The 44,958-nt window shown below is 41.4% G+C and carries 53 protein-coding genes and 2 pseudogenes; 3 read left to right on the forward strand and 52 right to left on the reverse strand.

Annotated elements, in window-relative coordinates:
• Positions 1-401: 401 nt before the first annotated feature.
• The 11 genes and pseudogenes from H8S63_RS18440 to H8S63_RS18490 form a co-directional block, all read right to left on the reverse strand.
• A pseudogene (locus H8S63_RS18440) lies at positions 402-1,836 on the reverse strand (ATP-binding protein); the annotation flags it as partial.
• A gap of 25 nt (positions 1,837-1,861) precedes the next feature.
• Positions 1,862-2,860, reverse strand: a complete 999-nt coding sequence (locus tag H8S63_RS18445) for an aldo/keto reductase (RefSeq protein WP_186927600.1) — start codon at positions 2,858-2,860, stop codon at positions 1,862-1,864.
• 43 nt (positions 2,861-2,903) lie between these two features.
• The gene (locus H8S63_RS18450) at positions 2,904-4,391 is read right to left on the reverse strand and encodes an MBOAT family protein (protein ID WP_186927601.1); all 1,488 of its coding nucleotides are present in this window, start codon (positions 4,389-4,391) and stop codon (positions 2,904-2,906) included.
• Positions 4,378-5,295 (reverse strand): SGNH/GDSL hydrolase family protein, encoded by a 918-nt coding sequence (locus tag H8S63_RS18455; protein WP_186927611.1) that lies wholly within the window; start codon positions 5,293-5,295, stop codon positions 4,378-4,380. The genes H8S63_RS18450 and H8S63_RS18455 overlap by 14 nt, the downstream gene beginning before the upstream one ends.
• Positions 5,282-6,673 (reverse strand): SGNH/GDSL hydrolase family protein, encoded by a 1,392-nt coding sequence (locus H8S63_RS18460; RefSeq protein ID WP_186927602.1) that lies wholly within the window; start codon positions 6,671-6,673, stop codon positions 5,282-5,284. Before H8S63_RS18460 ends, H8S63_RS18455 begins: the two co-directional genes overlap by 14 nt.
• 167 nt (positions 6,674-6,840) lie before the next feature.
• Positions 6,841-7,134, reverse strand: coding sequence for a PG0541 family transporter-associated protein (locus H8S63_RS18465; RefSeq protein WP_007758092.1), 294 nt, complete (start codon positions 7,132-7,134; stop codon positions 6,841-6,843).
• A 12-nt stretch (positions 7,135-7,146) separates the two neighbouring features.
• On the reverse strand, positions 7,147-10,305 hold the full coding sequence (locus H8S63_RS18470) for an efflux RND transporter permease subunit (RefSeq protein WP_186927603.1): 3,159 nt from the start codon (positions 10,303-10,305) through the stop codon (positions 7,147-7,149).
• A 28-nt stretch (positions 10,306-10,333) separates the two neighbouring features.
• The gene (locus H8S63_RS18475) at positions 10,334-11,353 is read right to left on the reverse strand and encodes an efflux RND transporter periplasmic adaptor subunit (protein ID WP_186927604.1); all 1,020 of its coding nucleotides are present in this window, start codon (positions 11,351-11,353) and stop codon (positions 10,334-10,336) included.
• A gap of 33 nt (positions 11,354-11,386) precedes the next feature.
• On the reverse strand, positions 11,387-12,733 hold the full coding sequence (locus H8S63_RS18480) for a TolC family protein (protein ID WP_186927605.1): 1,347 nt from the start codon (positions 12,731-12,733) through the stop codon (positions 11,387-11,389).
• A 47-nt stretch (positions 12,734-12,780) separates the two neighbouring features.
• The gene (locus H8S63_RS18485) at positions 12,781-13,437 is read right to left on the reverse strand and encodes a TetR/AcrR family transcriptional regulator (protein WP_007747978.1); all 657 of its coding nucleotides are present in this window, start codon (positions 13,435-13,437) and stop codon (positions 12,781-12,783) included.
• A gap of 319 nt (positions 13,438-13,756) precedes the next feature.
• Positions 13,757-14,401: a DUF6563 family protein gene (locus tag H8S63_RS18490; protein WP_186927606.1), complete on the reverse strand. Its 645-nt coding sequence runs from the start codon at positions 14,399-14,401 to the stop codon at positions 13,757-13,759.
• A 133-nt stretch (positions 14,402-14,534) separates the two neighbouring features.
• On the opposite strand from H8S63_RS18490, the gene H8S63_RS18495 reads away from it, so the two are divergent.
• On the forward strand, positions 14,535-16,349 hold the full coding sequence (locus H8S63_RS18495; RefSeq protein ID WP_186927607.1) for a MutS family DNA mismatch repair protein: 1,815 nt from the start codon (positions 14,535-14,537) through the stop codon (positions 16,347-16,349).
• Between the two features lie 75 nt (positions 16,350-16,424).
• Here H8S63_RS18495 and H8S63_RS18500 read toward each other — a convergent pair whose 3' ends face one another.
• The 37 genes from H8S63_RS18500 to pckA all read right to left on the reverse strand — a co-directional run bounded on the left by H8S63_RS18500 (position 16,425) and on the right by pckA (position 37,889).
• Positions 16,425-16,964: a hypothetical protein gene (locus H8S63_RS18500; protein WP_007747972.1), complete on the reverse strand. Its 540-nt coding sequence runs from the start codon at positions 16,962-16,964 to the stop codon at positions 16,425-16,427.
• Positions 16,965-17,071: 107 nt separating this feature from the next.
• Positions 17,072-17,467, reverse strand: a complete 396-nt coding sequence (locus tag H8S63_RS18505; protein ID WP_186927608.1) for a hypothetical protein — start codon at positions 17,465-17,467, stop codon at positions 17,072-17,074.
• A 148-nt stretch (positions 17,468-17,615) separates the two neighbouring features.
• Complete coding sequence (gene rplQ, locus H8S63_RS18510) at positions 17,616-18,125, reverse strand: 50S ribosomal protein L17 (RefSeq protein ID WP_007747966.1); 510 nt, start codon at positions 18,123-18,125, stop codon at positions 17,616-17,618.
• 3 nt (positions 18,126-18,128) lie between these two features.
• The gene (locus H8S63_RS18515) at positions 18,129-19,121 is read right to left on the reverse strand and encodes a DNA-directed RNA polymerase subunit alpha (protein WP_004296325.1); all 993 of its coding nucleotides are present in this window, start codon (positions 19,119-19,121) and stop codon (positions 18,129-18,131) included.
• 11 nt (positions 19,122-19,132) lie between these two features.
• A complete protein-coding gene (gene rpsD, locus H8S63_RS18520; RefSeq protein ID WP_005675444.1) occupies positions 19,133-19,738 on the reverse strand; it encodes a 30S ribosomal protein S4 in 606 nt (201 codons plus the stop codon).
• A 118-nt stretch (positions 19,739-19,856) separates the two neighbouring features.
• The gene (rpsK, locus tag H8S63_RS18525) at positions 19,857-20,246 is read right to left on the reverse strand and encodes a 30S ribosomal protein S11 (RefSeq protein ID WP_004296327.1); all 390 of its coding nucleotides are present in this window, start codon (positions 20,244-20,246) and stop codon (positions 19,857-19,859) included.
• Between the two features lie 11 nt (positions 20,247-20,257).
• On the reverse strand, positions 20,258-20,638 hold the full coding sequence (rpsM, locus tag H8S63_RS18530; RefSeq protein ID WP_004296328.1) for a 30S ribosomal protein S13: 381 nt from the start codon (positions 20,636-20,638) through the stop codon (positions 20,258-20,260).
• A 33-nt stretch (positions 20,639-20,671) separates the two neighbouring features.
• The gene (ykgO, locus tag H8S63_RS18535) at positions 20,672-20,788 is read right to left on the reverse strand and encodes a type B 50S ribosomal protein L36 (RefSeq protein ID WP_002558051.1); all 117 of its coding nucleotides are present in this window, start codon (positions 20,786-20,788) and stop codon (positions 20,672-20,674) included.
• A gap of 8 nt (positions 20,789-20,796) precedes the next feature.
• The gene (infA, locus tag H8S63_RS18540; protein ID WP_002558052.1) at positions 20,797-21,015 is read right to left on the reverse strand and encodes a translation initiation factor IF-1; all 219 of its coding nucleotides are present in this window, start codon (positions 21,013-21,015) and stop codon (positions 20,797-20,799) included.
• A gap of 1 nt (position 21,016) precedes the next feature.
• The gene (gene map / locus H8S63_RS18545) at positions 21,017-21,814 is read right to left on the reverse strand and encodes a type I methionyl aminopeptidase (RefSeq protein WP_007747962.1); all 798 of its coding nucleotides are present in this window, start codon (positions 21,812-21,814) and stop codon (positions 21,017-21,019) included.
• Between the two features lie 15 nt (positions 21,815-21,829).
• The gene (gene secY, locus H8S63_RS18550; protein ID WP_007761929.1) at positions 21,830-23,170 is read right to left on the reverse strand and encodes a preprotein translocase subunit SecY; all 1,341 of its coding nucleotides are present in this window, start codon (positions 23,168-23,170) and stop codon (positions 21,830-21,832) included.
• Positions 23,171-23,174: 4 nt separating this feature from the next.
• A complete protein-coding gene (gene rplO, locus H8S63_RS18555) occupies positions 23,175-23,621 on the reverse strand; it encodes a 50S ribosomal protein L15 (RefSeq protein ID WP_007761937.1) in 447 nt (148 codons plus the stop codon).
• Positions 23,622-23,653: 32 nt separating this feature from the next.
• Positions 23,654-23,830 carry a 50S ribosomal protein L30 gene (gene rpmD / locus H8S63_RS18560; RefSeq protein ID WP_004296332.1) on the reverse strand — a complete coding sequence of 59 codons (177 nt, stop codon included), beginning with the start codon at positions 23,828-23,830 and terminating at the stop codon, positions 23,654-23,656.
• 9 nt (positions 23,831-23,839) lie between these two features.
• Positions 23,840-24,358 (reverse strand): 30S ribosomal protein S5, encoded by a 519-nt coding sequence (rpsE, locus tag H8S63_RS18565; protein ID WP_007747952.1) that lies wholly within the window; start codon positions 24,356-24,358, stop codon positions 23,840-23,842.
• 5 nt (positions 24,359-24,363) lie between these two features.
• The gene (rplR, locus tag H8S63_RS18570; protein WP_007747951.1) at positions 24,364-24,708 is read right to left on the reverse strand and encodes a 50S ribosomal protein L18; all 345 of its coding nucleotides are present in this window, start codon (positions 24,706-24,708) and stop codon (positions 24,364-24,366) included.
• 21 nt (positions 24,709-24,729) lie between these two features.
• On the reverse strand, positions 24,730-25,299 hold the full coding sequence (gene rplF, locus H8S63_RS18575; RefSeq protein ID WP_004296335.1) for a 50S ribosomal protein L6: 570 nt from the start codon (positions 25,297-25,299) through the stop codon (positions 24,730-24,732).
• A gap of 15 nt (positions 25,300-25,314) precedes the next feature.
• A complete protein-coding gene (rpsH, locus tag H8S63_RS18580; protein ID WP_004296336.1) occupies positions 25,315-25,710 on the reverse strand; it encodes a 30S ribosomal protein S8 in 396 nt (131 codons plus the stop codon).
• Positions 25,711-25,763: 53 nt separating this feature from the next.
• Positions 25,764-26,063: a 30S ribosomal protein S14 gene (rpsN, locus tag H8S63_RS18585; protein WP_004310885.1), complete on the reverse strand. Its 300-nt coding sequence runs from the start codon at positions 26,061-26,063 to the stop codon at positions 25,764-25,766.
• A 5-nt stretch (positions 26,064-26,068) separates the two neighbouring features.
• The gene (rplE, locus tag H8S63_RS18590) at positions 26,069-26,626 is read right to left on the reverse strand and encodes a 50S ribosomal protein L5 (protein WP_004310886.1); all 558 of its coding nucleotides are present in this window, start codon (positions 26,624-26,626) and stop codon (positions 26,069-26,071) included.
• Positions 26,626-26,955, reverse strand: a complete 330-nt coding sequence (gene rplX, locus H8S63_RS18595) for a 50S ribosomal protein L24 (protein WP_007747948.1) — start codon at positions 26,953-26,955, stop codon at positions 26,626-26,628. The genes rplE and rplX overlap by 1 nt, the downstream gene beginning before the upstream one ends.
• A gap of 20 nt (positions 26,956-26,975) precedes the next feature.
• Positions 26,976-27,341 (reverse strand): 50S ribosomal protein L14, encoded by a 366-nt coding sequence (gene rplN, locus H8S63_RS18600; RefSeq protein WP_004296340.1) that lies wholly within the window; start codon positions 27,339-27,341, stop codon positions 26,976-26,978.
• A 2-nt stretch (positions 27,342-27,343) separates the two neighbouring features.
• Positions 27,344-27,613: a 30S ribosomal protein S17 gene (rpsQ, locus tag H8S63_RS18605; protein WP_004296341.1), complete on the reverse strand. Its 270-nt coding sequence runs from the start codon at positions 27,611-27,613 to the stop codon at positions 27,344-27,346.
• Entirely contained in the window at positions 27,610-27,807 is a 198-nt protein-coding gene (gene rpmC / locus H8S63_RS18610; RefSeq protein ID WP_007747942.1) for a 50S ribosomal protein L29, read from the reverse strand. The genes rpsQ and rpmC overlap by 4 nt, the downstream gene beginning before the upstream one ends.
• Positions 27,808-27,812: 5 nt before the next feature.
• Positions 27,813-28,247 carry a 50S ribosomal protein L16 gene (rplP, locus tag H8S63_RS18615; RefSeq protein WP_004291234.1) on the reverse strand — a complete coding sequence of 145 codons (435 nt, stop codon included), beginning with the start codon at positions 28,245-28,247 and terminating at the stop codon, positions 27,813-27,815.
• A gap of 23 nt (positions 28,248-28,270) precedes the next feature.
• Complete coding sequence (gene rpsC / locus H8S63_RS18620; RefSeq protein WP_005675430.1) at positions 28,271-29,002, reverse strand: 30S ribosomal protein S3; 732 nt, start codon at positions 29,000-29,002, stop codon at positions 28,271-28,273.
• A gap of 5 nt (positions 29,003-29,007) precedes the next feature.
• On the reverse strand, positions 29,008-29,418 hold the full coding sequence (rplV, locus tag H8S63_RS18625; protein ID WP_005675428.1) for a 50S ribosomal protein L22: 411 nt from the start codon (positions 29,416-29,418) through the stop codon (positions 29,008-29,010).
• Positions 29,419-29,452: 34 nt separating this feature from the next.
• The gene (gene rpsS / locus H8S63_RS18630; protein WP_007747939.1) at positions 29,453-29,722 is read right to left on the reverse strand and encodes a 30S ribosomal protein S19; all 270 of its coding nucleotides are present in this window, start codon (positions 29,720-29,722) and stop codon (positions 29,453-29,455) included.
• A 20-nt stretch (positions 29,723-29,742) separates the two neighbouring features.
• Positions 29,743-30,567, reverse strand: a complete 825-nt coding sequence (rplB, locus tag H8S63_RS18635) for a 50S ribosomal protein L2 (protein ID WP_007747936.1) — start codon at positions 30,565-30,567, stop codon at positions 29,743-29,745.
• A gap of 5 nt (positions 30,568-30,572) precedes the next feature.
• Complete coding sequence (rplW, locus tag H8S63_RS18640; RefSeq protein WP_007747932.1) at positions 30,573-30,863, reverse strand: 50S ribosomal protein L23; 291 nt, start codon at positions 30,861-30,863, stop codon at positions 30,573-30,575.
• Between the two features lie 16 nt (positions 30,864-30,879).
• Entirely contained in the window at positions 30,880-31,506 is a 627-nt protein-coding gene (gene rplD, locus H8S63_RS18645; protein ID WP_007747930.1) for a 50S ribosomal protein L4, read from the reverse strand.
• Complete coding sequence (gene rplC, locus H8S63_RS18650) at positions 31,506-32,123, reverse strand: 50S ribosomal protein L3 (protein WP_007747928.1); 618 nt, start codon at positions 32,121-32,123, stop codon at positions 31,506-31,508. The genes rplD and rplC overlap by 1 nt, the downstream gene beginning before the upstream one ends.
• An 18-nt stretch (positions 32,124-32,141) precedes the next feature.
• Complete coding sequence (rpsJ, locus tag H8S63_RS18655) at positions 32,142-32,447, reverse strand: 30S ribosomal protein S10 (RefSeq protein ID WP_002558075.1); 306 nt, start codon at positions 32,445-32,447, stop codon at positions 32,142-32,144.
• An 81-nt stretch (positions 32,448-32,528) separates the two neighbouring features.
• Positions 32,529-34,646, reverse strand: coding sequence for an elongation factor G (fusA, locus tag H8S63_RS18660; RefSeq protein ID WP_007747921.1), 2,118 nt, complete (start codon positions 34,644-34,646; stop codon positions 32,529-32,531).
• Between the two features lie 45 nt (positions 34,647-34,691).
• The gene (gene rpsG / locus H8S63_RS18665) at positions 34,692-35,168 is read right to left on the reverse strand and encodes a 30S ribosomal protein S7 (protein WP_005675420.1); all 477 of its coding nucleotides are present in this window, start codon (positions 35,166-35,168) and stop codon (positions 34,692-34,694) included.
• Between the two features lie 144 nt (positions 35,169-35,312).
• Positions 35,313-35,714, reverse strand: a complete 402-nt coding sequence (rpsL, locus tag H8S63_RS18670) for a 30S ribosomal protein S12 (RefSeq protein ID WP_005675419.1) — start codon at positions 35,712-35,714, stop codon at positions 35,313-35,315.
• Between the two features lie 136 nt (positions 35,715-35,850).
• A complete protein-coding gene (locus H8S63_RS18675) occupies positions 35,851-36,159 on the reverse strand; it encodes a DUF3467 domain-containing protein (RefSeq protein ID WP_007761958.1) in 309 nt (102 codons plus the stop codon).
• Positions 36,160-36,281: 122 nt separating this feature from the next.
• Positions 36,282-37,889: a phosphoenolpyruvate carboxykinase (ATP) gene (pckA, locus tag H8S63_RS18680; RefSeq protein WP_186927609.1), complete on the reverse strand. Its 1,608-nt coding sequence runs from the start codon at positions 37,887-37,889 to the stop codon at positions 36,282-36,284.
• 270 nt (positions 37,890-38,159) lie between these two features.
• On the opposite strand from pckA, the gene upp reads away from it, so the two are divergent.
• Positions 38,160-38,813 (forward strand): uracil phosphoribosyltransferase, encoded by a 654-nt coding sequence (gene upp, locus H8S63_RS18685; protein WP_186927610.1) that lies wholly within the window; start codon positions 38,160-38,162, stop codon positions 38,811-38,813.
• Positions 38,814-38,817: 4 nt separating this feature from the next.
• Here the strand turns inward: upp and H8S63_RS18690 are convergent, their stop codons facing one another.
• The 4 genes from H8S63_RS18690 to H8S63_RS18705 form a co-directional block, all read right to left on the reverse strand.
• The gene (locus H8S63_RS18690) at positions 38,818-39,693 is read right to left on the reverse strand and encodes an AraC family transcriptional regulator (protein ID WP_007747898.1); all 876 of its coding nucleotides are present in this window, start codon (positions 39,691-39,693) and stop codon (positions 38,818-38,820) included.
• A gap of 38 nt (positions 39,694-39,731) precedes the next feature.
• On the reverse strand, positions 39,732-41,369 hold the full coding sequence (locus tag H8S63_RS18695; RefSeq protein WP_032839023.1) for a hypothetical protein: 1,638 nt from the start codon (positions 41,367-41,369) through the stop codon (positions 39,732-39,734).
• Between the two features lie 70 nt (positions 41,370-41,439).
• Positions 41,440-42,531 carry an HlyD family secretion protein gene (locus tag H8S63_RS18700; protein WP_007747893.1) on the reverse strand — a complete coding sequence of 364 codons (1,092 nt, stop codon included), beginning with the start codon at positions 42,529-42,531 and terminating at the stop codon, positions 41,440-41,442.
• 11 nt (positions 42,532-42,542) lie between these two features.
• A complete protein-coding gene (locus H8S63_RS18705; RefSeq protein ID WP_007747891.1) occupies positions 42,543-43,874 on the reverse strand; it encodes a TolC family protein in 1,332 nt (443 codons plus the stop codon).
• Between the two features lie 200 nt (positions 43,875-44,074).
• On the opposite strand from H8S63_RS18705, the pseudogene H8S63_RS20230 reads away from it, so the two are divergent.
• Positions 44,075-44,436 (forward strand): annotated as a pseudogene (locus tag H8S63_RS20230) (site-specific integrase); the annotation flags it as partial.
• Positions 44,437-44,958: the final 522 nt, after the last annotated feature.

Consider the following 44,958-nt stretch of genomic DNA (forward strand, 5'->3'; position numbering starts at 1 on the left):
AACTAAAGGTTCAAGCAGGGGAAACTAAAGTTTCAGGCAGAGGAAACTGGAGTTTCAAGAGGGGGAAACTAAAGTTTCATACGCAGGAAACACTTGGTGAAAAGCAGGATGGCAAAGACAGTGCGTAAGGATAAGTAAGGGGAAGTGTAAGGATGAGCGAGGGAAAGGTGTAAGATACAACGCATCTGCAACCATCCCACACCACTATCCTACACCCTATTAATATACTAATATTCAACAACATAAAGTGAGAATGGTGTAGGATGGCAGATGATTTGTCTATTCAAACTCATAGAGAGGAGAATACAATGTATTATTTATCGAGGAATACTCCCCAAAATAGCTGGCGAAAACTGGGTACCGGTTATTAATGCAATATACCATCAAAAGAGCAGGCACACTCAAGCTTCCACAATCCACTTTTCAATATTGCGGGTTTCCGCACTGAAGTTTACCCCGATTTGAAAGAGCTTCCGTCCATCCGTCGCGAAAGGAAGGGCGTAATGCTTATCCTTTATCTGTCGCAAAGCCTCTTCAGCACTCCCATTCAATTTAAATTCCATGATATAAATGAATTTATCCGTCTGCAAGACAAGGTCTATGCGACCTTCGCTCGTATGATATTCCACTTTGGTATAGAAGCCGACCAGCTTAAATACAATGAAAAGGACATTCTCATAATGTAATTCCTGGTCGCGAATCACCTCGTAGGTGGTATCGGCAAAGAAACTCTGCAGGCGGCGAAAGAAAGAATCATAATCACCGGAACGTACTTCACGGACAAACTTCTGAATTTCAAAAGGGGACTCCACCTTATTGACATTCGCATAATAAGGAAGCATAAAAACGGACAAAGCCCTCTTCCACTTCGCGGTTCGGGAAACCCAAACGGTAGATTCCAAATTCTTCATCATATCCCTTAATGGTAAGATATCCGCTTTGATAAATCACAGGAATGGGATTGGTGGATTCCGAATCTATGCTGTTCAGCACTTGGGCATCTGTCTCCTCGTGTGCCATACGTTCCAGGTCATAATGATGCTTTTTCAGCAGACTCACCAGATAAGTAGGCGTACCCGTCTCAAACCAATAACTACCGAACTCCTTGTACTTGAAAGCATTGAGAAGGCTGAAAGGATTGTACATACCAATTGAGTTGTGTGTAAAATGATAGCCATCATAACATTCTTTCAATTCCGCACAGAGTTTATCATACGTCACGCCACGTACATCAGCAAATTCATGAAGCTCAGCATCTAAAGTATCATGAAGTTCACGGTCACTTACACCGCAAAGCTCAACATAATCCTTTCGCATCGATATATCATCCAGATTATTCAAGTCACTGAAAACGCTGACCTTACCAAATTTCGTCACACCGGTAAGAAATGCGAACTTAATACAACCGTCCATTGTTTTGAGTGCCCCATAGAATGGTTTCAAAGCATTCCGAAATTGTCTCTGTAATTCTTCATTGCCGATAGCCTGCAACATAGGCTTATCATATTCATCTACAAGAATAACCACACGCTGCCCCGCCTGTTTACAAGCGCGTTCTATGATACCGGCAAAACGTAAGGAAAAAGAACGTTCCGACGGTTCAGCACCGTAAAGTTTTTCCCACGCAGTCAGAGACTTATCAAGTATATTATCCAGACTATCCGGAGTGTCATATTTCTCTATATTGAGATCCAGATGCAAGATGGGGTATTTCACCCAATCTTTTTCGAGTTTTTCTACCGCCAATCCTGTAAAGAGCTCCTTCTTACCTTGAAAGTACGCCTCTAAGGTGGAGATAAGCAGACTTTTTCCAAAACGGCGCGGACGGCTCAGATACCTTTCTTACAAAGATAGGAATTTTTTATAATATTCTTTCAATCTCTTGCAGTTCTTCTTCTGCAAACTCCAAATGCTCCAATGTTTTCAGATTGTCCGCCAACTGCTTTATGGAACTTGCTCCTACAATCACCGATGTCATTCGTTCATCTTTCAGTGCCCATGCCAAAGCCATTTCCGCCAAAGTCTGTCCACGACGACGGGCAATCTCATTCAATTGCCGGGCGGCTTCTACTTTTTCGGGAGTTACTTGCGAACGCTGGAGAAAACCGGAAGAACGTGCAGCACGGGAACCTTCCGGAATGCCGTTTAGGTATTTATCTGTCAACAGTCCTTGCGCCAAAGGAGAAAAAGCGATGAAACCGGAACCATATTCCGCCGCCAAAGGAAGTGATTCAGCCTCCACCGCACGGTCGAACATACTATACCGGTATTGGCTGATAAGACAGGGGGCACCGGCTTTTGCCATCATCTCATAGGCGATACGGGCTTGTTCGGGGGGATATTTAGAGATTCCTATATACAGCGCTTTCCCTTGCTTCACAATATCAATCAATGTCCGGACGGTTTCCTCTACCGGAGTCACTCCGTCATAACGGTGACTATAAAAGATGTCAAAATACTCCAAACCTGTCCGACGGAGACTTTGGTCAATGCTCGCCATCAGATTTTTACGGGAACTATTTCCGCCATAAGGACCAGCCCACATTTCATGACCGGCCTTGGAAGAAATAATCATTTCATCCCGGTAGCCTTGAAAGTTCTCTCGCAAGATTCGTCCGAAATTAATTTCGGCACTTCCGGGAACAGGACCGTAATTGTTTGCCAAATCAAAATGAGTGATTCCATGATCAAAAGCAAACTTAATCATGTCGGTCGCTACCTCGAAATTGTCCACACTGCCGAAATTATGCCACAATCCCAAAGAGATAAGAGGAAGTTGCAGACCACTTTTGCCGCAATATTTATAAGGCATCCGTTCGTAACGGTCGGCAACAGGCTGATAATTGAGAAAATTTTCCATAAGGCGATATTTTTATAGGTTTCAATTAGAACTATAACTGGAATTAGAACTGAAAATAAATGAACGGTTGTATTTCCGAACTCTTCATTTGAATAACAAGATAAATCAAAGCCACCATCAACACAGCTTTGCCTACGAACGGCAGGCGAATCACTCCCCGACAAACTGCATTTTCCCAGCTATCGGGAGCAAAATGAAGCAGGAAGCCAAGCAGCATTAGCGCGAATACTTTCCAATAGCCTTCAAGTAACTGAGGGAACAGTTGGGGACGGAAAGTCGTAAATATCTGCCCCAACATATCCATCGAATTCTGAAAATCGGCGTTACGGAAGAATATCCAGCAGAAACAGACAAAGTGGAAGGTAATGATAATGCCGAACACACGTCTCCAACCGTGACTTTGTTCTCCTTTCCTCCGTCCGGTTATCGTCATCCAGATTTTATGCATCGCCAGTGCAACGCCGTGAAATGTGCCCCAAAGAACAAAATTCCAGGAAGCTCCATGCCACAACCCTCCCAAAAACATGGTAATAATAAGGTTCAGATATTGCCGGATCTTCCCTTTCCGGTTTCCACCCAAAGAGATGTATAAGTAATCTTTCAGCCAACTGGACAAAGAGATATGCCAACGACGCCAGAATTCGGTGATGGAGGCCGACTTGTAAGGAGAATTAAAGTTAAGATTGAAGTGGAAGCCCAATAACAGTGCGATACCGATAGCCATATCACTATATCCGGAAAAGTCGCAATAAATCTGCAAGGCATAGCCGTACACTCCCATCAGATTCTCAACACCCGAATAGAGCGTCGGATTATCAAAAATACGCTCTACGAAGTTAATACTGATATAATCGGAAATAATGGCTTTCTTGAACAGGCCGGAAAGAATCAGAAAGATACCCCGTCCGAACATCTCCTGCGAGACAAAAAGAGGTTTCCTGATTTGCGGAATAAAATCACGGGCACGGACAATAGGGCCTGCCACCAACTGCGGGAAGAATGATACGTAAAAGGCATAATCGAACAGACTCGTCAGTGGCTGGATTTCTTTCCGGTAGACGTCGATGGTATAGCTCAGCGACTGGAACGTGAAGAAAGAGATACCGACCGGCAGGAATATATCAAGTGCCGTGAACTCTCCCCCCATCAGGGACGCAATAATACCTCCCAAGAAATTGGTATATTTAAAGTAAGCCAGAAGTCCCAAGTTGACACCCAGACTCAAGGTGACCAACCCTTTGCGTTTCCAATATCCTTCGGTGCGATACATCAGTTGCGCCAACAGAAAGTCGCAAACCGTAACAATGGCAAGCAGGAAAAAGTAAGTACCGCTACTTTTATAGTAGAAATAATAAGAAAAAAGGGTGACAAACAAGATACGGGCGGTATATTTATGTTGCAACAATACGTACACCACCATAAAAGCGGCAAACAGCCAAAGAAAGATACCACTACTGAATATCATCGGTGCCTGTGGATCGTAGACAAGCACCTCTTTTAATCTACTGAAATCTATATCAATGGGAAACATAATCGTTGTATGCTTTGATAAGGGCTTGGTATAATAAATTTCCTTGCAGGATATATCCTTCGGGAAGATAATGCACATGATCGGGACGCATCAGCTTCGCTTCCGTCCAATTCTTACAGGCACGTTTTTTGCCGCCGGCTACATCATACATATCCCACACCAGCAGACGATGGTCCCCGGCATAGCGGCGAATGGTTTCCACCGCAGTCGCCGTGCGGGGATTGACGGCATACGTACGTCTCCGCCTTCTTTGACGGAAACTCTCATACGAACCGGGCGGAGTAGTCAGCAGGATAGGCACATCATGGAGTGCGGCACGCAGGAGTCTGACAAGTTCATCCATCTGGTTGTAATGCACATTACTATTGTAACGCCGGTTATGACTCTCATTGGTTCCGAAAGAGAGAATCAGCAATTCGGGTTTGAGCGCCGCTATCTCAGCGATGCGGTCGGGATGGGTGAAAGTAAGGCAAGTGGCGCCGTTCACTCCTTTATCTATATAGGAAACAGCACCGAAGGTTTCGGCCAGCCGCATACCGGTGGTTTGAGGATAGATATGCCCGCGAATATGGCTGTCGCCAATATGTACGATACGCACCGTATCTTCGGACAGTCCCGCACGTACTTGACGGAGTCGTTCGAGCACAGGTGTCAGCAGGGCAATACTGTCGATAATTTCATTTCGCCCGGTTTCACGGAAAGCGGACGGAAAGGAAGTCTGCACAGGGATGGTATCATTCGCCCAAATCATTTCCCGCAAAGGTTTGACGCCTTTCTGCACCTTGTTCAATGGAGGACAAACGGGGATACGGTCTTGCGCCATCATCCTCGAAAGAGAACAAGGAGCAAACAAAATGCCCGCCAAAACAAGCACAAAGAAGGACAACAGGCTATTCTTTCTCATAAGCACGCCTCCTGTCGTATTGTTCTTTGCCATATATCAATGTCTCATAGAGAAGTCCCGCCAAATGTTTACCGCCACGGAAGTTGATATGTGTATAATCATAGTTTGCCATAGACGGTTTGGCATGGACAAGTTTTGCCATACTCCCTTCTCCTCCCATAGCCTCGAACATATTCCAGAATGCGATACCGCTTTCGGCGGCAATATTCTGCTGATAACGAATCAGGTTCTTGACTCCCGGCATGGTGCGGAGGTCACCGTTTTCGTTCTTGTAATCACGGTCGCCCACGCTCAACAGCAGGATTCCCGCCTGCGGGAAACACGTTTTGAGATGTCCGATGGCTGCCAACAGCCCTTTCTGGTAGTTATCGTAATTGCGTCCGCGTTCCGTTGCGACATTCAATCCATATTCAAGAATAATCAGGTCGTAAGGACGCTGGCGGTTAAACTGTTTCAACATTTGCTGCGGAATGCCACGCAGGGAAAGTCCGGAACTGCCGCGCAGCGAGAAGTTATCGAGAATTATTCCTTGCTTTCCATCCATCGCCAATCCATAGAAGAGCGTAGAGTCGGCACGGTCCACTGTCCAACGTATGGAGCCGATGCGCCCGTCAACCCGCACTTCCTGCAAACCGCCCGAAGGGGACAGCGAATAGTTATGGCTTTCTCCTTTGTTCACACGGACGGAAAGATGAAGGGAGTCTTTATTGTAAAAGAAGATGGAAGCACGCTGACAGGTATCAAGCAACGAAGCGTATTTGTCTTGTCCACGCAGTTCCACGTATGCGCCACTTCGGGGAACGAAATAATGTCCGGAAATCCCCTGCTTCTTCCTATCGAAATAGACGCTGTCCGTCACCGCATGGCTGGACCATCCGTCAAATGTATGCCGCACCGTAGGACGGTAACCGCTTGTCATGGAGGTGATGGTCACGAAACCGACACCGCAACCTCCAAATCGTTTTTGAAGCATTTCGCGGAGATCGGCCGTAAAGATATCAGCTTCTATAAAGGAATCGCCGAATACAGCTATACGTACCAGATTGTCGTCTTCGGAACCGGAAGAAAGGCGATTGAGAGCTTCATAAAAAGGAGCCATGCCCCGATGAGTGGAATCACTGTAATCTTCAATGCAAGTCATTCCGGCACGGCAGGTATCTACAAAAACCGGTTTTATCACAGGTGGCAAGGGTATACTGTCCGAATCGGCAGCAACGGAATCCGGTTCCGGATAACGAAGGTCGCTCAACAAGTCCACGCGACGCATCGTATGTCCGTCGATGGTAATGACCGGAAGCCAATGAAGCCCCAATAAGGCTGCAAAGACAACCAATACAAACCACAACGAATATTTCAAATAGTTCTTTATTATCTCCATAATGATCTAAATCCCAAACGACCGCAAAGATAGATAAAAGCAGTAAGAAAAAGCGGTGTCGGAAATAATAATTAAACGCGGATTAACACAGATTTTCGCAATGATTACATTCAATCTGCGATAAATCTGTGTTAATCCGCGCTTGGTCAACTGAAAGTAGACGGATATCAAATAGTTCGCTCAATGTTCCATACAAACGCGCGCAAACCCAATTGCTCCGTTTCCAGGTCCATCTTATGCAGCGTATCCAGCAATGGATCTACTTTGTGATCTTCGACTACCGTGATGATGGCCGAGCACATACTAGGCCAGGCGTGACTTCCGAAATGCGGGTCGCCCGTCTTCGAACCACGTCCCTGCACTTTCTCAAGGTAGGTGAAGCCACGACATCCCAAACGGTCGAGCAATGACATGATTCGTTCATAATAGGCCTGGTCGAATGTTATCAGTACTGATTTCATATTTCTTTCTTGTTATTTCTTAATAATATCATTTTTATGCTCCTGGAAGTAAGTGTCCAATTCGCGTTGGCGACGAAGCTTACGACGTTGGTTCTTGATGCCGGTTCCTGCAAAGACACAATACAAAGTAGGAATCAGAATCAATGTCAACACGGTCGATATTGTCAAACCACCGATTACGGCAATTGCCATCGGACTCCACATCTCAGAACCCTGACCACCGCCGATAGCCATCGGGATCATACCGAGAACGGTTGTGGCTGTGGTCATCAATACCGGACGAAGACGGCTCTTACCGGAAGTTACCACAGAATTTACAACTGCCAGCCCGCGTTCCCGACAAAGGGTAATGTAGTCGATGAGCACAATACCGTTCTTCACCACAATACCAATCAGCATGATACCTCCCAACAGACTCATAACACTCAACGTACTGCCCGTAAAGAAGAGTGCCATCAAGACACCGCTAAAAGCAAATGGCAGAGAGAACATGATAATGAACGGATAGGTGAGTGACTCGAACTGTGCAGCCATCACGATAAATACAAGAATGACTATCAGAATACCAAGCGTTCCCAAATCGCGGAACGAATCCTGCTGGTCTTCGAACGAACCGGCAACCTGAATAGTCACTTCTCCCGGTATGTCCATCTTATCGATGATCTCGTTACCGGCAGCTACTACGTTGCCCAACGGCGCACCGGAGATTACAGCAGAAACGGTCACGATACGTTCACGGTCTTTACGTTCGATAGTAGGAGGTGCAAAACGCTCAACTACCCTTCCGACATCTTTCACACGGACGGGTTGTCCTTGCGCATTATAAATAAGGATGTTCTCCAGACTTTCCAGACTTGTACGGTATTCCGGCGCGTAACGCACTTTAATATCATACTCGTCTCCGTCTTCACGATATTTCGAAGCAACCGCACCATTGATCCGGTTACGCAGATAGTTACCGGCTGTCGAAAGGTTCAGTCCATGCATTGCCAGTTTCTCACGGTCGAAGTCCACCTGATATTCCGGCTGATAATCGCTACGGCTGATATTCACCTCACTCACTCCGGGAACTGCCAGCAACTCACGCTTCAGGCGGGCCGCCACGCTGTCGGTCACTGTCATATCATATCCATACACCTCAAAATCGGCACTGGCCTGAGCAGACATCCCCGTGTTGCTACCTCCAAGTATAACTTGTGCCTTGCTGAATTCCGGATAGGCTTTCAAATCTTCACGCATCTCGTTACAGACAGCTTCCAATGTGATATCACGATCACCCGGATCTACCAGACTGATATTGAATGAGATGATATGCGAACCGTTGTCCTGCATAGAAGCCCATGTGTTGTCCGAATCGGCCTGCCCTACGGTATAGTTGCAGACTTTCATAATGTCTTTATACTTCGTCAGCCATTGATTGGTCAGTTTCTGCGAAAGCTCCTGAGCTATCTCTTTTCGTGTTCCGATAGGCAATTCCAACTGTACGGCGATACGGGCATTATCTTGTGCCGGGAAGAACTCCGTACCAATCCCCTTTGCACACAGCAAGCTGACAACGAAGAAAGCGATACATCCCGTAATGACTATCGGACGATGGCGAACCGCCCAATTCAACATCTTGCCATACCAAGTGTCGAGTCCGTCCAACGTTTTTTCAATCGGAGTGAAGAAGAGCTTGAACAGCTTTGACGGCTTTTTCTGCAAACGAAGCAACTGGGAACAGAGCATGGGGGTCAATGACAAAGCAGCAACCGTAGAGATAAACATGATGGCACACATCATCCAACCGAGTTGTTTGAAAAGTACACCGGACATACCACTCACCATAGTCAACGGGAAGAACACAGCAATCATGGTCAAGGTAGAAGCGATTACAGAAATTGCCACCTCATTGGTTCCGTGCACGGCTGCCTGTTTCGGATCGGAACCACGCTCAATATGGGTTGTCACATTCTCAAGTACCACAATCGCATCGTCCACCACCATACCGATAGCGATGGAAAGTGACGAAAGCGAAATAATATTGATCGTGTTTCCGCTAATCGCCAGGTAAATGAACGAGGCTATCAAAGAAAGCGGAATGGTGATACAGATAATCAACGTCGCACGCCAGCGTCCCAAGAAGAGGAACACAACGATAACAACGAACAGCAAGGCGTAGACAACGGTTTCGGTCAAACTGTCGATTGTATTCAGGATGTTGTCGGAGGTATCGACAATGACACCGATCTTTACATCGCTCGGCAGGTTCTTCTGAAGTCTCGGCAGCGCTTCGGCCACTTTCTTGGAGATTTCTACCGAATTGGCTCCAGATTGTTTCTGAACAACAATCATGGCGCCTTGCACACCGTTATTATAGGTTTCCTGCGCGCGTTCTTCTACGGTATCGACTATCCGGGCCACATCACGCAAGAAGACGTTCGCTCCATTGTGAGTACCTACTACGACATCCGCCAACTGCCGGGAATCATCGAACTCTCCTTCCACTCGCAACGCGTAGGTTTCACTACCGATATCGAAGTTACCGCCGGGAATGTTCTTGTTCTCCGCTCCGATAATGGAGCTGATGGATTCGATGGTCAGGTTGTATGCTTCCAACTTGTTAGGGTCGCAATATACCTGAATCTCACGCTGCGGAGCACCACTGATGGACACGGTTCCGACTCCCGGAATACGCGCCAAGGGGTTAACCACACGGTCGTCCAATATTTTGTAAAGCGCCGACTGGCTCTCATTGGCCTGTACGGAAAGCAGCACGATAGGAATCATATCCGTACTGAACTTGAAGATGATCGGATTCTCGACATCGTCGGGAAGCTGCGAGCTTACCATGTCGAGTTTATCGCGCACATCATTGGTCAGAACGTCAATATCGTTACCGAACTCGAACTCCAGCGTAATCAATGACATATTTTCGGAAGAACGGGAGGTGATATGTTTCAGGTTGCTCACCGCATTCAAAGTGTTCTCAAGCGGACGAGTAACGTTGTTTTCTATATCCGAAGCACTTGCACCGGGATAAGCGGTCATCACCATGATCGTATTTGTATCAATATCCGGATACAAGTCGATAGGCAATTTGGACAAAGAGAAAAGACCAAAAATCACCACTGCCAAAAAGCAGAGGGAGGTCATAATCGGTTTCTTAACCGCACCTTCGTATAAACTCATTTTTGTAAGGGATTAATTTGTTAGTGATTTATTTCTCAACTGCCACTTCCATGCCATTCACCAAACGCGACTGACCGGCAACTACAACTTGAGAATTATCGGGCACACCGGATTTCAACTCGTATTCCGTACCCATACGCCGACCTAACTCTACCTTATTATAAGATACTTTACCATCTTTATATACAAAGACATAACGGTCGCCGGAACCTGCCTGCTTAACAATGGCCAGATCAGGAACAACCACGTTGTCCGCTGTGCCGAAGTTTAATGTAGCACGGGCAAACATTCCCGGACGTACACGCTGATCTCTATTATCCAGCTTGATTTCTACCTGGAACGTGCGGGTAGCAGCGTCTATCGTAGGGTAAATCAGACTGATATTTCCAGTGAATATTTCGTCGCCGTATACATCCAGCTTCACATCTACGGGCGCGCCTTTCTTCACTTTGGTAAAGTAAGTTTCGGAAACATTGATAAGAAGTTTCACCGGAGTGATCTGCTCTACAGCCAATACCGGGTTTCCACCACTATACATATCGCCGTTATCATAGTTGCGTGCAGTAACCACGCCATTGATAGGGCTTAGCAAAGCGGTATTCTCCAACAGATTCTTATAAGCTGTCTTTTTCACGTCGAGCTGCATCTTCGAAGCATCCCATTCCGATTTGGAAGCGCCACCCACTTTATAAAGTTCGTCGATACGCTTAAACTCGATTTCCTGATTATCCAGTTGCAATTTGGTTTGTTTCAGATTAGCCGCATCCATCTGCACTAATTTCTGGCCTTTGGATACACGGTCGCCCACTTCTACAAAGATCTGGTCGATACGCACGGGAGAGGAAGGGGCTATATTGTTTTTCACTTCCGCTTCTACCGTTGCCGTGTAATCCTGTATCTGATCTACGGGACGGGATTTTACATCTGCCAGTTTCACAATGGGTTTCTCGTCCGCTTGTGCTACCACAGCTGCTTTGTCTTTTCCACCTGTACACGAGCCCATGAACGCTGCTAACAGCAAGGCTACTAATTGGATACCTTTTTTCATATTCCTTAGTTGTAATTTTTTAGTTGTCTATCTTTATTCTTTTCCTAACACCTGATCGAGATCTGCCTTAGCAACCAGGTAATCGTATATTGATTGATTGTAGGTGAGTTGTGCCTGCGTCAATGATACTTGAGAGCTGTTCAGTTCGAGCACCGTACCTTTACCTACGTCATAACGTTTCTCGGCAATCACTACCGCTTTCTTAGCCTGCATCACATTTTCCTTATTGCTGACCACTTGCTCTGTGCTCGCGCTCATATTGTTACGGCAACTGACAATCTGCATATTCAACTTTCTCTCCGTATCGATGCGGTTCCAATCGAGCTGACGCATTTGTATACGGGCGGATTTTACTTTTGTAAAATTGCTTGCCTTATACAAAGGTATGCTGATGTTAAACATCAGGTTGGAACTGTTACTCCAACTGTAATCAAAGAAGTTGATGTTCGGATTGTACAAAGATTGATATTTGTAGGAGAAGCTCATTGAAAGGGTCGGTATAAAGTTTGTTTTCAATGACTTAACACTCTTCTCCAACAACTTCATGTTTAAGTCCAACTGCTTCATCGTGGTATTGTTATCCAAATTCACATCCTCTTCTTTCAGCTGTTCGGCAAACATGGAGGTCTCATAGTTAGTCAGATTGTCATTAATCTTAATCTCTACATCGGCAGTGATACCCATCAAAACTTTGAGCTGCAGTTTAGCCAAAGTCACTGCGTTGGCCGCCGATATCAAGTTGGGCTTAATACTCCGCATCTGCACTTCCGCACTAATCTTATCGTATTCACTCACTGTTCCCTGCTGATATTTGGCATTGACAACATTATAGTTATCTTCCGCCAGTTTATAGCTTCCTTGAAGTACTTCGTAACTGTCCTGCGCAAGCATCAACTGATAATAAGCCTTGCTCACCTGATTCACCAGATCCAGTTTGGAAGCGCGGGATTTCTCTACCGCAAGTTCAATATCCGTCTTTGTCATCGACATGGCGCGATAAACTCCCGGCACAAATAAAGGCAGGTTTATGTTCAATCCGGCATTGGCGGTATTGGTTCCGTCTTGCCCCATCTTGAAGGACATATCATTCAATTTCATCTCAGCCGCTTTAATGGTATGATCCACCGACCCGGATATGCTGGCTTCCGGCAACAGATTTTGCCAAGCTTCCTTGCTGGCTACTTTTTTTAAAGCGATCTCTTCTGCAGCCACTTTCATTGTGGGATTTTCATCCAATGCAATTTCGAGGGCTTTGTCTAAAGTTAAGGTCAGTATCTCCTTTGCCCCTTGGGTATTCTGCGCCTTTGCAAAGCCGAACGTGCAGAGTACCGCAACTGCCAGAAGCATCTTCTTTCCTGTCAATTCTTTAATTTTGTTCATAAACTGGTTTCTAATTTAATCTTAATTGTTTGTCAATGGGGTACACCTTACTCTCTCGGTGTTCCAATACGATTTTTACGATATTCTTGTATAAAATCTTCCAGAACCTTCGCTCCTTTCTCTGTGGAAATGCCACGAATATAGGTGAACATGATGGACTCATACACTTCTATAAAAGGATATTCATTGCAGATATCCGTATTCAAAAGTACATCAAACTGTTCTTTCACTAACATATTGACAATGCCAAAGTTTACGTCCGAACGAAAAATTCCCTGTTCCACACCCGCCTTAAAGAAGGACATCGTTTTCTCCGAGTCGCTGTCCTGACGGTCTCTCATTAAACTGTATACTTTCGGATATTTCTTGATGTCTTCAAAAAAACGCTTGTTCGTCTGATGGAACACTTCAATGCTCTTCTGAAACACTGCCAATATCACTTCCAGTACATTGTGAGACTGTTCATATACTTCCTGTAAATAAGCCTCCCTATCGGACTGTGCCTTCAAAATACATTCCTTCAGCAGCGATTCTTTGTCCGAGAAGACTTCATAAAGAGTACGTTTGGAAATACCCAATGCTGCTGCAATGTCGTCCATTGTTATACTCTTAATACCTTTTGAAGCGAAAGCTTCTGTTGCCGTCACCAGAATCCGTTCTCTTAGCTCTGCCCGTTGGGAAGCGTCTTTTCCATGCTCTGCCATCGTCTGTTTTCAATTTTATTAAAATACAGTTTTCATTTTATATTCGTTTCCAAAGGAAAAACAGAACAAAGATACATAGAAAACTTAATTAACGAATTAAGTTTTCTATGTATTTATAGTCCATTTGGGAATTATTATCATTCAATAGAGCAATATGAAAACAAGTGTTAATTAGGAAATACAGACCAAATGGGGTAGAAAGATAGAAAGTATAAAAACTAGAAGTAAAGTTTTATTGCTATAAAAGGGGAATGCATTTTGACACACTCTCAATAATCAGTATCTCTATTAACGTAAAATAAAAGCTTATTATTAAGGGTTATGGTTTCTGTTGCTCCTTCAACTCCAATAGGTATTTGAATGTGTGTTTTGCTTCCTGACTATCCTCTTTGAGATAGGCTTTCTTTAGTTCAGGAGATTTCTTCAACAATTCAACCATTTTGTTCTTATCCAGAAATTCTATCTTTCCGGTCTCGCCATTAAGTTCATAACAAACCCGCTTTGTCACCAGACTCGAGGCAGCAAGAGCGTCCCCTATATTCCCACCTAACTTGACATCATCTTCCTCCACAAAATTTGCACCGACAACAGATCCTAAAGGCATAGCACAAAAATAGATCTTCTTACCTAACTGAACAGCCGGTGCATACCAAGCTCCAAAACGTAACTTTTTATATCGCAGTTTACGGCAGTTCAGATATAAGTCTCCTTTTTCATCACGCACAGCAAAACAACGCTTTTTCAAACGCCGACACATGGACTCGTCATTTCCGGCCGTTATCCGGTAATCAGCTCCTCCTGTCAATACTATCTGGTTCTTGGAACGTCTCTCTACACGCAACACGGCAACAGTATCACCGTCTTGAGCCAACAGTTCTTTCAAATTAGAATAAATGATATTCTGCGCAATTAACGGGAGGCTAATCACGCTCATCAACAACAATAAGATACATCCTTTCTTCATTGGTCTTCCTCCTTTCCTGTCTAAACGCATTTTTCGAGTGGAAAGTTATACATTTTAGCGGATAAATGCAAGGGAGAAAAAGAAATATTTAAATATACTTTGATTACCTTTGCGAAAAAGTATTGAGTTTATTATGGAAAAATTGGAACAGATCATTGAAACATACCGGCTTACCATTCAAAAAGCTGAACTGGAGTTACGAAATGCTCGGAAACGTATCTATTATATCAGTCTTTTGCGACTCGTTTTATTTGTGGGAGCCATAGCAGGAACTATCATTTTCTGGCCGGACGGCTGGCTGTATATTTCCATATTTGCCATTTTACCTTTCATTTTATTTATATGGTTGGTCAAACGGCACAATTTCTGGTTTCACCGAAAAGATTTCCTGAAAAAGAAGATTGTTATCAATGAACAGGAGTTGCGCGCTATTCAGTATGATTTCTCCGATTTTGATGGGGGAAAAGAATATATTGATCCGGGACATCTTTATACTTTTGATTTGGATATTTTCGGAGAGCATTCTCTTTTCCAATATATAAATCGTACTTCAACGCCTGTCGGCAAGGAGCATCTGGCAGAGTGGTTCAATGCGCATTTGGAAAATAAGGAGGCTATTGAACAACGGCAGGAGGCTATCCGTGAGTTATCGACAGACCTGGAGTATAGACAACAAATCCGTTTATCAGGGTTGCTTTATAAAGGAAAACCTGCAGATACCTCCGAAATCAAGGAATGGGCAAATAGTCCAAGCTATTATCGGAAGCATAGGCTTTTACGTATGATCCCTGCCACCGTAAGCGTAATCAATCTGCTGTGCATAAGTCTTGCCTGCCTGGATATCCTTCCCGCCAGCATTGCCGGAGGCGTATTTGCTTGCTTTGTAATATTCAGTTCTGTCTTTTCCAAAGGAATCACTAAATTGCAGGCTACCTATGGCAAAAAGCTACAAATTCTCTCTACGTATGCTGACCAGATTCTTCTCACCGAGAAAAAAGATATGCACAGTCCTGTATTGCAAGAGTTGAAAGCTGAACTTACCAGCCGGAATCAAACGGCTTCTCAGGCAGTACGCCGACTTTCCAAACTAATGAATGCACTAGACCAGCGGAATAATCTGTTAATTAGTATGCTTCTCAATGGACTTATATTTTGGGAATTACGCCAGGTTATGAAAATTGAACAATGGAAGGAGGTACACGCTTCGGATCTACCCCGCTGGATAGAGACTGTCGGTGAAATCGACGCCTATTGCTCTTTGGCAACATTTGCCTATAATCACCCGGAATATATCTATCCTAAAATCAACTCGCATTCTTTCCATATGCAAGCGAAAGCATTGGGACATCCTCTGATGGATCGTAACAAATGTGTGCGTAACGGAATAGACATCGACAAACGGCCTTTCTTTATTATTATCACCGGAGCTAATATGGCTGGCAAAAGTACGTATCTACGCACTGTAGGCGTAAATTATCTTTTAGCATGTATGGGTGCGCCTGTCTGGGCGGATGAAATGGAAATATACCCGGCACGCCTTGTCACCAGTCTGCGCACCAGCGACTCATTGACCGATAATGAATCTTATTTCTTCGCTGAACTTAAACGGCTAAAATTAATCATCGATAAACTGGAAGCTGGGGAAGAACTCTTTATTATCCTTGATGAAATCCTGAAAGGTACAAATTCTATGGATAAACAGAAGGGGTCTTTTGCTCTTATCAAACAATTCATGAGTATGAATGCTAACGGTATCATCGCTACTCATGATCTCCTTTTAGGCACTTTAATAGAAGCCTTTCCGGAAAATATCCGGAATTATTGCTTTGAAGCAGATATCACAAATAATGAACTTACCTTCTCTTATCAGAAGAGAAACGGGGTTGCCCAAAATATGAATGCATGTTTCTTAATGAAGAAAATGGGGATTGCCGTTATTGACGACTAATCCCCATCCCACAACATATAAAAATCAAAGTTTTCTCTTTATGCGATTGCTAACTCAAATAAGTGTGCCTATACCTTAAATCTTGCTTTTGGAAAGAAATGCAACAACAGCAGACGCACTTTCATTGGTATAGTACTGTACCGATGTTATAGGCTGATAATTATAAGGTACAAATTGGAATAGCTGTACCGCTGCAAACTTTTTGTCCTCAGAAAGTATAATATCCATTCGTATGTTACCGTTAGACTCACTCTTTATTTCAGAATCTGCAGAAAAAGAACCGGAATTCACTATGTTCACTAACGAATCCATATGTTTTAGGTCAAAGAATACACTATGTTCTTTTGCAACACTGCCTGTCGGTAAATAAACCACCTCTTTTGATTTCCAGAATAGCCGGAAAATACCCATAAGAAACAGCCCTGTTCCTAGAACCATTAAAGCCATACTGACTGTCGAAGATTTGTCTTCCAGTCCGAAGGTGGAAGCAAATGCTATAACACCGACCACCAACATAACGGAGGATATTAATACACCTGAAAAACTAGTACGTTTTGCGATATCGGGATGTGAAGATGCAAATATAGTAGCATCAATAGCTTGAGTAGTTGCCATAATATTTAAAGTTTAATTTATTAGTAAAAATATAAAGGTGATAGGATGACCGGTAGATAATAGTTATACCAGTAATCTTAAAAGAAATAATGCCAATAAATAAACTGCTAAATAATAATACGCCTTAGAGCAAATACATAATACTCGCTGGACGGTTGATAATAATAGGATATCGTAGTATTATAAATCTTTCCCAAATGCTGGGAGAGAGAATTCTCATAGTCTGCACAGCACTGTAACAGATTCTTTAGAGTAGAGAAATATTCGCCAAGTTGTACACGCTGGACACGAGTTACCGAAGTCTGATAACTTTGCAAATTATTTAATTCAGCCACAGGAGAACAAGGGAACTCCGGTTCACTGATCTGCTCATGCTGACTCATCGAATATGTTACGGCATACTTTCCCTGCTCCACTGCTTTTCCAGTGAAAACATTGCCTGCTACCCCGTGAAGAGTAACCGTCAACAACAGAAACAATATAACCTTTACAAATTTTGCCATAATCTCGTACAAATATAACAGATTCTATCCAGGTAAGGTTCATTGAAGAAATCTTTTAATTTATCTTAGGATTAGTAACAGGATCATAACAAAAGAGGCTACTCCGTTACCGGAATAGCCTTTATATTCGATATGAACAATCGTTGAATTATTCTGCAGACTCTGCTTTAGGTTCTTCAGCCTTAGGAGCTTCTTCAGTTGCAGGAGCTTCAACAGCAACAGGTGCTGCAGCCTCTGTGCTCTTCTTAGAACGACGAGTACGAGTAGCTTTCTTAGCGACTTTTTCCTTAGCCATGTTTTCATTGTAGTCAACTAACTCAATGAAGCACATTTCAGCGTTGTCACCCAAACGGTTACCAGTCTTGATAATACGAGTATAACCACCCGGACGATCAGCAATCTTAACAGAGATTTCTTTGAACAACTCTGTTACTGCAATCTTATCTTGCAAGTTGCTAAATACAACACGACGAGAGTTCGTAGTATCTTCTTTAGACTTAGTAATCAAAGGCTCAACAAACTTTTTCAAAGCTTTTGCCTTTGCAACAGTCGTAGTGATTCTTTTGTGCTTGATCAAAGAGCAAGCCATGTTAGATAACATAGCGCTTCTATGAGAAGCAGTACGACCTAAATGATTGAATTTTTTATTATGTCTCATTTTTTATTCTTTATCTAATTTATATTTAGAAATATCGGTTCCAAACGACAGATTCAGACTTTCCAGCAAATCATCAAGCTCGGTAAGCGATTTCTTTCCGAAGTTTCTGAATTTCAACAGGTCAGTTTTGTTGAATTGTACCAAGTCGCCAAGAGTTTCTACATCAGCAGCCTTCAAGCAGTTGAGGGCACGAACTGACAAATCCATATCAACGAGTTTAGTTTTCAACAGCTGACGCATATGCAATACTTCTTCATCAAACTCTTCATTGCCGTCAGTATCATTACTTTCAAGCGTGATCTTCTCATCTGAGAATAACATGAAGTGATAAATCAGAATCTTTGCAGCTTCTTTCAGCGCTTCTTTCGGATGTATAGAACCGTCGGTACTAATTTCAAGTACCAGCTTTTCGTAGTCAGTCTTCTGTTCTACACGGAAGTTTTCTACAGCATACTTGACATTACGTATCGGTGTATAAATAGAGTCGATTGGAATTACATTAACATCCGTACAGTACTCGCGATTTTCATCAGCAGGCACATAACCACGTCCTTTGTTAATTGTAATATCAATCTGCATAGTTGACTTAGAATCTAAATGACAAATAACTAATTCCGGATTTAACACTTCAAATCCAGTCAAATACTTACCTATGTCACCTGCTTTAAATTCACTGGAATTCTCGACAGTGATGCTCACTTTTTCGCTCTCGAACTCTTCAACTACTTGCTTGAATCTCACTTGTTTCAGATTCAAGATAATGTTGGTAACATCCTCTTTTACTCCAGGTACACTAGAAAATTCATGCTCCACACCATCGATTCTGATAGTTGTGATAGCAAAACCCTCTAATGAAGAGAGAAGGATACGGCGTAACGCATTACCTACAGTAATACCAAAACCGGGTTCCAACGGACGAAATTCGAATTTACCGAATCTGGAGTCCGCCTCCAACATTAATACTTTATCAGGTTTTTGAAATGCTAATATCGCCATGAAATTAATTATTATTTAGAATACAATTCAACGATCAAATGTTCTTTAATGTTCTCAGGAATGTCTGCTCTCTCAGGTATGTGCAACATTTTACCAACCTTCGAAGCTTCATCCCATTCCAACCAAGCATATTTGCTATGATTGAAACCAGCGAGAGAATTAGCAATTACTTCCAAAGATTTAGATCTTTCACGAACACCAATCAATTGTCCTGGTTTTACTGCGTATGAAGGAATGTTTACTACTTCACCATCTACAGTAATATGTTTGTGACCAACCAACTGACGAGCAGCAGCACGTGTAGGAGCAATACCCAAACGGAATACTACGTTGTCAAGACGGCCTTCCAGCAATTGAAGGAGTACCTCACCGGTAATACCTTTCGCAGTAGCTGCCTTTTCAAACAAATTGCGGAATTGTTTTTCTAAAACTCCATAGGTGTATTTAGCTTTCTGCTTTTCACGAAGTTGCACACCATATTCGGAAGTTTTTCTTTTTCTTGAATTTCCATGCTGTCCGGGAGGATAATTTTTCTTTGACAAAACTTTATCAGCTCCAAAGATTCCTTCACCGAATTTACGGGCGATTCTTGATTTTGGTCCAGTATATCTAGCCATTTCTTTTAAATATTTAATTGTTTATTCATGAACTTAATTTGTTGCAGCCGCGATTACAGAGAGAAATTAAATGTAATCCAAAAACAAAATCAAGATCATTGTGTAAGTTAAAGGTAAATTAAACTCTACGTCTTTTCGGAGGACGACAACCATTATGTGGAAGCGGAGTCACGTCAATGATTTCAGTAACTTCGATACCAGCACCGTGGATAGTTCTAATAGCAGACTCACGTCCGTTACCTGGACCCTTCACATATGCTTTTACCTTTCTTAGGCCAAGATCGAATGCAATTTTAGCACAATCTTGGGCAGCCATCTGCGCTGCATAAGGAGTGTTCTTTTTAGAACCTCTAAATCCCATTTTACCAGCAGATGACCAAGAGATAATCTGCCCTTCACTATTTGCAAGAGAAACAATAATATTGTTGAAAGATGAATGAACATGTAACTGTCCATTAGCGTCTACTTTCACATTTCTCTTTTTAGCTGCAACTGTTTTTTTTGCCATATCAACAATTATTATTTAGTAGCTTTTTTCTTATTAGCAACGGTTTTCTTTCTACCCTTACGAGTACGTGCATTGTTCTTAGTGCTCTGACCTCTTACAGGCAGACCAATACGGTGACGTACACCACGATAGCAACCAATATCCATTAATCGCTTAATGTTCAATTGGATTTCAGAACGAAGATCACCTTCTACTTTATACTCTGCACCGATAATCTCACGAATCTTAGCAGCCTGATCATCTGTCCAGTCTTTAACCTTCAGATCTTTATCTACACCAGCTTTATCTAAAATTTTTGCTGAACTACTGCGACCTATTCCATATACATAGGTCAACGCAATTTCACCTCTTTTGTTCTGAGGCAAATCTACACCAACTATTCTTATAGCCATATACTAAATTATTTTTTTTGCAAAAATAACAAATTATCCTTGACGTTGTTTATACTTAGGATTTTTCTTGTTAATAACATACAAACGGCCATTACGTCTAACGATCTTACATTCTGGCGTGCGTTTCTTTAATGATGCTCTTACTTTCATATCTTATTTTATTTATATCTAAACACAATTCTTCCTTTCGATAAGTCGTAAGGAGACATTTCGACTCTCACTTTATCTCCCGGCAGGATCTTGATGTAATGCATCCGCATCTTACCTGAAATATGTGCAGTAATCTCATGTCCGTTTTCTAATTCAACACGAAACATTGCATTTGACAATGCTTCAACTATAACTCCATCTTGTTCTATTGCAGATTGCTTTGCCATATTATATTGCTTTATCTCCTAAAACTTCTTCTATGAATTTGAATGAAGACAAAATATCAGCTTCACCAGCTCCAACAGCTACCGTATGTTCAAAATGCGCAGCACATTTACGATCCCTAGTCCTCACAGTCCACCCGTCACGTTCCATAATCACTTGTCGGTCTCCCAATGTTATCATCGGCTCTATCGCTATGCAAAGACCTCTCTTCATCAAAGGTCCATATCCTCTTTTACCATAATTAGGAACTTGAGGATCTTCGTGCATCTCTTTACCGATGCCATGACCTACAAACTCACGCACTACACCATAAGAGTGAGACTCACAATATTGCTGAATAGCATACCCGATGTCTCCGATTCTCTTGCCTTGCACTGCGTTTTGAATACCGATATATAACGCTTCTTTAGTAACCTTCAGCAAATTACGAACTTCCTCGTCCACCTCTCCTACACAAAAAGTATAAGCAGAATCACCACAGAAACCATTCATATAAGTTCCACAATCCACAGACACGATATCACCATCTTTCAGAACAATATCATTCGGAATTCCATGTACTACCTGATCATTTACAGAAGTACAAAGGGATGCGGGAAACGGTTCTCCATATTGATTCGGAAATCCTTTGAAAGTTGGAGTCGCCCCATGATCTCTAATGAACTCTTCAGCAACTTTATCCAACTCACGTGTAGTTACACCAGGCTTCACCAGTTTGGCAACCTCTGCAAGAGTTTTACCAACAAGCAGGTTACTCTGACGGAGCAATTCTATTTCATCTTCTGTTTTAAGAAATATCATTTCTAATCTAAAGAATTAATATGCCGCTACACCAGCGCGCCCTTTGATACGACCGGATTTCAACAGACCATCATAGTGTCTCATCAACAAATGACTTTCAACCTGTTGCAGGGTATCAAGAACAACACCTACAAGAATTAACAAAGATGTACCGCCGAAGAATTGAGCGAATCCAGCTTGCACTCCGAATATACCGGCAAAAGCAGGCATAATGGCAACCAAAGCCAAGAAGAAAGAACCCGGCAAAGTGATACGTGACATAATATCATCGATATACTCTGCTGTCTGCTTTCCCGGTTTGATACCAGGGATGAAACCATTATTTCTCTTCATATCCTCAGCCATCTGAGTCGGATTGATTGTAATTGCAGTATAAAAATATGTAAATAATATAATCATTACCGCAAAGACAAAGTTATACCAGAAACTTGTATGATCTGTAAACGCATGCAAGAAACCGCCTGCATCATTTACATTTGAGAAACCGATAAATGTAATAGGTATAAACATGATTGCCTGAGCAAAGATGATAGGCATTACACCTGCAGCATTCACTTTCAAAGGAATGTACTGTCTAGCGCCACCATATTGCTTGTTACCTACAATTCTTTTTGCATACTGTACAGGAATCTTTCTTGTACCCTGCACCAAAAGAATAGCGGCACCAATCACTAATAACAAGAATACGATTTCAATTATAAACATGATCAAACCACCACTCTTATTTGCTACTCTGGATACAACTTCTTGCAACAAAGCATCAGGGAAACGAGCGATAATACCAATCAAGATAATAAATGAAATACCATTACCAATACCTTTATCAGTAATTCTTTCACCAAGCCACAAAATAAACATACTACCAGCTGCCAAAATAATGGTAGAGGTAATCATAAACAGAGTCCAATCTAATGAAGCATTCAAGGAAGGGCCAGCCTGCATTTTAAGATTGAGCAAATAAGAAGGGGCCTGAACTAACAATATAGCAATCGTCAGATAACGAGTATATTGATTCATTTTTCTTCTGCCGCTCTCACCTTCGCGCTGTAATTTTTGGAAATACGGCACAGCGATTCCCAACAACTGGATCACGATAGATGCAGAGATATAAGGCATAATTCCTAATGCAAAAATAGAGGCATTAGAAAATGCTCCTCCAGAGAACATATTTAACAAGGCTAAAAGGCCTTCACTTGTTTGTTCGTGCAATTTTGCCAACATCGCCGGATTGATACCCGGTAATACGACGTATGACCCAAAACGGTAAATTGCCACAAACAATATGGTGATGAGGATCCGCTGTCTCAGATCCTCAATCTTCCATATATTCTTTAATGTTTCAATAGCTTTTCTCATTGAATCAGAGTTTTACTACAGTTCCACCAGCAGCCTCGATAGCAGCAGTTGCAGTCTTAGAGAATGCATGAGCTTCTACTTCCAGCTTGTTAGTCAGAGTTCCGTTACCCAATACTTTTACTAACTGATTTGAAGAAATAAATCCTGCTTCGATAAAGTCGTTTATACCAACCTTTACCAAACTCTTAGCTTCAGCGAGTTTTTGGATAGTATCCAAGTTGATAGCTTTATATTCTACACGATTGATATTCTTGAAACCAAATTTAGGAACTCGACGTTGAAGAGGCATCTGACCACCTTCAAAACCGATTTTCTTAGAGTATCCAGATCTTGATTTAGCTCCTTTATGACCTCTTGTAGAAGTACCGCCTAATCCAGAACCAGCACCACGTCCAATTCTTTTTCTTGTCTTAGTAGATCCCTCTGCAGGTTTTAAATTACTTAAGTTCATATTGTAATTTCGTTTTATTATTCAACAAATAATTACTTAACAATGGCAACCAAGTGTTTTACTTTATCTACCATCCCAAGAATTGAAGGAGTGCTTTCGTGTTCAACCACGCGGTTCAGTTTACGAAGTCCCAGTGCATCAAGAGTTCTCTTCTGATCAGCCGGAGCACCAATTCTACTTTTAACTTGTTTAATCTTTATAGTTGACATATCTCCTCCTTATCCTCTAAATACTTTTTCAACACTAATACCTCTGTTCTGAGCAACCATTCTTGCATCACGCATCTCACTCAAAGCTTCAATTGTAGCTTTAACAAGGTTGTGCGGATTTGAAGAACCCTTAGATTTAGCCAAAACATCAGTAACACCAACACTTTCCAATACGGCACGCATAGCACCACCAGCTACAACACCTGTTCCGTGAGACGCAGGCTTGATGAATACTTCAGCACCACCAAATCTAGCTGATTGTTCGTGAGGAACAGTACCCTTTAAAATAGGTACTCTTACCAGATTTTTTTTAGCTGACTCAACACCTTTGGCGATAGCAGCTGTTACTTCACCTGCTTTACCAAGTCCCCAACCAATGATACCTTCTTCGTTACCTACAACAACGATTGCAGAGAAACTAAAAGTTCTACCACCTTTGGTAACTTTAGTAACACGATTGATAGCAACCAATCTATCTTTCAGTTCTATATCGTTAGTAATCTTAACTCTATTATTAACTCCTGCCATAATGATTAAAATTTAAGTCCACCGTTACGAGCAGCATCAGCTACTTCTTTTACTCTCCCATGATACAAGTAACCATTACGGTCAAAAACTACAGTAGTTATACCTGCTTCCTGAGCTTTTTTAGCAATCATTTCACCCACTTTAGCAGCTTGTTCTTTTTTAGCGACTTTCTCAGTCAAACCTAAAGAAGAAGCGGCAGCCAAAGTTTTGCCAGAAAGATCATCGATAATCTGGACATAAATTTGCTTGTTACTTCTAAATACACTCATACGCGGACATTCAGTAGTACCTGAAATTTTGTTGCGTACTCTATATTTGATCTTAATTCGTCTTTCTATTTTTGTTGTCATAATAATCTAATTTTATATGATTTACTTAGCACCGGCTGATTTACCAGACTTTCTACGAATTACTTCGCCAACAAACTTAATACCTTTACCCTTGTATGGTTCAGGCTTACGGAAAGAACGTATTTTAGAGCAAACTTGACCAAGCAACTGTTTGTCACACGATTCCAATATGATAAGAGGATTCTTATTTCTTTCAGACTTAGTTTCAACTTTTACCTCAGCAGGCAATTGAATGAAAATATTGTGTGTATAACCTAAAGCCAGTTCAATGATGTTACCTTGGTTAGAAGCACGATAACCTACACCAACAAGTTCCAACTCTTTCTTATATCCTTCAGATACGCCCACAACCATGTTATGAACCAATGAACGATACAAGCCGTGGAAAGCATGTTTCTGCTTCGGATTATCAAGCATTTCCTTATCGTTTTCTGTTAAAGTTACGTGTCCATCTTCAATCGCAACATTGATAGCAGGATTCACATATTGGCTCATTTCGCCTTTGGGTCCCTTTACGGTAACCACATTATCCTTCAGAGTGACTGTCACTCCAGCAGGGATACTAATGGGTAATTTTCCTATTCTTGACATTCTAATTCCTCCTAATTAATATACATAACACAAGACTTCACCACCGATCTTCAGTTCTGCAGCCTCTTTGTTAGTCATTACACCTTTGGAAGTAGATATTATAGCAATACCCAACCCATTAATAACACGCGGCATATCTTTGTAACCGGTATACTTACGCATACCCGGAGAAGATATTCTTTCTAACTTCTTGATTGCGTTAACTTTGTTAACAGAATCATACTTCAAGGCAACTTTAATAGTTCCTTGAGGACCATCTTCTACAAACTTATAATTAAGAATGTAGCCTTTCTCAAAAAGAATCTTAGTGATTTCTTTTTTCAAATTCGAAGCGGGAACTTCAACAACTCTGTGCTTTGCACCAATCGCATTCCGCAACCTCGTCAAATAATCTGCTATTGGATCAGTCATATAAAAAATAAATTAAATTAATCAGGACTACCCTGACAATATTTAAACAATAATTACCAGCTTGCTTTTTTTACGCCTGGTATCAGTCCGTTAGACGCCATCTCACGGAATTGAATTCTCGAAATTCCGAATTGACGAATATAACCTTTAGGACGTCCAGTCAGTTTGCAACGGTTGTGCATACGAATCGGGTTAGAATTCTTTGGCAACTCTTGCAATTTCTGTGCAGCTTCAAAAGCATCAGCAGGATCACCTGTTCTTACGATTTGCTTCAAAGCAGCTCTTTTTTCGGCGTATTTGGCTACTAATTTAGCACGTTTAACTTCACGTGCTTTCATTGATTCCTTTGCCATATCTATTAGTCTTTTTTAGCGTTTTTAAAAGGTAAACCGAATTCCTTCAGCAATGCATAACCTTCTTCATCTGTTTCCGCAGAGGTTACAAAGGTAATATTCATTCCGAGAATTCTTGTAATACTATCGATATTTATTTCAGGGAAAATGATTTGTTCCTGAATACCAAGGGTATAGTTACCTTTACCATCAAACTTACTTTCGATACCTTTGAAGTCACGAATACGAGGAAGAGCTACACGAACCAATTTTTCAAGGAATTCGTACATTCTTTCACGACGTAAAGTCACCATAACGCCAATCGGCATTTTTTTACGCAACTTAAAGTTCGCGATATCTTTACGAGAAATGGTAGCTACAGCCTTTTGACCTGTGATAGCTGTCATTTCATTGATTGCAACTTCAATAATCTTCTTGTCAGCAACAGCCATACCTAAACCCTGATTGATAACAATCTTCTTAAGTACGGGTATCTGCATTGTAGAAGAATACTGGAACTGTGATTTCAATGCAGGTGCTATACGCTCTGCATATTCTTTCTTAAGACTAGCAGTATTACTCATTACTTAATCTCCTCTCCTGATTTTTTAGAATAACGCACTACAGTTCTTTTACCTTCCAAAGAACTTACTTTTCTCCCAATACGCGTTGCTTTACCAGTTTTTGGATCAACCGGGTTCAAGTTTGAAATGTGGATAGAAGCTTCCTGCTTCACAATACCACCCTGCGGATTCTTAGCATTCGGCTTTGTGCTTTTAGATACCATATTGATACCTTCTACAAATGCACGTCCTTCTTTAACAAGAACCTTCAATACACGACCAGTTTTGCCCTTATCTTCACCAGCATTTACGTAAACTGTATCGCCTTTTTTAATATGTAATTTACTCATTACTTAAATCTTTTACAAAATTAAAGTACCTCAGGCGCAAGTGACACAACTTTCATGTTTGTAGCACGAAGTTCTCTTGCTACAGGACCGAAAATACGACTTCCTCTAATTTCACCTGCATTATTCAACAACACGCAAGCATTATCATCAAAACGTATATAAGAACCATCAGGACGACGGATTTCTTTCTTCGTACGTACAATCAAAGCCTTTGATACTGCACCTTTTTTAACATCACTAGAAGGGATAACGCTTTTCACTGAAACAACAATGACATCCCCCACTGAAGCATAGCGACGACCTGTACCACCCAAAACGCGGATACACAAAGCCTCTTTCGCTCCACTGTTATCACATACTGTAAGTCTGGATTCTACTTGTATCATAATTACTTAGCTCTTTCAATTATTTCTACTAATCTCCATCTTTTAGTCTTGCTCAAAGGACGAGTTTCCATAATGCTTACAGTATCACCGATATTGCATTCATTCTTTTCATCGTGAGCATGGTACTTCTTCGTTTTACTAACGAACTTACCATATATAGGGTGTTTTTCCTTAAACTTGGCAGCAACTGTGATAGTCTTATCCATCTTATTGCTCAACACAACCCCTGTTCTTTCTTTTCTTAAATTTCTTGCTTCCATCAAGCTGATCATTTATTGTTAAGTTCTCTTTGGCGTAACTCAGTTTTCATACGCGCAATAGTCCTGCGTAATTGTTTGATTTGAGCAGGATTTTCCAAAGGAGAAATAGAATGATTGATAACCATTTGGTCATAATTAGCTGTTTCTGCCTCTACTCTTTCTACTAAATCATTAGTAGTCATTTCTTTAATTTCTGCAATTTTCATAACACTTACGCATTTTGATTTTGAATATCATAATCACGTCTTACGACAAACTTCGTTGTAATAGGAAGCTTTTGAGCAGCTAAGCGCAATGCTTCTTTCGCGATTTCGTAAGATACTCCTTCAGCTTCAATAATGATTCTACCTGGAGTTACGGGAGCCACAAATCCCTCTGGAGCACCCTTACCTTTACCCATACGTACATCGGCAGGCTTTCTAGTGATCGGCTTATCCGGGAATATACGGATCCAGATCTGTCCTTGACGTTGCATATATCTTGTTACTGCAATACGAGCAGCTTCGATCTGACGGCCTGTAATCCACTTAGTCTCCAAAGCCTTTATGCCAAAAGAACCGAAGGCCAACTGGTTACCTCTCTGGGCATTACCTTTCTGACGGCCTTTCTGTTGTCTTCTGAATTTTGTCTTTTTCGGTTGTAACATAGTTTCCTAAAATTCAAATTCGTTTAGCGATTATTTTTCTTTCTTTTGAAGTTCTTTCCGCCGTTGTTTCCACCATTGTTTCCACGACCACTTTCTTTGCTTTGTGTAAAGTTCGGAGCCAATTCTCTCTTACCAAACACTTCACCTCTACAAATCCAAACCTTGATACCCAGCAAACCTACTTTAGTCAATGCTTCTGCATGACAGTAGTCGATATCAGCTCTGAAAGTGTGCAACGGAGTTCTTCCTTCTTTATACATTTCAGAACGGGCCATTTCAGCTCCATTCAAACGTCCTGAAATCTGAATTTTGATACCTTCAGCACCCATACGCATAGTGTTTGCGATAGCCATCTTGATGGCGCGGCGATAGGCAATTTTACCTTCTACCTGGCGAGCAATGTTATTAGCAACAATCACAGCATCCAGTTCCGGTCTTTTCACTTCAAAGATATTGATTTGAATATCTTTGTCGGTAACCTTCTTCAACTCTTCCTTCAACTTATCAACTTCCTGGCCACCTTTACCAATGATAATGCCTGGGCGAGCAGTACAAACAGTAATAGTAACGAGCTTCAGCGTACGTTCAATTACGATTCTTGATACACTTGCCTTTGCAAGTCTTGCATTAAGATATTTACGGATTTTGCTATCTTCCAGCAAAGAATCACCGTAATCATTTCCACCATACCAGTTAGAATCCCATCCTCTGATAATTCCTAAACGGTTGCTTATTGGATTAACTTTTTGTCCCATCTACCTTAATTTTGATCTTCGTTATTACTTTTAGCACCAACGAACAATGTTACGTGATTTGAACGTTTGCGAATTCTATAACCTCTACCCTGTGGTGCCGGTCTCATTCTTTTGAGTGTAGCTCCACCATCAACAAAAATCTTTGTTACGAACAATTCTCCGCTTTCAGCTTTACGTTCGTTTTTCTGTTCCCAGTTAGCAATTGCAGAGCGAAGCAATTTTTCCACTCTTGCAGCAGCTTCTTTTGAAGAAAATTTCAAAACACCAAGTGCTCTGTTCACTTCCATACCACGAATCATGTCTGCAACCAGACGCATCTTACGCGGAGAAGTAGGAACATTTTGCAATTTTGCAAAATACATGGTCTTAAGGGCTTCTTTTCTTTTTTCAGCCGATATTTTTTTTCTTGCTCCCATTATTATTATACTTTATTATTTCAAATAAATCCTGTTATTTTTTCTTATTACCAGCGTGTCCTCTGAATGTACGAGTTGGAGCAAATTCGCCCAACTTGTGTCCTACCATATTCTCGGTAACATAAACAGGAATAAATTTATTTCCATTGTGAACTGCAACTGTATGGCCTACAAAATCAGGCGAAATCATTGAAGCTCTGGCCCAAGTCTTTACTACGACTTTCTTACCTGATTCATTCATGGCAAGAATTCTCTTTTCAAGCTTAACGTTAATATATGGACCTTTTTTTAATGAACGACTCATAGTTTACTCAATTAATCAGATTACTTTTTTCTTCTCTCAATAATGTACTTAGATGATTGTTTCTTAGGAGCTCTAGTCTTAAGTCCCTTAGCATACAATCCCTTACGTGATCTTGGGTGACCTCCAGAAGCACGTCCTTCACCACCACCCATCGGGTGATCAACCGGGTTCATTACAACGCCACGGTTACGAGGACGACGTCCTTGCCAACGAGAACGTCCAGCTTTACCTGAACTTTCCAATCCATGATCAGAGTTACCTACACTACCGATAGTAGCTTTACAAGTGCTAAGAATCTGTCTTACTTCACCTGAAGGCAACTTAATTACACAGTACTTACCCTCACGAGAAGTCAACTGAGCAAAGTTACCAGCTGAGCGAACCAGAGCAGCACCCTGTCCCGGACGTAATTCAATATTGTGAATCACAGTACCCACCGGAATGTTTTGAAGAGGAAGAGCATTACCAATCTCTGGCGCTGCTGTTTCACCTGACATCAGAGTCGCACCAACTTGCAATCCATTGGGAGCAATAATATATCTTTTTTCTCCATCAGCATAAAATAACAGAGCGATACGAGCCGAACGGTTCGGATCGTATTCAATTGTTTTAACCACTGCTGGAACACCGTCCTTATTTCTCTTGAAATCAACAATTCTAATCACCTTTCTATGACCGCCACCAATGTAGCGCATAGTCATCTTACCTTCGTTGTTACGACCGCCAGATGATTTCTTACCATATACAAGAGACTTTTCTGGTACTGATGCAGTAATTTCCTCGAAAGTACCAATAATTTTATGTCTTTGCCCCGGTGTTGTGGGCTTAAATTTACGTACTGCCATTTTTATTAAATATTGCTATAAAAATCAATAGTATCTCCTTCTTTCAATGTTACGATTGCTTTTTTGAAAGCATTCGTACGACCATTGATGATACCTGCTTTGGTATAACGGCTCTTATTTTTGCCAGCATACTTCACAGTATTCACATCAACCACTGTAACATTATAAAGAGCTTCAACTTCCTTCTTAATTTCCAGTTTGTTAGCATCAGGACGCACAACAAAGCCGAAACGATTCAGCTTATCTGTAATTGCAGTCATTTTCTCTGTTACCAACGGTTTAATAATAATTCCCATTATTTAAGCCTCCTATTTAAATTAAGATATTGTCAATAGCTTTCAGAGAGTTTTCTGTAAGCATAACAACCCCAGCATTCAATACTCTGTAAGTATTTAATCCTGAGATAGTCTGAACATTAGCACCCTCGATGTTACGAGCTGACAAATATACGTTTTTATTTGCTTCCGGTAAAATCACAAGTAGCTTTTTATCGGAAACTTTAAGATTTTTTGTCATTGCAACGAAATCTTTCGTCTTTGGAGCTTCAAAATTGAAATCTTCAACGACAACGATCGCATTGTTTTGAGCTTTATAAGACAAAGCGGACTTACGAGCCAATGTCTTAACTTTTTTATTTAACTTGAAGAAGTAGTCTCTTGGTTTCGGGCCGAATACGCGAGCACCACCAACAAGAACCGGTGAATTCATATCACCACGACGTGCTCCACCGCCACCTTTCTGACGACCGATCTTACGAGTAGAACCACTGATTTCACTTCTTTCTTTTGACTTATGAGTACCCTGACGCTGATTAGCCATAAACTGCTTTACGTCCAAATAAATAGCGTGGTCGTTGGGCTCAATTCCGAAGATAGATTCGTTTAACGTAACCTTTCTCCCAGTGTCTTCACCTTTAATGTTATATACGTTAACTTCCATTATTTCTCAATTAATACGATTGAACCTTTGCAACCCGGGATAGAACCTTTAACCAAAAGAAGGTTATGATCCGCGATTACTTTTAATACCTGCAAGTTTTGTACAGTGACTCTGTCACCACCAAGCTGTCCCCCCATACGCATTCCTTTGAATACCTTTGCAGGGTAAGAACAAGCACCGATAGAACCCGGCTTACGAGCACGGTTGTGCTGTCCGTGAGTAGTCTGACCTACACCACCAAAACCATGTCTTTTTACTACGCCCTGGAAACCTTTACCTTTAGAAGTACCAACAACGTCAACAAAGTTAGCGTCATTAAACATTTCTACAGTAACTGTATCACCCAGATTCAATTCTGTTTCAAATTCTTTGAACTCAGCCAAGTGTCTCTTCGGTGTTACTCCAGCTTTTTTAAAGTGACCCATCAACGGTTTAGTTGTGTGCTTTTCCTTTTTGTCTTGGAAACCCAACTGAACAGCTTCATAGCCATCCTTTTCTACAGTTTTAACTTGAGTAACAACACAAGGACCTGCTTCGATAACAGTGCATGGTACATTTTTACCATCGGCACTGAAAACGGATGTCATTCCGATTTTTTTTCCTAATAATCCTGGCATTTCACTAATTTTTAATTATCAAACTTTAATTTCTACTTCCACACCACTCGGTAACTCCAACTTCATCAGAGCATCTACCGTCTTAGCTGTTGAGCTATAGATGTCGATCAATCTCTTGTAAGAAGAGAGTTCAAACTGTTCACGAGACTTTTTGTTTACGAAAGTCGAGCGGTTCACTGTAAAGATACGCTTGTGCGTAGGAAGAGGAATTGGACCACTAACAATAGCACCCGTAGCCTTTACGGTTCTTACAATCTTCTCAGCTGATTTGTCAACCAAGTTGTGGTCGTAAGATTTCAATTTAATTCTAATTTTCTGACTCATTACAATTTTAAATTTAGATAGTTATAAATAAGATAAAGCCGCAGGCTAAGAGTCATTCGCTAGCCTGCTGCCTTAGATATTTTAGAGTAAATCAGCACGTCCCTTCACTTCTTCCAATACAGCCTTAGCAATAGAAGTAGAAACCTGAGCGTGATGAGAGTAAACCATAGATGAAGTTGCACGACCTGAAGTGATTGTACGCAACGCTGTTACATAACCAAACATTTCAGCTAACGGAACCATTGCTTTCACGATACGAGCACCTGAACGGCTGGACTCCATACCTTCAACCTGGCCACGACGTTTGTTCAAGTCACCAATGACATCACCCATATTTTCTTCCGGAGTTACAACCTCCAACTTCATGATAGGCTCCATCAGCACCGGACCTGCCTTAGCACATGCATTCTTATATGCTTGGATAGCACAAATTTCGAAAGACAACTGGTCAGAGTCAACCGGATGGAATGAACCATCAACCAAAGTTACTTTCAGTGAATCCAACGGATAACCCGCCAATACACCATTTTTCATCGCAGTTGTAAAACCTTTCTGAACCGACGGAATAAATTCTTTAGGAATATTACCACCCTTTACTTCATCAACAAATTGCAATCCACCTTCCTTGAAGTCTTCATCAACCGGACCAATCTTAACTATGATATCAGCAAACTTACCACGACCACCGGATTGTTTCTTATAAACTTCGCGAAGATCAACTGTTTTTGTAATTGCTTCTTTGTAGTTAACCTGCGGTTTACCTTGATTACATTCTACTTTGAACTCACGTTTCAAACGGTCGATAATGATATCCAAGTGAAGCTCACCCATACCAGAGATAACAGTCTGACCTGTCTGCTCATCAGTTTTTACCGTAAACGTCGGATCTTCCTCAGCAAGCTTAGACAAACCATTAGACAATTTATCCATGTCTTTCTGAGTTTTAGGCTCAACCGCAATACCGATAACCGGTTCCGGGAAGTCCATAGACTCAAGTACAATCGGAGCACTTTCGTCACACAATGTATCACCTGTATGGATATCTTTAAAACCTACACCTGCACCGATATCACCAGCACCGATTACTTCAACCGGATTCTGTTTGTTTGAATGCATCTGGAACAGACGAGAAACACGTTCTTTCTTTCCAGAGCGAGAGTTGTAAATATAAGAACCAGCTTCGATCTTACCTGAATATACACGGAAGAAAGTCAAACGACCAACATACGGGTCAGTAGCAATCTTAAACGCCAAAGCTGATGTCTTTTCATCATCACTCGGTTTACGATCTTCTTCTGCACCAGTATTCGGATTTGTACCTATCACATTTTCAGTATCCAATGGAGAAGGCAAGAAAGCACAAACGTAGTCAAGCAAAGTCTGTACACCTTTATTCTTGAATGAAGAACCGCAAAGCATTGGAACAACAGCCATTTGAACAGTTGCATTACGAAGAGCTCTCAAGACTTCTTCTTCTGTAATAGTAGAAGGATCATCGAAATATTTCTCCATCAAAGCATCATCAAATTCAGCTACTTTTTCGAGCATTTTATCTCTCCATTCGTTTGCTTCATCAACAAGATCTGCTGGAATTTCTTCTACAGTATAGTCAGCACCCATTGTTTCATCATGCCAATAGATAGCTTTCATTTTGATAAGGTCAACAAGACCTTTGAAAGATTCTTCAGCACCGATAGGAACAACAATAGGACAAGGATTAGCTCCAAGCACATCCTTCATCTGACGAACTACTTCAAAGAAGTCTGCACCAGAGCGGTCCATCTTGTTTACGTAGGCAATACGAGGTACATTGTACTTGTCAGCCTGACGCCATACAGTTTCTGACTGAGGTTCTACACCACCTACTGCACAGTAAGCAGCAACAGCACCATCCAAGATACGCAATGAGCGCTCTACCTCAGCAGTAAAGTCAACGTGTCCCGGAGTGTCAATCAAGTTAATTTTATAAGTATCACCTGCATATTGCCAACGCGTAGTCGTTGCTGCAGATGTAATAGTAATACCACGTTCTTGTTCCTGCTCCATCCAGTCCATAGTAGCAGCACCATCATGTACCTCACCAATTTTGTGAGTCAATCCGGTATAGAACAGAATACGTTCAGAAGTTGTTGTTTTTCCGGCATCGATGTGAGCCATGATACCGATATTACGAGTCAAATGTAAATCTTGCTTAGCCATCTTAATTCCTTTTACTTTAAGTTTTAATGATTGTATCTTATAGTATTAGAATCTAAAATGAGCAAATGCACGGTTAGCTTCAGCCATTCTGTGCATATCTTCTTTACGCTTGTATGCACCACCTTGTTCATTGAAGGCATCCATGATTTCAGCAGCCAGCTTATCAGCCATTGATTTACCACCTCTTTTACGAGCAAACAGAATCAGATTCTTCATTGAGATTGATTCTTTACGATCCGGACGGATTTCAGTAGGAACTTGGAAAGTAGCACCACCTACACGGCGAGACTTAACTTCCACTTGCGGAGTCACATTATCCAAAGCCTTTTTCCAGATTTCGAGAGCAGATTTTTCTTCATTAGGAAGTTTCACTTTCACTGTTTCCAGAGCGGCATAAAAGATTTCATAAGATGTATTCTTTTTACCATCATACATCAAATGGTTTACGAACTTAGAAACCTTTTGGTCATTAAACACGGGATCCGGAAGGATAACGCGTTTTTTTGGTTTTGCTTTTCTCATTTGTTTGAAAAATAATGTTTTTTGTTCTTGGTTGTCTACTTCTTGACTTCTTCAACTCTCCCACCGGAGAATTTACTCAACCTTTAGCATCTCCAACAAACTAAAACGTAAGTTATTACTTTAATTTTAATTAGGTTTTAATCCTTATTTTTTCTTAGCCGGTGCAGCTTGTCCCGGTTTCGGACGCTTAGCGCCGTATTTAGAACGTCTTTGAGTACGACCAGCAACACCTGCTGTATCAAGAGTTCCACGTACAATGTGATAACGTACACCTGGAAGGTCTTTTACACGACCGCCACGTACCAAAACGATTGAGTGTTCCTGCAAGTTGTGTCCTTCTCCCGGAATGTATGAGTTAACCTCTTTTTGGTTAGTCAAACGTACACGAGCTACTTTACGCATTGCAGAGTTCGGCTTCTTCGGAGTAGTAGTATATACTCTCACGCAAACGCCACGTCTTTGAGGACAAGAATCCAAGGCCGGAGATTTACTTTTCTCCACCAGCACTTCGCGTCCTTTTCTTACTAATTGCTGAATTGTAGGCATTTTAATTGTTTTTTGATTTATATTATTGTTATATTAATTTCGTAACTATACATTTTGGGCTGCAAAAATACGAATAATATTTGAATATTCAATGCACTACAACCTTTTTTTATTTTTTAATATTTTTATATCAGTCTCACGCTTCGCCTTTTACGCTCGCTAAAGGAGGAATCGAAGATTCGTCAGAAGTACGTATCGGACCAAATACCCGTTCATATTTAGCGATATTATCTTCTAAAGCCCGCAACAGGCGTTTTGCATGCTCAGGAGCTACAACAATACGAGATTGCACTCCAGCCTTAGGCATACCCGGCATGACACGTATAAAATCAAGAATAAATTCTGAGCTTGAATGGGTAATGATAGCAAGATTGGCATATGTACCCTGTGCCACTTCTTCCTTCAATTCAATCTGCAATTGACCGTTATTATTTTGTTCTTCCATATTTTATATGATTAATAGTTATTCTGCAAAATAACGCAATTTTCTTTAGATATTTTCATGTTGAGCAAACAAAAAAGCGGTCCGACATTCGAACCGCTTTTCTATTATATCTGATTTTCCAATTAGAGCTTCGGACCTGCAGCAACCAAAGCCTTACCAGCTTCGTTACCTGTAAACTTAGCAAAGTTCTTGATGAAACGTCCAGCCAAATCTTTTGCTTTCTCTTCCCATTTGCAAGCACATTCATAAGTATCGCGCGGATCAAGGATTTTCGGATCAACACCCGGAAGTTCTGTAGGAACAACAAAATCGAAATAAGGAATAACCTTAGTCGGAGCTTTGTCGATAGAACCGTCAAGGATAGCATCGATAATACCACGAGTATCTTTGATAGAGATACGTTTGCCGGAACCATTCCAGCCAGTGTTAACCAAGTATGCTTTAGCACCGGTCATTTCCATTTTCTTAACCAGTTCTTCTGCATATTTAGTCGGGTGCAATGACAAGAAAGCAGCACCGAAGCAGGCTGAGAAAGTCGGAGTAGGTTCAGTGATACCGCGTTCTGTACCAGCCAACTTAGCTGTAAATCCAGACAAGAAGTAGTATTGAGCCTGCTCAGGATTCAAGATAGACACCGGAGGCAATACACCGAACGCATCAGCAGACAAGAAAATAACCTGTTTAGCGTGAGGGCCTTTAGATACAGGTTTAACGATGTTTTCGATGTGATAAATAGGATAAGAAACACGAGTATTTTCCGTTACACTCTTATCCGTGAAATCGATCTTACCATTAGCATCAACAGTTACGTTTTCCAGTAAAGCGTCACGCTTGATAGCATTGTAAATATCCGGTTCACTGTCTTTATCCAAGTTGATAACCTTAGCATAACAACCACCTTCGTAGTTGAATACACCTTCGTTATCCCATCCGTGTTCATCGTCACCAATCAATTTACGTTTCGGGTCAGTAGACAAAGTAGTCTTACCTGTACCTGACAGACCGAAGAAAATAGCAGAGCTAGTACCTTCCATATCTGTGTTAGCAGAACAGTGCATAGAAGCGATACCACGAAGCGGATTCATGTAGTTCATGATAGAGAACATACCTTTCTTCATTTCACCACCGTACCAAGTGTTCAGGATAACTTGTTCTTTAGTCTTCAAGTTGAATACTGTAGCAGTTTCTGAGTTTAAGCCCAATTCTTTGTAGTTGTCAACTTTAGCCTTAGAAGCGTTGAAGCATACAAAATCAGGTTCTCCGTAGTTAGCAAGCTCTTCTGCTGTCGGGCGAATAAACATATTAGTTACGAAGTGAGCCTGCCAAGCTACTTCCATGATAAAACGTACTTTCATACGAGTAGCTTCGTTAGCGCCACAGAAAGTATCAACAACGAACAAGCGCTTGCCAGACAACTGTTTCACAGCTTTAGCCTTCAAGTCAGCCCAAGCTTCTTCAGTACAAGGTTTGTTGTCGTTTTTGTATTCGTCAGAAGTCCACCATACTGAATTTTCAGAAGCTTCATTCTTAACGAAGAATTTATCTTTAGGAGAGCGACCGGTATAGATACCTGTCATTACATTAACAGCACCTAATTCAGTTACTTGACCTTTTTCAAAGCCTTCCAGACTCGGTTTTGTTTCTTCAGCGAACAAAACATCATAAGACGGGTTGTGCAGGATTTCTGTTACACCTGTAATACCGTACTTGCTCAAATCTAAATTTGCCATTTTCTTTTGAATTAATTAAAATTGGTATTTTGTTTTATTATCTCTTTCTATGATATATAAATGCAGAGGAGATTGGATACCCTCTTGTAAATCCGGGTACAAAAGTAATACTTTCTTTGGAATGCAAGAAGGGATTAGAGAAATTTTTCCCTAATTGAATCTCTTTTATAAATTCCTAACAATATCTGCAAACTGAATATTGCAATTTGAAAGATTATCGCTTACTTTGCAAAACAAAATAATGCGGGATACATTAAATAATTATTCATCATGAAAGTAGTTGATTTTAGCAAAACAAATTCGATTCTAAACCAATACGTCTCCGAAATTAGAAATGTAGAAGTTCAGAACGACCGCCTGCGTTTCCGCCGTAACATTGAGCGTATCGGAGAAATCATGGCTTATGAAATGAGTAAGGAGTTTACCTACTCGGTAAAGAACATTCGGACACCTCTCGGAATCGCCCCAGTCAGCACTCCGGACAACCAATTGGTTATCAGTACTATTCTACGTGCCGGTCTACCTTTTCATCAAGGCTTCCTAAGCTATTTTGACGGAGCGGAGAACGCATTTGTTTCTGCTTACCGTAAATATAAGGATACACTGAAATTTGATATACACATAGAATATATTGCTTCACCACGCATTGATGACAAAACACTAATCATCACAGATCCCATGTTGGCAACGGGTAGTAGCATGGAACTCAGTTATCAGGCAATGCTGACCAAAGGTCACCCAGCCGAGATTCATGTAGCTTCCATTATCGCCAGCCAACAAGCCATCGAACATATCAAAAATATATTCCCCGAAGACAAGACTATTATCTGGTGTGCCGCTATTGATCCTGAAATCAACGAACATTCTTATATCGTTCCCGGATTGGGTGACGCAGGCGACCTTGCTTACGGAGAAAAGGAATAATCCTTTAGAGACTTTTCCGATACTGTTGTGGCGACATCCCCATTTGCTTCTTAAAGAAAGTACCAAAATAGGAGGCATTTGGGAAGCCAAAGTCATTGGATATTTCCTGAATATTTTTTTGAGTATTTTTAAGCAAGGAGATACATTTACGTATAATCGCCTTAAAAACGAGTTCCTGTACCGTATATCCACAGATACTTTTAGATATAGCAGACAAGTATTTGGGTGACAGACATAATTTATCTGCATAAAATTCGACTCCCCGCTCCTGCATATAATGCTGCTCGATCAGTTGAATCAAGCGGATAAAGGTTTCACGCTTACGCCCTCCCGCATCTCGTCTTTCACCAACAAGTTTACGATTATAAATAGAGCAAATCCGGTATGTCAGTGCAAGCAGAAGCAGCTTCTGTTCATAGAACTTAAATGAATTCTCTTCAGGCTGCAAAGCACTATCCAACAAAGACATATATTTCAGAATATCTTCCTCCTCACCGGTATTCCACACGCAAGAAGGGGCTTCAGATGTCAACCGAGAATACATATACATGGAAACAACCAGATTACCCATAATATCCCGAATAGGATCTATCTGATAAAACAACATCTGTATTTCCAAATCCCTAGATTCTTCGAGGATCTGAAATTCACCATCTTCAGGAATAAACAAACTTTCACCCGCCTTAGCCAAATGTTTCTTCTGATTGAGTAAAAACAAAAACTCTCCTTGTCCACAAACAATCACCCCCAACCCCTTCATACGAAAAGGTGCTTGCAGCGGGGAGGGAAAAGTCACAAATATTCCTCTTGAACTACATATATTTTTTCCGTTTAGCAAATCGCGTTCAAACTGCAGCAAACGATCTCGTCCAATTCCCATTATAACAACATATTAACAGAGTACTACTAAAAACGGCACTAAGTTAACAATTTTCGTTTAGGATAAGGAATAACAAGCACAAATATCATACAAATTAATCCACCATAGATCGTCCATCCCGCCATTTCTTTAAGAGCGGAAAGTGTAGCCTGCACCTGAATACGGCCTTTGGTAGATATGGCGGCCATATTACGGGCTTCCGTCTCACTCTTCCCCTGATATTTCATTCCTTGCACCGTACCGAGAAAAGAAGCGGAAGCATCCGGATTAAGCAGGTCCACATTCTGTGCATAACGGGTTACATAATGTTGTTGCCGTTCTTGCAATACATTTGTATAGAGTGCTCCTCCAATGCTCGGCCCCACAACCATACGCACGGTAAGCATAATGCAGATCCATGTGGAAAGATATTTAAAGGGCATACGTTGGTTAGCATAGGCAGCTGTCAGCGCATACAAAATCATCATACCCGTGGCACGGATAATAACCGCATATTTCAAACGCTCATAAACTCCTGCGGTCTGCACTTCAAAATACATGAATACGGCAGACAAAGACAGAAAAAAGAATCCCATAGCAAATAGATACTTAAAATGCAATCCTTTACTTCCCAACGCCATAGCAAGTACAGCACCAATAGCATACCCTACCATGCACCAGTTACCCAACGCCGCATTCTGTAAATTATCAATATGCATACCGACCCCCGCAAACACATTGACAAACATTGCACTGGAGTTTATCACCATCAACAACAAATAAAGTAATGCTCCCATACGTATGGTACGCAGTTTAAACGCATCCAACAATACATAAGGAGAGCGGCGCCTCGCATCCATATAAAGAAATATTCCCGCAAAAAGAATACTGACAGCCGTCGCCCACCGGATGGACTCATCATCATACCAATCGAGTACTTTCCCATAGACCAACACATAAGTGAGGCACGTCAAAGAGACGCAAAACGCTGTAACATTGCCAAATTTACGAAAATTAATAGGAAACCGTCCCGGAAACTTATAATTCGGCATAGTTATAAAAAGAAGTAAAATAGATACCAGCAGAATCCCCATCATAAAATAGTATACATATTTCCACTCATATTCAAAGGACAGCCAGGCCGTCAGCGCCGTACCTGACTGTCCCAGAATCATAAAAAACAGATAAACTGCCGGTTGACTCACACACCGGTCAATATCCAGCTTATTCCATCCGGAAGCGTCTTTCGGTTCCAAACCGGGAGTAATGTTGCGGGTAGCTTCCATACCACCGGCATACCAAATGAGCGTAAACAAATTGACCATCATCAGCACCATGCGCAAAAAGCCTGTCAAAAGACTGCAAAGTGCCAACAGAAAAACACTATCAGTCTTTGCACAGATATAGCTGAATATATACATGAATGCAAACCCGACAATACACATCATCTTTTCCCGCCGCACACATACCAGTTGATAAAGGAAGGGAGCAAAAGCCGCCATACCTATCGAAGTTACAAAGTTGGCAAACTGTATATGTTCGGAGATAATACCAAGCCCACTCATCATTTCGGTACTATTGACCGAATAAACCCCACCTACCGTAAGAATCGGCAGAAAGAAGAACAAAAGAATTATAATACCCAACGGCTTGGGCATCCAACTGTAAAAAGGATAGTTTTTAGGATAAGAGGGCATTGGGTTTAATAAAAAATTATAAATTAAAAATTAAAGAAGGAGATATAGTGCGGGAGGAGGTGGTAGGTAATTAGAGTTTAGCTTTCACCACTACCATCATACCGGCAGCCAATCGTTCATTATCCTCTTTGGACAAATCGGTAAAATCAATTCGCACCGGAATACGCTGCTGAATCTTCACAAAGTTGCCTGCTGAATTATCCGTTGGTACTAATGAATATTTGGATCCGGTAGCTCCGGATATGGAGGTCACCTTCCCTTTGAATTCTTTATCACTGATCGCATCTACCGTAACAGATACCTCTTGTCCAATACTCAGATTTTCTATCTGTGTCTCCTTATAATTAGCCACAATCCATTTTTGCGTATTGGGGAGAATATACGTAATAGTCTGTCCGGCTGCAATAAATTGCCCCTCTTCTAAAGAACGACGTCCCAGTTTTCCATCACATGGAGCCACCACAACCGTATAAGAAAGATTCAAACGTGCCATTTCGAGTGCAGCCGTTGCTCTTTGGATGGCAGCTTCAGTACTCACACGGCGATAAGACACTTCATCCACACCGGAAAGAGCTGCCTTTTTCTGTCTTTTCACAGCCTCCAGCTTCTTACGTGTAGCTTCATAGTCCGTGACAATCTGTTCCAACTGAATGGGAGTAGCCGCTTTCCGTTCCACCAGATTCTCATATCGCTTCCTGTCTTTTTCCAACTTCGCCAAACGCACCTCAATCTCCGCGATAGACGCGTCATAAACGGTTGCTGTTGTCTGTGTTGTATTGAGTGTCGCATTGATAACCGTTGCACCGGCTTGCGCATCTTTCAAAGCAGCCTCCGCTTCCATTACCCGAATCTTATATTCACGATCGTCAAGTACCAGTAACGTATCTCCCTTACGTACCTCCTGATGCTCGGTAAAATAGATTTTGTCAATATAGCCGGATGCACGCAAGTTGATAGGCGACACATATTGTTCTATCTGTGCATCGTTACTAGTCTCCGTCTGACTATAATTCAGGAAAAGACAGATCACTTCAATCACTCCCCAAACGATAATAGCCACTCCCAAAAGGCTGACTGCTATCTGCCACCGACGAAGTTTCTTCATCTTCTTCGCTTTCTCCTGATGAGTAGCGGAAGGAATATTATTTTCCATTGTTTCCATATTTATGATTATTATTTGACTAATGATTCGATTTGTCCGGTCAGTTTCAACAACATTAGGTTAGTGATCCGGTAATTATAGTGCGCGCTAATATAATTATTCTGCGCCTCACTCATTTGCATCTCATCCTGCAACACTTCAGTCATAGAAGCAATTCCTTCACGGTAACGGTCGGATGTGACCGTATACACATCTTCCGCCAACAAATAATTATCCTTCTGCTTCTTAAAGTTACGCTGATTGTTCATCAAGTCGTTCACGGCATTCAGATACTGAGTTTGCAGACTCTTCCGGGCATTTTCCCATGCCAACTTACTGTTCTCGATATCAATCATCGCCTTCTTGATTTTATATGTCTTATCCAGCCCGTCGAAGATAGGAATACGCAACGTCAGTCCCAACCCGTAAGAGCGGAACCAATGGTTGGATGGGCCGGAGTGAAACCAGTGGTAGCCTTTATCCGTATAAGCAGCATATCGCCAACTACCCGTCAAGCTAAGTGAAGGTATATAACCGTTACTAATTATCTTCTTTTGTTTCTCTGCCAGTTGTACTTGTGATTGTGAAAGTTGAAGTTCATAAATATTTTCCGACAAACCGGTCAAAGCCACTGTAGTAATACTATCGGTATTTACCGGTGTTAATACAAACTCCTTTTCAGCCGGATAATCCATTATATATTTCAACATATTCAACTGCTGTTTCATCATAGCCTGCGCATTGTCATATTGTACCTTCAGATTTTCCAAATTTATATTCACTCTTTTCAGATCGACTTCCATAGACATTCCGTTATCAAAAAAAGCTTGCGTAATATCCCTCAATTCTTCCAAACGAGTGATATTAGCTTTTATCAGTACTATCTGTTCGGCCGTAACCTGTCCGAGATAATACATCTTACTGATTTGCATAATGATATCCTCCCTAGCCTTTCCATAAGACAGGCGGCTGATTTCCTCCATCACCTTAGCTATGGACATAGAGGTATAGAGTGTCTGGTTGAAAAGCGGCATTTGCATTTCTAACCCCGCATTGGCAGTATGCTGCAATGTTTTCGTAATATTATAAGGGACACCATAAGAAGAGCCGTCAGTAACGGACACAGGTGGATCAAAATTGTTATTATAACCGGCTATCACCGTTATCTGTGGTAATAACTTCGACCGGTTCTCAGATACGCCATACTTGCTTTTCTGTATTTCTTTGCGTTTCCCCTCCAACGACAAGTTATTGTCAATACCAATACGAAGGCAATCCTCTAATGTCAGGGTCTCCACCTCTTGCGCTTTTCCGTCCACAACAAGTAAGGAAAGAAAAGAAAATATGAATAGTAGTCTTCTCATAATATATATGCTATTATTGGCTGCAAATTTAGCAGCTTATGACATAATAAGAGTATCCACAAACTATTTGTTTATATTCATATTTTCCCTTTTCGAGCAATAATCTACCCAAAACCGGACTATTCCGGATATACTGCATAGAAAAACAAAACGACTCTCTTCCTTTCGGAAGAGAGTCGTTCCTATCAAACTCAGCTACTTTTTCATATATCACCGGGGAGTTCGCCGAATCGTTCAAGATCTTTCTCAAGAAGGAGTTGAGACGCAGGAACGGGCACATGAATCATTGCTTGTGCTGGCCCAACCGGCTCATATATATCGCTGTAGACAGGAAAGTATTGTGGCCCAACCCGATAAAAGATATGGCATACGAGAAGAAAGAAGCACCTAAATTAAAGCATATCAGCCGCAGTGAACAGAAACGGATGACGTAAATCCCGATGCCCGACCTGATGATGGAACTGGCGCGCAGGGTGTTCATCTTCCCTCGCTGACCGGTCTGGCCTACGTGGATACGAGGGCTCTCCATCACCGTCACATCGGAATAACCTCGGAAGGAAGAATATTAAGGAAAACATGAGAAGCAAGCACGACCGGCAGGAATAGTCATGGATAGTCGTTTTGTGTCATATGGGGAGGAAAAAGAAAACTGAAGCGGGTCTGGATTCACGCCCCCCTTTGGGTATGTGAAAGAAACGTTGCGATGAAAGAAAAAACTCCTTTTCGCACATGGATGAAACAATGCCGGAAGTCCGGCAATAAAAAGATGTGGCTTCTCTAACCCGAGTAAATGCCATGATTACAGACTTCTTTTTGTTCCTATACCATCAGACCGGTTACCTTCAGGTTAACAACTTATCCAACCTATGATAGATCCGGATGTGAAAAGATTACTTTGACTGACTATTACAATATAATAAGTAGAATCATGTCAAATCTACTGTCTGCTATTGTCTGTTGATAACGGCTGGCAGTAGAACAAACTTTCGTTAAACCAATACGTTCATTCTTTATTATCAAGTTTTTAGGCTACCTTTGTATTTTATTAACTTATTTACCAAACATTATGGGACTACTCAAACCG

This window comes from Bacteroides sp. NSJ-39 (assembly GCF_014287315.1).
In the GTDB taxonomy this organism is placed as follows: Bacteria; Bacteroidota; Bacteroidia; order Bacteroidales; family Bacteroidaceae; genus Bacteroides; species Bacteroides finegoldii.

Excerpts from the sequence above, each read along its gene's own strand:
- rplP (WP_004291234.1), bottom strand. The coding sequence starts at position 28,247 with ATGTTACAACCGAAAAAGACAAAATTCAGAAGACAACAGAAAGGCCGT.
- pckA (WP_186927609.1), bottom strand. The coding sequence starts at position 37,889 with ATGGCAAATTTAGATTTGAGCAAGTACGGTATTACAGGTGTAACAGAA.
- H8S63_RS18500 (WP_007747972.1), bottom strand. The coding sequence starts at position 16,964 with ATGGCAACTACTCAAGCTATTGATGCTACTATATTTGCATCTTCACAT.
- fusA (WP_007747921.1), bottom strand. The coding sequence starts at position 34,646 with ATGGCTAAGCAAGATTTACATTTGACTCGTAATATCGGTATCATGGCT.
- rplB (WP_007747936.1), bottom strand. The coding sequence starts at position 30,567 with ATGGCAGTACGTAAATTTAAGCCCACAACACCGGGGCAAAGACATAAA.
- rplN (WP_004296340.1), bottom strand. The coding sequence starts at position 27,341 with ATGATACAAGTAGAATCCAGACTTACAGTATGTGATAACAGTGGAGCG.
- rplC (WP_007747928.1), bottom strand. The coding sequence starts at position 32,123 with ATGCCAGGATTATTAGGAAAAAAAATCGGAATGACATCCGTTTTCAGT.
- H8S63_RS18450 (WP_186927601.1), bottom strand. The coding sequence starts at position 4,391 with ATGTTTCCCATTGATATAGATTTCAGTAGATTAAAAGAGGTGCTTGTC.
- rpsJ (WP_002558075.1), bottom strand. The coding sequence starts at position 32,447 with ATGAGTCAGAAAATTAGAATTAAATTGAAATCTTACGACCACAACTTG.
- rpmC (WP_007747942.1), bottom strand. The coding sequence starts at position 27,807 with ATGAAAATTGCAGAAATTAAAGAAATGACTACTAATGATTTAGTAGAA.
- H8S63_RS18490 (WP_186927606.1), bottom strand. The coding sequence starts at position 14,401 with ATGAAGAAAGGATGTATCTTATTGTTGTTGATGAGCGTGATTAGCCTC.
- rplV (WP_005675428.1), bottom strand. The coding sequence starts at position 29,418 with ATGGGAGCAAGAAAAAAAATATCGGCTGAAAAAAGAAAAGAAGCCCTT.
- H8S63_RS18515 (WP_004296325.1), bottom strand. The coding sequence starts at position 19,121 with ATGGCGATATTAGCATTTCAAAAACCTGATAAAGTATTAATGTTGGAG.
- rpsH (WP_004296336.1), bottom strand. The coding sequence starts at position 25,710 with ATGACTGATCCAATAGCAGATTATTTGACGAGGTTGCGGAATGCGATT.
- upp (WP_186927610.1), top strand. The coding sequence starts at position 38,160 with ATGAAAGTAGTTGATTTTAGCAAAACAAATTCGATTCTAAACCAATAC.
- H8S63_RS18460 (WP_186927602.1), bottom strand. The coding sequence starts at position 6,673 with ATGGAGATAATAAAGAACTATTTGAAATATTCGTTGTGGTTTGTATTG.
- rpsK (WP_004296327.1), bottom strand. The coding sequence starts at position 20,246 with ATGGCAAAAAAAACAGTTGCAGCTAAAAAGAGAAATGTGAAAGTAGAC.
- rpmD (WP_004296332.1), bottom strand. The coding sequence starts at position 23,830 with ATGTCAACTATAAAGATTAAACAAGTTAAAAGTAGAATTGGTGCTCCG.
- H8S63_RS18475 (WP_186927604.1), bottom strand. The coding sequence starts at position 11,353 with ATGAAAAAAGGTATCCAATTAGTAGCCTTGCTGTTAGCAGCGTTCATG.
- rplE (WP_004310886.1), bottom strand. The coding sequence starts at position 26,626 with ATGAGTAATACTGCTAGTCTTAAGAAAGAATATGCAGAGCGTATAGCA.
- H8S63_RS18470 (WP_186927603.1), bottom strand. The coding sequence starts at position 10,305 with ATGAGTTTATACGAAGGTGCGGTTAAGAAACCGATTATGACCTCCCTC.
- rpsL (WP_005675419.1), bottom strand. The coding sequence starts at position 35,714 with ATGCCTACAATTCAGCAATTAGTAAGAAAAGGACGCGAAGTGCTGGTG.
- H8S63_RS18695 (WP_032839023.1), bottom strand. The coding sequence starts at position 41,369 with ATGCCCTCTTATCCTAAAAACTATCCTTTTTACAGTTGGATGCCCAAG.
- H8S63_RS18445 (WP_186927600.1), bottom strand. The coding sequence starts at position 2,860 with ATGGAAAATTTTCTCAATTATCAGCCTGTTGCCGACCGTTACGAACGG.
- rpsC (WP_005675430.1), bottom strand. The coding sequence starts at position 29,002 with ATGGGACAAAAAGTTAATCCAATAAGCAACCGTTTAGGAATTATCAGA.
- H8S63_RS18700 (WP_007747893.1), bottom strand. The coding sequence starts at position 42,531 with ATGGAAACAATGGAAAATAATATTCCTTCCGCTACTCATCAGGAGAAA.
- secY (WP_007761929.1), bottom strand. The coding sequence starts at position 23,170 with ATGAGAAAAGCTATTGAAACATTAAAGAATATATGGAAGATTGAGGAT.
- rpsG (WP_005675420.1), bottom strand. The coding sequence starts at position 35,168 with ATGAGAAAAGCAAAACCAAAAAAACGCGTTATCCTTCCGGATCCCGTG.
- rpsE (WP_007747952.1), bottom strand. The coding sequence starts at position 24,358 with ATGGCAGGAGTTAATAATAGAGTTAAGATTACTAACGATATAGAACTG.
- H8S63_RS18690 (WP_007747898.1), bottom strand. The coding sequence starts at position 39,693 with ATGGGAATTGGACGAGATCGTTTGCTGCAGTTTGAACGCGATTTGCTA.
- H8S63_RS18505 (WP_186927608.1), bottom strand. The coding sequence starts at position 17,467 with ATGGCAAAATTTGTAAAGGTTATATTGTTTCTGTTGTTGACGGTTACT.
- H8S63_RS18480 (WP_186927605.1), bottom strand. The coding sequence starts at position 12,733 with ATGAACAAAATTAAAGAATTGACAGGAAAGAAGATGCTTCTGGCAGTT.
- rpsQ (WP_004296341.1), bottom strand. The coding sequence starts at position 27,613 with ATGATCAGCTTGATGGAAGCAAGAAATTTAAGAAAAGAAAGAACAGGG.
- rpsS (WP_007747939.1), bottom strand. The coding sequence starts at position 29,722 with ATGAGTCGTTCATTAAAAAAAGGTCCATATATTAACGTTAAGCTTGAA.
- rplO (WP_007761937.1), bottom strand. The coding sequence starts at position 23,621 with ATGAACTTAAGTAATTTAAAACCTGCAGAGGGATCTACTAAGACAAGA.
- H8S63_RS18675 (WP_007761958.1), bottom strand. The coding sequence starts at position 36,159 with ATGGAAGAACAAAATAATAACGGTCAATTGCAGATTGAATTGAAGGAA.
- rplQ (WP_007747966.1), bottom strand. The coding sequence starts at position 18,125 with ATGAGACATAATAAAAAATTCAATCATTTAGGTCGTACTGCTTCTCAT.
- rpsM (WP_004296328.1), bottom strand. The coding sequence starts at position 20,638 with ATGGCTATAAGAATAGTTGGTGTAGATTTGCCTCAGAACAAAAGAGGT.
- H8S63_RS18485 (WP_007747978.1), bottom strand. The coding sequence starts at position 13,437 with ATGGCAGAGCATGGAAAAGACGCTTCCCAACGGGCAGAGCTAAGAGAA.
- rplW (WP_007747932.1), bottom strand. The coding sequence starts at position 30,863 with ATGGGAATTATTATTAAACCGTTGGTAACAGAGAAAATGACTGCAATT.
- infA (WP_002558052.1), bottom strand. The coding sequence starts at position 21,015 with ATGGCAAAGCAATCTGCAATAGAACAAGATGGAGTTATAGTTGAAGCA.
- rplR (WP_007747951.1), bottom strand. The coding sequence starts at position 24,708 with ATGACAACAAAAATAGAAAGACGAATTAAGATCAAATATAGAGTACGC.
- rplX (WP_007747948.1), bottom strand. The coding sequence starts at position 26,955 with ATGAGTAAATTACATATTAAAAAAGGCGATACAGTTTACGTAAATGCT.
- map (WP_007747962.1), bottom strand. The coding sequence starts at position 21,814 with ATGATATTTCTTAAAACAGAAGATGAAATAGAATTGCTCCGTCAGAGT.
- rplF (WP_004296335.1), bottom strand. The coding sequence starts at position 25,299 with ATGTCAAGAATAGGAAAATTACCCATTAGTATCCCTGCTGGAGTGACA.
- rpsD (WP_005675444.1), bottom strand. The coding sequence starts at position 19,738 with ATGGCTAGATATACTGGACCAAAATCAAGAATCGCCCGTAAATTCGGT.
- H8S63_RS18495 (WP_186927607.1), top strand. The coding sequence starts at position 14,535 with ATGGAAAAATTGGAACAGATCATTGAAACATACCGGCTTACCATTCAA.
- H8S63_RS18465 (WP_007758092.1), bottom strand. The coding sequence starts at position 7,134 with ATGAAATCAGTACTGATAACATTCGACCAGGCCTATTATGAACGAATC.
- rpsN (WP_004310885.1), bottom strand. The coding sequence starts at position 26,063 with ATGGCAAAGGAATCAATGAAAGCACGTGAAGTTAAACGTGCTAAATTA.
- H8S63_RS18455 (WP_186927611.1), bottom strand. The coding sequence starts at position 5,295 with ATGAGAAAGAATAGCCTGTTGTCCTTCTTTGTGCTTGTTTTGGCGGGC.
- H8S63_RS18705 (WP_007747891.1), bottom strand. The coding sequence starts at position 43,874 with ATGAGAAGACTACTATTCATATTTTCTTTTCTTTCCTTACTTGTTGTG.
- rplD (WP_007747930.1), bottom strand. The coding sequence starts at position 31,506 with ATGGAAGTTAACGTATATAACATTAAAGGTGAAGACACTGGGAGAAAG.
- ykgO (WP_002558051.1), bottom strand. The coding sequence starts at position 20,788 with ATGAAAGTAAGAGCATCATTAAAGAAACGCACGCCAGAATGTAAGATC.